General features: G+C 59.8%; 48 protein-coding genes, 4 tRNA genes and 2 pseudogenes. 28 read left to right on the top strand and 26 right to left on the bottom strand.

What is annotated here, in order from left to right:
* Nucleotides 1-138 precede the first annotated feature (138 nt).
* The 3 genes from H3T93_RS00005 to galE form a co-directional block, all read right to left on the bottom strand.
* Nucleotides 139-214 (bottom strand) — tRNA-Phe (locus tag H3T93_RS00005).
* Between the two features lie 47 nt (nucleotides 215-261).
* A tRNA-Asp gene (locus tag H3T93_RS00010) sits at nucleotides 262-335 on the bottom strand.
* A 72-nt stretch (nucleotides 336-407) separates the two neighbouring features.
* Nucleotides 408-1418 (bottom strand): UDP-glucose 4-epimerase GalE, encoded by a 1011-nt coding sequence (gene galE / locus H3T93_RS00015; protein ID WP_144177536.1) that lies wholly within the window; start codon nucleotides 1416-1418, stop codon nucleotides 408-410.
* Nucleotides 1419-1567: 149 nt separating this feature from the next.
* On the opposite strand from galE, the gene trmB reads away from it, so the two are divergent.
* The 4 genes and pseudogenes from trmB to H3T93_RS09080 all read left to right on the top strand — a co-directional run.
* On the top strand, nucleotides 1568-2380 hold the full coding sequence (gene trmB / locus H3T93_RS00020; protein ID WP_046323245.1) for a tRNA (guanosine(46)-N7)-methyltransferase TrmB: 813 nt from the start codon (nucleotides 1568-1570) through the stop codon (nucleotides 2378-2380).
* 42 nt (nucleotides 2381-2422) lie between these two features.
* Nucleotides 2423-4444: an elongation factor G gene (locus H3T93_RS00025; RefSeq protein WP_144177534.1), complete on the top strand. Its 2022-nt coding sequence runs from the start codon at nucleotides 2423-2425 to the stop codon at nucleotides 4442-4444.
* A 112-nt stretch (nucleotides 4445-4556) separates the two neighbouring features.
* A complete protein-coding gene (locus H3T93_RS00030; protein ID WP_144177533.1) occupies nucleotides 4557-4943 on the top strand; it encodes a VOC family protein in 387 nt (128 codons plus the stop codon).
* A 66-nt stretch (nucleotides 4944-5009) separates the two neighbouring features.
* Nucleotides 5010-5507, top strand: a pseudogene (locus H3T93_RS09080) (FGGY family carbohydrate kinase); the annotation flags it as partial.
* Nucleotides 5508-5575: 68 nt separating this feature from the next.
* Here H3T93_RS09080 and H3T93_RS00035 read toward each other — a convergent pair.
* The 14 genes and pseudogenes from H3T93_RS00035 to H3T93_RS00100 form a co-directional block, all read right to left on the bottom strand.
* Nucleotides 5576-8110 (bottom strand): annotated as a pseudogene (locus tag H3T93_RS00035) (LPXTG cell wall anchor domain-containing protein); the annotation flags it as partial.
* A 381-nt stretch (nucleotides 8111-8491) separates the two neighbouring features.
* Nucleotides 8492-8992, bottom strand: coding sequence for a hypothetical protein (locus H3T93_RS00040; RefSeq protein WP_015021892.1), 501 nt, complete (start codon nucleotides 8990-8992; stop codon nucleotides 8492-8494).
* 42 nt (nucleotides 8993-9034) lie between these two features.
* Nucleotides 9035-10192, bottom strand: a complete 1158-nt coding sequence (locus H3T93_RS00045) for an ABC transporter permease (RefSeq protein WP_046323242.1) — start codon at nucleotides 10190-10192, stop codon at nucleotides 9035-9037.
* A complete protein-coding gene (locus tag H3T93_RS00050; RefSeq protein ID WP_015021890.1) occupies nucleotides 10173-10901 on the bottom strand; it encodes an ABC transporter ATP-binding protein in 729 nt (242 codons plus the stop codon). Before H3T93_RS00050 ends, H3T93_RS00045 begins: the two co-directional genes overlap by 20 nt.
* A gap of 11 nt (nucleotides 10902-10912) precedes the next feature.
* On the bottom strand, nucleotides 10913-11767 hold the full coding sequence (locus H3T93_RS00055) for a hypothetical protein (protein ID WP_141650097.1): 855 nt from the start codon (nucleotides 11765-11767) through the stop codon (nucleotides 10913-10915).
* 11 nt (nucleotides 11768-11778) lie between these two features.
* Nucleotides 11779-12171: a hypothetical protein gene (locus tag H3T93_RS00060; protein WP_046323241.1), complete on the bottom strand. Its 393-nt coding sequence runs from the start codon at nucleotides 12169-12171 to the stop codon at nucleotides 11779-11781.
* A gap of 210 nt (nucleotides 12172-12381) precedes the next feature.
* Nucleotides 12382-12633 (bottom strand): hypothetical protein, encoded by a 252-nt coding sequence (locus H3T93_RS00065; protein WP_046323240.1) that lies wholly within the window; start codon nucleotides 12631-12633, stop codon nucleotides 12382-12384.
* Nucleotides 12630-13229: a ParA family protein gene (locus H3T93_RS00070; protein ID WP_015021886.1), complete on the bottom strand. Its 600-nt coding sequence runs from the start codon at nucleotides 13227-13229 to the stop codon at nucleotides 12630-12632. Before H3T93_RS00070 ends, H3T93_RS00065 begins: the two co-directional genes overlap by 4 nt.
* Nucleotides 13220-13807 (bottom strand): WhiB family transcriptional regulator, encoded by a 588-nt coding sequence (locus tag H3T93_RS00075; RefSeq protein ID WP_015021885.1) that lies wholly within the window; start codon nucleotides 13805-13807, stop codon nucleotides 13220-13222. The genes H3T93_RS00070 and H3T93_RS00075 overlap by 10 nt, the downstream gene beginning before the upstream one ends.
* Nucleotides 13804-15066, bottom strand: a complete 1263-nt coding sequence (locus H3T93_RS00080) for a helix-turn-helix domain-containing protein (RefSeq protein ID WP_144177531.1) — start codon at nucleotides 15064-15066, stop codon at nucleotides 13804-13806. Before H3T93_RS00080 ends, H3T93_RS00075 begins: the two co-directional genes overlap by 4 nt.
* Before the next feature lie 144 nt (nucleotides 15067-15210).
* A complete protein-coding gene (locus H3T93_RS00085) occupies nucleotides 15211-15360 on the bottom strand; it encodes a hypothetical protein (protein WP_014484172.1) in 150 nt (49 codons plus the stop codon).
* Between the two features lie 677 nt (nucleotides 15361-16037).
* Nucleotides 16038-16109 (bottom strand) — tRNA-Glu (locus tag H3T93_RS00090).
* A gap of 104 nt (nucleotides 16110-16213) precedes the next feature.
* Nucleotides 16214-17212, bottom strand: coding sequence for a lipid II:glycine glycyltransferase FemX (locus H3T93_RS00095; protein WP_144177530.1), 999 nt, complete (start codon nucleotides 17210-17212; stop codon nucleotides 16214-16216).
* Between the two features lie 114 nt (nucleotides 17213-17326).
* Entirely contained in the window at nucleotides 17327-18223 is an 897-nt protein-coding gene (locus H3T93_RS00100) for a glycosyltransferase (RefSeq protein WP_110425678.1), read from the bottom strand.
* Between the two features lie 90 nt (nucleotides 18224-18313).
* Between H3T93_RS00100 and H3T93_RS00105 the strand changes: the two genes are divergently transcribed.
* The 10 genes from H3T93_RS00105 to H3T93_RS00150 all read left to right on the top strand — a co-directional run bounded on the left by H3T93_RS00105 (nucleotide 18314) and on the right by H3T93_RS00150 (nucleotide 30596).
* Entirely contained in the window at nucleotides 18314-19753 is a 1440-nt protein-coding gene (locus H3T93_RS00105; RefSeq protein WP_144177529.1) for an AI-2E family transporter, read from the top strand.
* Nucleotides 19753-20979: a glycosyltransferase family 2 protein gene (locus H3T93_RS00110; RefSeq protein ID WP_110425676.1), complete on the top strand. Its 1227-nt coding sequence runs from the start codon at nucleotides 19753-19755 to the stop codon at nucleotides 20977-20979. The genes H3T93_RS00105 and H3T93_RS00110 overlap by 1 nt, the downstream gene beginning before the upstream one ends.
* 55 nt (nucleotides 20980-21034) lie before the next feature.
* The gene (locus tag H3T93_RS00115) at nucleotides 21035-21880 is read left to right on the top strand and encodes an ABC transporter ATP-binding protein (protein WP_144177528.1); all 846 of its coding nucleotides are present in this window, start codon (nucleotides 21035-21037) and stop codon (nucleotides 21878-21880) included.
* Nucleotides 21877-23508 (top strand): hypothetical protein, encoded by a 1632-nt coding sequence (locus tag H3T93_RS00120; RefSeq protein ID WP_144177527.1) that lies wholly within the window; start codon nucleotides 21877-21879, stop codon nucleotides 23506-23508. Before H3T93_RS00115 ends, H3T93_RS00120 begins: the two co-directional genes overlap by 4 nt.
* Before the next feature lie 115 nt (nucleotides 23509-23623).
* Entirely contained in the window at nucleotides 23624-25051 is a 1428-nt protein-coding gene (dacB, locus tag H3T93_RS00125; protein ID WP_186363911.1) for a D-alanyl-D-alanine carboxypeptidase/D-alanyl-D-alanine endopeptidase, read from the top strand.
* A gap of 19 nt (nucleotides 25052-25070) precedes the next feature.
* Entirely contained in the window at nucleotides 25071-26180 is a 1110-nt protein-coding gene (gene tilS, locus H3T93_RS00130) for a tRNA lysidine(34) synthetase TilS (RefSeq protein ID WP_144177524.1), read from the top strand.
* Complete coding sequence (hpt, locus tag H3T93_RS00135) at nucleotides 26167-26769, top strand: hypoxanthine phosphoribosyltransferase (protein ID WP_121913543.1); 603 nt, start codon at nucleotides 26167-26169, stop codon at nucleotides 26767-26769. The genes tilS and hpt overlap by 14 nt, the downstream gene beginning before the upstream one ends.
* Nucleotides 26766-28880 carry an ATP-dependent zinc metalloprotease FtsH gene (gene ftsH, locus H3T93_RS00140; RefSeq protein WP_144177523.1) on the top strand — a complete coding sequence of 705 codons (2115 nt, stop codon included), beginning with the start codon at nucleotides 26766-26768 and terminating at the stop codon, nucleotides 28878-28880. The genes hpt and ftsH overlap by 4 nt, the downstream gene beginning before the upstream one ends.
* Nucleotides 28881-28962: 82 nt before the next feature.
* On the top strand, nucleotides 28963-30045 hold the full coding sequence (locus H3T93_RS00145) for a dihydroneopterin aldolase (RefSeq protein ID WP_186363910.1): 1083 nt from the start codon (nucleotides 28963-28965) through the stop codon (nucleotides 30043-30045).
* Nucleotides 30042-30596 (top strand): DUF3180 domain-containing protein, encoded by a 555-nt coding sequence (locus H3T93_RS00150; protein WP_110425671.1) that lies wholly within the window; start codon nucleotides 30042-30044, stop codon nucleotides 30594-30596. Before H3T93_RS00145 ends, H3T93_RS00150 begins: the two co-directional genes overlap by 4 nt.
* A gap of 105 nt (nucleotides 30597-30701) precedes the next feature.
* On the opposite strand, the gene H3T93_RS00155 is transcribed toward H3T93_RS00150, so the two are convergent.
* Together H3T93_RS00155 and ettA are read right to left on the bottom strand one after the other, a co-directional pair.
* Nucleotides 30702-31616 (bottom strand): acyl-CoA thioesterase, encoded by a 915-nt coding sequence (locus H3T93_RS00155; RefSeq protein ID WP_144177521.1) that lies wholly within the window; start codon nucleotides 31614-31616, stop codon nucleotides 30702-30704.
* Between the two features lie 41 nt (nucleotides 31617-31657).
* Nucleotides 31658-33334: an energy-dependent translational throttle protein EttA gene (gene ettA, locus H3T93_RS00160; RefSeq protein ID WP_024626701.1), complete on the bottom strand. Its 1677-nt coding sequence runs from the start codon at nucleotides 33332-33334 to the stop codon at nucleotides 31658-31660.
* Between the two features lie 303 nt (nucleotides 33335-33637).
* Between ettA and H3T93_RS00165 the strand changes: the two genes are divergently transcribed.
* The 3 genes from H3T93_RS00165 to H3T93_RS00175 all read left to right on the top strand — a co-directional run bounded on the left by H3T93_RS00165 (nucleotide 33638) and on the right by H3T93_RS00175 (nucleotide 36125).
* Nucleotides 33638-34264 (top strand): ECF transporter S component, encoded by a 627-nt coding sequence (locus H3T93_RS00165; protein ID WP_110425669.1) that lies wholly within the window; start codon nucleotides 33638-33640, stop codon nucleotides 34262-34264.
* A gap of 88 nt (nucleotides 34265-34352) precedes the next feature.
* On the top strand, nucleotides 34353-35981 hold the full coding sequence (locus tag H3T93_RS00170; RefSeq protein WP_144177520.1) for a peptide ABC transporter substrate-binding protein: 1629 nt from the start codon (nucleotides 34353-34355) through the stop codon (nucleotides 35979-35981).
* Between the two features lie 70 nt (nucleotides 35982-36051).
* Nucleotides 36052-36125: transfer RNA gene (locus H3T93_RS00175), tRNA-Ile, on the top strand.
* A gap of 1027 nt (nucleotides 36126-37152) precedes the next feature.
* On the opposite strand, the gene H3T93_RS00180 is transcribed toward H3T93_RS00175, so the two are convergent.
* On the bottom strand, nucleotides 37153-37974 hold the full coding sequence (locus H3T93_RS00180; protein ID WP_144177519.1) for a helix-turn-helix transcriptional regulator: 822 nt from the start codon (nucleotides 37972-37974) through the stop codon (nucleotides 37153-37155).
* Between the two features lie 159 nt (nucleotides 37975-38133).
* Between H3T93_RS00180 and H3T93_RS00185 the strand changes: the two genes are divergently transcribed.
* On the top strand, nucleotides 38134-39639 hold the full coding sequence (locus H3T93_RS00185; RefSeq protein ID WP_144177518.1) for an amino acid permease: 1506 nt from the start codon (nucleotides 38134-38136) through the stop codon (nucleotides 39637-39639).
* A 71-nt stretch (nucleotides 39640-39710) separates the two neighbouring features.
* Nucleotides 39711-40922: a MalY/PatB family protein gene (locus H3T93_RS00190; RefSeq protein WP_110425665.1), complete on the top strand. Its 1212-nt coding sequence runs from the start codon at nucleotides 39711-39713 to the stop codon at nucleotides 40920-40922.
* Between the two features lie 77 nt (nucleotides 40923-40999).
* Here the strand turns inward: H3T93_RS00190 and H3T93_RS00195 are convergent, their stop codons facing one another.
* The gene (locus H3T93_RS00195) at nucleotides 41000-41773 is read right to left on the bottom strand and encodes a (S)-acetoin forming diacetyl reductase (RefSeq protein WP_144177517.1); all 774 of its coding nucleotides are present in this window, start codon (nucleotides 41771-41773) and stop codon (nucleotides 41000-41002) included.
* Between the two features lie 208 nt (nucleotides 41774-41981).
* Here H3T93_RS00195 and rpmE point away from each other — a divergent pair, with 208 nt between their 5' ends.
* The 8 genes from rpmE to H3T93_RS00235 all read left to right on the top strand — a co-directional run bounded on the left by rpmE (nucleotide 41982) and on the right by H3T93_RS00235 (nucleotide 50221).
* Nucleotides 41982-42194, top strand: a complete 213-nt coding sequence (gene rpmE / locus H3T93_RS00200) for a 50S ribosomal protein L31 (RefSeq protein ID WP_015022244.1) — start codon at nucleotides 41982-41984, stop codon at nucleotides 42192-42194.
* Nucleotides 42195-42296: 102 nt separating this feature from the next.
* Nucleotides 42297-43385, top strand: a complete 1089-nt coding sequence (gene prfA / locus H3T93_RS00205) for a peptide chain release factor 1 (protein WP_046323222.1) — start codon at nucleotides 42297-42299, stop codon at nucleotides 43383-43385.
* Nucleotides 43382-44341, top strand: coding sequence for a peptide chain release factor N(5)-glutamine methyltransferase (gene prmC / locus H3T93_RS00210; RefSeq protein WP_144177515.1), 960 nt, complete (start codon nucleotides 43382-43384; stop codon nucleotides 44339-44341). Before prfA ends, prmC begins: the two co-directional genes overlap by 4 nt.
* A 40-nt stretch (nucleotides 44342-44381) precedes the next feature.
* Entirely contained in the window at nucleotides 44382-45077 is a 696-nt protein-coding gene (locus H3T93_RS00215; protein WP_144177513.1) for an L-threonylcarbamoyladenylate synthase, read from the top strand.
* Nucleotides 45074-46264 carry an MraY family glycosyltransferase gene (locus H3T93_RS00220; protein ID WP_046323220.1) on the top strand — a complete coding sequence of 397 codons (1191 nt, stop codon included), beginning with the start codon at nucleotides 45074-45076 and terminating at the stop codon, nucleotides 46262-46264. Before H3T93_RS00215 ends, H3T93_RS00220 begins: the two co-directional genes overlap by 4 nt.
* Nucleotides 46265-46330: 66 nt before the next feature.
* The gene (guaB, locus tag H3T93_RS00225) at nucleotides 46331-47878 is read left to right on the top strand and encodes an IMP dehydrogenase (RefSeq protein WP_029678705.1); all 1548 of its coding nucleotides are present in this window, start codon (nucleotides 46331-46333) and stop codon (nucleotides 47876-47878) included.
* Between the two features lie 194 nt (nucleotides 47879-48072).
* Nucleotides 48073-48774: an oligoribonuclease gene (gene orn / locus H3T93_RS00230; protein WP_144177511.1), complete on the top strand. Its 702-nt coding sequence runs from the start codon at nucleotides 48073-48075 to the stop codon at nucleotides 48772-48774.
* A gap of 40 nt (nucleotides 48775-48814) precedes the next feature.
* A complete protein-coding gene (locus H3T93_RS00235) occupies nucleotides 48815-50221 on the top strand; it encodes a PIF1 family DEAD/DEAH box helicase (RefSeq protein ID WP_110425589.1) in 1407 nt (468 codons plus the stop codon).
* Nucleotides 50222-50267: 46 nt separating this feature from the next.
* On the opposite strand, the gene H3T93_RS00240 is transcribed toward H3T93_RS00235, so the two are convergent.
* The 4 genes from H3T93_RS00240 to H3T93_RS00255 form a co-directional block, all read right to left on the bottom strand.
* Entirely contained in the window at nucleotides 50268-50738 is a 471-nt protein-coding gene (locus H3T93_RS00240; RefSeq protein WP_052733363.1) for a GNAT family N-acetyltransferase, read from the bottom strand.
* A gap of 272 nt (nucleotides 50739-51010) precedes the next feature.
* A complete protein-coding gene (locus H3T93_RS00245) occupies nucleotides 51011-51697 on the bottom strand; it encodes a hypothetical protein (protein WP_232348580.1) in 687 nt (228 codons plus the stop codon).
* A gap of 92 nt (nucleotides 51698-51789) precedes the next feature.
* Nucleotides 51790-53235, bottom strand: a complete 1446-nt coding sequence (locus H3T93_RS00250) for a hypothetical protein (RefSeq protein WP_144177507.1) — start codon at nucleotides 53233-53235, stop codon at nucleotides 51790-51792.
* 56 nt (nucleotides 53236-53291) lie between these two features.
* The gene (locus H3T93_RS00255) at nucleotides 53292-54077 is read right to left on the bottom strand and encodes an ABC transporter ATP-binding protein (RefSeq protein WP_144177505.1); all 786 of its coding nucleotides are present in this window, start codon (nucleotides 54075-54077) and stop codon (nucleotides 53292-53294) included.
* 478 nt (nucleotides 54078-54555) lie between these two features.
* Between H3T93_RS00255 and H3T93_RS00260 the strand changes: the two genes are divergently transcribed.
* Nucleotides 54556-56370, top strand: a complete 1815-nt coding sequence (locus H3T93_RS00260) for a proline--tRNA ligase (protein WP_144177504.1) — start codon at nucleotides 54556-54558, stop codon at nucleotides 56368-56370.
* A 129-nt stretch (nucleotides 56371-56499) separates the two neighbouring features.
* Here the strand turns inward: H3T93_RS00260 and H3T93_RS00265 are convergent, their stop codons facing one another.
* A complete protein-coding gene (locus H3T93_RS00265) occupies nucleotides 56500-57354 on the bottom strand; it encodes an exodeoxyribonuclease III (protein ID WP_144177503.1) in 855 nt (284 codons plus the stop codon).
* Between the last annotated feature and the right edge of the window lie 317 nt (nucleotides 57355-57671).

The raw sequence follows: 57671 nt of genomic DNA on the forward strand, positions 1-57671 counted from the left end.
CCGACCTATTAACAACCACCCAACACGCTTACAGCCACAAGGCCAAACCCCCAACATAAACAACGCGTTTAGTTCCTATAGCCCATGAAATATCAATTAAGCCCCTAGATTCCTTAAGAATCTCAGGGGCTTAATGGCTGGTGGCTCCGAGCGGGATCGAACCGTTGACCTAGCGATTTTCAGTCGCTCGCTCTACCAACTGAGCTACAGAGCCATGAACAGTCGAAAAGACCCGGAAAAACCGGGTCAGACCGTTCCCAGCGACTCCGGCCGGACTTGAACCGGTGACCTCCGCCGTGACAGGGCGGCGCTCTAACCAACTGAGCTACGGAGCCGAGGCTGCTTGAACAGCCAAGAGGAAAGTTTACATGAGCGCCGGGGGAATGCAAGCCCCGGCGCGTCGCTGCCTAGTCCTGCTGCTGCCAGCCATCGGTGTCGATGTGGTGGGCAGGGTTGGCCTGCCAGGCCTTCCAGGCCGATTCGACGATCTCTTCGACGCCGTACTTGGCATGCCATCCCATCTCGGTGTTGATCCGGGTGGGGTCGCCGATCAGGTGCGGCGGGTCGCCGGCACGGCGGGGCTTGATGGCCTCGGTGAAGGGCAGACCCGTCACTTTCCTGACTTCGTCCACGATTTGGCGAACGGATGTGCCCTGGCCGGTGCCCACGTTGAAGGCGTCGTAGCGGCGCTGGTCGCGGTCCAGGTAGTCCAGGGCGGCGATGTGGGCATCGGCCAGATCGGAGACGTGGATGTAGTCGCGCACGCAGGTGCCGTCGGGGGTGGGGTAGTCGTCGCCGAAGATGGCGGGTGCCTTGCCCTGCCGCAGCCTGTCGAAGAGCATGGGAATCAGGTTGAGGACAGCCGGGTCCTCCAGGCTGACCGGTCCGCAGCCGGCCACGTTGAAGTAGCGCAGGGCGCAGAAGCGGATGCCGTAAGGCTGCTCGCAGGCCCGGGCCATCCACTCGCCGACCAACTTGGTCTGGCCGTAGGGGTTGATGGGGACCATGGGCTGCACATCCTCGGGGACCACGTCGACCGGAGGCTCGCCGTAAGTCGCGGCTGAGCTGGAGAAGACCAGCTTCTTGGCATCGGTCTTTGCCATTGCGGACAGGACGTTGATCATGCCGTTCAGGTTCTGCCGGTAGTACCAGATGGGCTTCTCCACGGACTCGCCCACCTGCTTGCGGGCGGCGAAGTGGATGACCGAGTCGACCTTGTTCTCCTCGATGATCTCAGCCAGACGTTCGTCGGCACCAGGAGCGGCCACATCAGCGCCGTAGAGACGGGCCTTGCCGATCCGGTCGGGTTTGCCATAGCTGAGGTCATCGACCACGACGACCTCCTTGCCGGCCTCTTGCAGGGCGTGGACCACATGGGCGCCGATGTATCCGCAGCCGCCTGTAACCAAAACTGACATTTACATGCCTTTCCTGTCGAAAACCTGACGTAAGAGCTTGTTCGGTTTTGCAATCTTTTGTTGTTTTTTGTTCTAGATTGAGTATATCACGGGCACATGTGACTGTTGTGCCCGCTTGTATCCGCTTTCTAGGATATATATGAGCTGTGATGAGTGCAGAAAGACAGAGCAAGGCCCCCATGAGGTCCATCGTCTCCTATGTGAGGCGGTCCGAGAAGCTGAACGACCGGCTGGCGAGGGCTTGGGCTCGGTATTCCACCAGATACCTGCTCGATTTGGGCCAGGCTGAGGGCTCGTTGACAGTTGCCGAGGACCTGCGTTGTGATGCAGCAATGATCGGGTCGGTCTGGGGACGGGAGGCGCCGCTGATCGTCGAGATCGGATCCGGCCAGGGGGAGAACGTCGTCGCCAGCGCCCGGGAGCACCCCGATAGGAACTACCTGGCCCTGGAGGTCTATCAGCCAGGGTTGGCCCATACCATGCTGATGGCCGGTAAATCCGACCTGGATAATTTGCGGCTTGCCCAGGTCAACGCCCCGGACCTTCTGGCCCGGATGGATCCTGGGCTGATCAAGGAAGTCTGGACCTTCTTCCCCGACCCCTGGCCCAAGATGAAGCACCACAAGCGTCGTCTGGTCCAGCCGGCTCTGGCTGAAGATCTGGCGAGGTGCTTGGTGCCTGGCGGCATCTGGCGAATTGCAACCGACATCGAGGATTACGCCCTGCATGTGCATGAGGTGATGGATAAGAATCCGAGATTCAAAAACCTGGGCAATCTACGAGTCAGTCTGCCCACCCAACATGTCGGCAAGGGGACGGCTGATCAGGCCAAATCCCTGCCTCATGCCGTGTTCATGGAGTCGGAGCGGTTCGACGGCAGAATCGTGACCAATTTCGAGCGTAAGGGGATCAAGGCCGGACGGGTCATCCACGACCTGACCTATCAGGTTTCGGCAGACTGACCATAGAGTGCGCATAAACATGAAGAGCGAGGGAGGCCCCCGATGGTCAAGAGAATAGTGGTGGGAATGCTGGCCCATGTCGATGCCGGCAAGACCACGCTCTCGGAAGCCATGCTCTATCGGGGCGGACGAATTCGCCGTCTGGGCAGGGTGGACCATGGCGATGCCTACCTGGATACCAACGATCTGGAGCGTCAACGTGGCATCACCATTTTCTCCAAGCCGGCCCGGTTGACCTATCGCGATGTCGATCTGACCCTCATCGACACACCTGGCCATGTGGATTTCTCGGCCGAGATGGAGCGGGTGCTCTCAGTCTTGGATTATGCTCTTCTGGTCGTCGATGCCACAGCCGGATTAGAGGGGTATGTCGATACGCTTTGGCGACTTCTGGCACGCTACGGGGTACCCACCTTCATCTTCATTAACAAGTTGGATGCCCCTGGTGCTGATGCCGCTCGCATTCTTGAAAGCTGCAAGCAACGCTGGTCTCCGGACTGCTTCGATTTGAGCCGTGGACTTGGGCATGGCGATATGGAGGATGTGGCCCTGCTCGACGGGAATGTGATGGAGGAGTATCTCAAGACCGAGGGCATATCGGATGAAAGTCTGGCGAGACTGGTTGCCGACCGCCGCCTCTTCCCCTGTTTCCTTGGGTCTGCCCTGCGCTTGGACGGAATCGACGCGCTTCTGGAGGGGCTGGAGCGGTACACCCTTTCGCCTGCCTACGGCAAACAGTTCGGTGCAAGGGTGTTTAAGGTATCGCATGATGACAAGGGTGCCAGATTGACCTGGCTCAAGGTGACCGGTGGCGGGCTGCCGGTCAAATCCTCTTTGGCCACCGAGCTCCGTCATGGAGATGAAGCCAGCAAAGAATCGGGTTCTGTTGCGGAGGCGTACAGGACAGCCGGAGATATAGGGAAGAACGGACGCGTTGTGACCAGGGAGACGGTTGATCAGCTTCGTGTCTATTCGGGAGACTCCTATAGGTTGACGGATTGCGCCCAGGCCGGAAGCATCGTGGCGGCAACCGGCCTTGACCTGACACGTCCGGGGCAGGGGCTTGGGTGCGAGCGGAAGGATCTGACTCCTGTGCTGGAGCCGGTGCTGTCCTATGCAGTGGAGGCCGAAGGGGTGGACCCGCACCACTTGTTGAGCGCCTTGCGCATCTTGGAGGATGAGGATCCCCTCCTGCATGTGGCCTGGCAGGAACAGCTCCAGGAGATTCACCTGCGTATCATGGGCCAGGTTCAGTTGGAGGTGATTCAGGAGGAGTTGGAGCGACGGTTCGGCATGCAGGTCTCCTTCAGCCAGGGCGGAATCCTCTATAGGGAGACTATCGCGGCCCCCGTCGAAGGCGTTGGACATTTCGAGCCCCTTCGTCATTACGCCGAAGTCCATCTGCTCCTGGAACCTACAGAGCCGGGCAGCGGTCTCAGTTTTGCGTCGACCTGCAGTCTCGATCGCCTGGACGGGAACTGGCAGCGGCTCATCATGACCCACCTTGCGGAGAAGGAGCATTTGGGAGTTCTGACGGGTTCGCCCATCACCGATATGCGCATCACCCTATTGGATGGCCGCGGCCATATCAAGCACACCGAGGGCGGGGACTTCCGCCAGGCCACCTACCGGGCCGTCCGGCAGGGGCTGATGAAAGCGCACAATATACTTCTGGAGCCCTGGTACCATTTCAGACTCACCGTTCCTCAGAAGAATTTGGGCAGGGCCATGTCGGACATCTACCGGATGAAGGGCGGCTTCTCGGAACCGCAGGCAGACGGGGATACTGTCGAATTGGAAGGGGATGCGCCAGTATCTCAGATGCGTGATTATGCCATCCAGGTCAGCACCTACACCCATGGCCGCGGACATCTGACCTGTTTCTTCAATGGGTATCGTCCCTGCCAGGACCAGGATGCTCTTGTGGATTCCATCGGGTACGATCCCGAGTCCGACCTGGAGAACACCCCTGACTCGGTCTTCTGTGCCCACGGAGCTGGATACGCGGTCAAATGGAACAAGGTGGAGGACTTCATGCACCTACCCGGCGGCCAGTACATCTGAACCATAGCCTTGAGGATTGTGTTCGGTGATCATCGGCATCGAGTGGCACGGGGAAAAGATCATTCTGGGCGGTCTGCCCTTATTGGTTGATGATTCACCTAGAATTACGAACATGATTGATCATCTGACGCTGAAGGTTCGGGATATCCGGGCTTCCATCGATTTCTATAGCAAAGCCCTGGCACCTTTGGGGTATGTGGCCAAGGCCCACCATGAGCCCACCATTGGGTTCGGTGCTGAGGATGATGGGGCCCACTCAGACTTCTATCTGACACCAGGCGAGGACGGGACCGGTTCACCGGTGACGCACATAGCCTTCAGCGCCGCTGATGCCGCAACGGTAGATGCCTTTTACAGGGAGGCGCTCGCTGCCGGGGGCCGTGACAATGGTGCTCCCGGGCTGCGTGATTATCATCCCAAATATTATTCGGCTTTCGTCTTGGATCCGGACGGGAACAATGTCGAAGCAGTGGTGGACTGGTCGGGATCCCAAAGGTAACTGCGCCGGTCCACATACGGGATCATGTCGGCATCCCAATGGTTGGAAGGGCTTAGGATTACCGGTATGACCTATACAGCCGCATTCGACGTGGGCACCACGCAGGTCAAGGCCGTTCTTGTGGATGACCAGGGCTCTGCCAGGGTGTGCGCGTCCAGCGGTCTTCTACCCATTGACACAACTGACGGACGTGTCGAGCAGAATCCCGAGGATTGGCTGCAGGCCTTCATCGAGGTGTCCCGTGACCTTTTGGCTAAAGCTGGGAAGATTCTTGAGCATTTCAAGAGCGACCAGGTCACCGGCATCATCATGAGCGGACAGATGCAGGACCTGATCGCCTTGGATGCGCTGGGGCAGCCTGTCGGGCCGGCGATCCTGTACGCGGACGGCAGGGCCGAAGAAGAGTCTGCTGAGCTGACGGAAATGTATGGGGCTGATTCCTTCCGCGCCCGAATGGGGAATCCGTGCGATGGGTCCCTGCCTATAGCCAAGCTGATGTGGATGTCCAGGTATCAGCCCGACCGGTATGCGCAGGTTCGCCACGTGCTCATCGATGCCAAGGATTATCTGATTTGGTGGCTGACCGGTGCCTACTGCGGCGATATGACGGCCTGCTCGACGGCAGGCGCCATCTTGCCCGGCTGGAAGTCGGGCGGATCGTTCCATACCTTGTTGCTTGGTGTGACCGAGTTGTTCAAGGTCAACGCCCACTGGTTGTCAACCACGGTGTCGGCCGGGGCATCCTCGGCCACGACGCCCTCGAATCTGATGATGATTCTGGGATTCGTGCCCGCCAGCCAGTTCGCCCGCACATAGTCGTCGGCGAACACGAGACGCACGGCATGGTTCGCGTCGTTCCACTCGCTGCGGTACTGGCTCTTGGGGATGAACTTGCCGGTGGTCAGGTCGGTGACCTCCAGGGTCTGCTTGTCCGGCTGGAAGTGCTCGTCATACGTGTCGGTGACCGCCACCTCGACGATAGTGTAGGCGAGACTGTCGGGCAGGTGCGGCTGGGTTTCCAGACGGTATTCGAGACGCTGGCCGGGGAAGACGATCTTGCCGTCCACGCTGTCCTGGGCGCCGCCTTGGGAGGATTCCCCGACCACATCCTTGACCACGGACGGCACGTAACCGCAGACCTTCGGCTCGTTGGTTTCGACCGTGTGGGTGTTGATGGTCTGCGAGCCGGCGTTGGTCAACTCCGCGCCGTTCTTGCCGGCGGTGCAGAACGTGATCTCGTCGTCCGCTTCGATGCCGAAGTCATCGCGCACCTGGCCCGCTCCGGCCCCGTTGGCGTAGTTCGCGCGGCCGGGCACGAGCATCGTGATCTGCCTGGCCTTCTCCAAGTCCTTCAGTCCGGTCAGGTAGGAGGCCTTGGCTGTGGCGGTGACCACGGTGCCATCGGTTGTGATGTCCCACTGGTCGGTGATGTCACGGCCACGGTTGGCGATGTCGCTTACGCTGCTTTCGCGATCGGTGCCCGCGTCCGCCTCGTACACTCGGACGTTCGCCGCTTCATCGGCGTCGAACAGGTAGTCGGCGGCTGTCCAATCATCGACCAAGGTGAGCGTCCGCGGGGCCTGGATCAGGTTCGCCGGCACGGTGCCGTTGACCACGGAGGCCACGCGGTCTCCGTCGAGGAACACCTTGCCGTCGCCGCCGGTCTGGTTGGTGCGGTCGGGGTCGATCACGGCCTGCCACTTGCCATTAGTGTCGAGCATGATCCAGCTTTTGTCGGGATTGGGACGCCAGGTGTCGAACTCGCGTTCTCCCGCGTCGGCCTCGGGCAGCTGGTTCCACTTGCCCCACGCATGGTCGCTGATGTTCTGGTAATCGGATGGCAGGCTGACGGTCACATCGAAGCCGAACACATACTCGTGGTCGAACGGCATCATGCCCTTGTTGGCCGAACGGACCGCGCTGACCGTGTTCGATGCGCGGTCCCAACCGATCTCGAACTCGTTGGAGACATCGCGATTGTTGTCGGTGGCGTCCACGAGCGTGAAGCCGTCCACCGTGTAATCGACGCCGTTGGGTTCGATCACGTCCCTGAAACTCAGCTCGTAACCGCCCCGGCCGGTCCCATACGTGATGGTGGTGCGGTTGGTCATCTGGTCGGCGCTGACGCCTTCCTCGATGCTTTTGACCGGATCGGCCGGCGGCACGGCGCTGACCTTCCAGGTCTCCGCCGGATCCCGGTCCGTGGTGTCCACGGCCGCCTGCATGCTTCCCTGCCTGGGCACTTGGATGTCGATCCAATATGTGCCCTCGGCCCAGGAATCCATGCCGAAATCACCCGGCGAGGCCAGGTTGTCGATCACGGTGTCGCCGCTGTTGGCGAAGCTGATCGGCTTGCTCACGCTGCCCGTCGGCGTGTAGGGGCCGCCATCGTAGTGCACGATCGCGGTGCCGTGCAGGGTCTCCTTGATCGACGAGCCGCCGTTGTTCGCGTGGATGGTGTCGCCGACCGGCGTGGTCGAGCCGACCTGCATGTCGGTCTGCTGGCGGTGCGAGGTGGTGACGGTCAACGGATAATCGACGGGCGGCTGGTTCTTGGCCAGCACGACCACACGGAACGAGGCATCGGGATTGGCGTTGATGGAATCCTGCACCAGGCTATCCACCGAACGCACGCCAAGTCGATCGGTCCACGTGGTGCCGGTCGTGTACGACTGGCCTTGGTACTGGTAGGTGCCGCGCCCTTCGGCGGCCCATTGGGACTCCCAACGCTGACGCGCGTTCGAACTGACATAGGAACCGCTGAACACGCCGTTGCCGAGGCGCGCGTAGCCGACAGCGACCATCCGGCATTCCGCGTCACCCTCCCCGGTGTATGAGGCCTTGCACTCCGAGATCGCGTCGGCAAGGATGGCATTCATATCCACGAACTGATTCGACCCATCCTCCAAATCGGAAGACAGGGTGGTGCCCGAATCACGTATCGCCTGCTTCATGCCCTCCAGAGTGGCGGGCCAGGAATCCTTGTAGATCCAATGCACGTCGGCGGTCTGCGATGGAACCTGCCCGCCGGAACCGCCACCGCCCTCGCCGGAACCGCCACCACCGCCCTCGGCGAACGCGGCTGGCGCCAGATATCCCAAGGCCAACGCCCCTGCGGTCAGGGCAGCCACCAGCATCGTGCGCCTGCTCTTCTTCCCACCTGACATACGTATCCGTCCTTTCAGTCGGAAGCGCCCCATGATGCGCTCCCTCCCGTTTCACACGGATACGGAAAATGCGGGCGACCATTCACGGACGCCCGCATCCTTCCTTGTCCCTGGAAGAAGAACGCACCGGCGGGCCTTCCGCCGGGACGCCTTCCCCCCAGCTTCCCCCCGTTAACTGCAATCAGCAGCGGACAACCATTCAAACAGTCTGCCATTACATGCACGAATATTTATTCAACCATCTATTAAATTAAAATGGCTTGATTCCATTTCTATTGAGATGGGAACCAAGCCATATCTCATGCAACAGTAAAATGCATCAGAATACATCGTTATCTAATGCGATACATTGAGAATATAATTCTTAGTTATCCTAAGGTCTTAGGATGCCGGACAGTTTGCGGTGACGTCTTGTTGGATGCCGGAGGGGTCGCCGAGTTTGGCTTTGTCGATGTTGTCTTTGAAGAATCGTCGGGTCGCGTCATCGGCTCGGTCAGGGCTCATGAATCCCATCTCGGGGACTTTCTCCAGTTCCTTGAGCGCTTCTTCGCTGCGCTCCGGTTGAGAGGAATAGGTGTTGAGCCATTCCTTCTCCCACGCGCACTGGAAGAGATTGGACGCCTGGGTGTCTCCCCATCCTTGTTGGAAGGACGTGCCGGAATCCGACGGCATGGATTCAGGCGGGGTGTAGTCCTGGGGCCAGGAGAGTTTGCCGATGGATTCCCGGTATTCCTTGTTGATCTCGTCGTAGCCGACGATTTTCCTGGAGTCGCCCGCGCTCGAGACGTCGCCGTTGGTGCAGCTGGCGAGGCTCAGGGCGAGGATGCCGGCGCATGCCGTCGCCAGCGCTTTCTTGCCTGCGTTTGTGAGGGTGGATTTCATCTTGGTTGCATCTCCTTGTTGGTGATGTGTGTGGTGTTTGGGCTACCGCAGTGCCAGTGCCGGTTGGAGCCTGGCCGCGCGTATGGCGGGGACGAGGCTCCCGATGATCGAGGTCGCCAGCGCCGCCGAGACGGCTGCGATGGCGGCGGCGAGGGGGAACGCAGGGGGTTGCAGAGGCGAGTATGACGGCAGGAACGCCGGGAGCGCGCCTACCGCGCATGCCGATATGGCGACGGCCAATAGCGACACCGAAAGACCGATGATGAGCTGGCTTCCGATCACCAGGCCTATGAGGGATGCCCGCGTGGCGCCGAGCGCGCGTCTGACGAGGAGCTCGTGTGTTCTGGATTCCAATGACGCCAGGCCGATGTTGACGATGCCGATGGCCGAGACGAAGAGCAGCAGGATGGCGCAGACGCCGAACGCGATTTGCATGACCGTGATCACCGATTCGTAGCTTTGCGCGTTGTCGATTGTCTGAACGCCGGACACGGAGCCTCCTATGGAGTCGAACAGGATGTCCTCGACAACGGTCCTGACCCGTTGCTTGCCGAGTTGCGGGAAATCCAGCCAGAGGATGGTAGCGCTTCGCGAAACGATCCTCATGTATTGGGTCAGCGCTTGGGCGTTGACATAGATGGTCGGGTCCGTGCGTCCGTCGTTGACGACGCCGGTCACGGTGAACGGGGTCGCGATCGTGGTTTGGTTTGTCTTCGCGTATGCGGTGGAGTCCTTGGGAAGGTTCTGTTCCGCGGCGAGATTGACGACGATCGATGCGGTCGATCGTTCGCCGCCGGCGTACCAGCGTCCGGATTTCATCGGAAGGTTGTAGATGCTCGAATATCCGGGAGTGGTCGCCACGACGTCTCCCTTGATTCCTCCGCTTGACTGCGTTCCGGGAGAGAACGTGATGTCGGTATCAAGGTTGAGGATGATTGCCGTCTCATGGTTCTTGGCCGCGATTGCGTCGGCGAGGCGCGAGAAATCATCCGCGTCGCTCAGCCTCGGGCTGTTCATGGAAACGGTGACCAGCGGGGTGCGCCCGTAGAGTTGTTCGTTGATCGCCACCAGGTAGTCCTTGCCGATGGTTCCCGCGAGGACGGCGAGTATGACCGCCACGATCCCTATGAGCATCGACAGACCGGTGAGTGCGGATCGCAATGGGGCGAGCCGTAGATCCTTAATCAATTGACGGAGCATGGAGCTCGCCTCCGGACATGGTGTACGTGATGTCGCAGGTGGCGGCGAGATCATCGTCATGGGTGACGAGCAGCAAGGTCGTGGCATGCTCGCGCACTGCGTCCCGCAGCACCGAAAGCACCTCGCCGCTGGTCTTGGTGTCGAGTGCTCCGGTCGGCTCGTCGCAGATGAGAAGCTCGGGCTGGTTGACCAGGGCGCGGGCGATCGCCACCCGTTGCTGTTCGCCGCCCGAGAGTCTTTTCGGCAGTTCCCCCGCCTTGTCCCTGAGACCGACCGAAGCGAGCGCGGCAAGGCACCTGCGCCTGCGGGCCGAGGCGGAAGCGCCCGTGGCGCGGGGACGGCGGGCATGCTGGCCGTACCACAATGCCAGCTCGACGTTTTCGAGCGCCGATAGATGACCGATCAACGAATAGTTCTGGAACACGAAGCCGATGTGCCCGGCCCTCATGAACGAAAGCCGCCTGTCGGACAACGCGCCGACGTCTTGGCCTTTGTACAGGTAACGGCCGCTGAACTGCGTGTTCAGCATCCCGATGATGCTTATCAGGCTGGTCTTGCCGGCTCCCGACTTGCCCACTATCGAGTATGTCATGCCGGCGAACAGCTCCAGGGAGACGTCGTTCACCGTCGTGAGCCTGTCCTTGTTGCCCAGGGTCACGACGGCCGACACTCCCTGCAGGGCCACGAGCGGCTTCGTTGATTCAGACATGCGGTGCCGCCCTACTTGGATTGCGAATCCAGATCGGGAGGAGTGGCCGACACGGCGTCTCCCGCCTTCAGTCCCGAGGTGATTTCGATGCGGGCGCCGTCCGTGGCGCCCAGGCCGACGTCGAGAACCGTGCCGTCGGGACGGCGGACCTGTCCCTTCTGCAGTCTGCCGGCCACGGCGGTGACCGGCAGCAACGCGACGTCGTTGCGTGCCTGTGCCGTCACGACCAGTATCGCCGACTGTCCCGCCCTCACCAAGGAATCGGTGGGAATGAGGCAGGCGTAGGAATCGGAGATCGAAATCGTGGAGGACTGTCCCTCCGCTCCGGAGGATGCGTCCGAGGCCAATGGCACGACGCCCGAGCAGTCCGTCGGGCCGACGCCATCCGTGACCTGGAATTTCCCGGCGAAAGGAGCGTTGCCGACGGTCGCCACGAGATTGGATAGATCCCCGGTCAGGCCGAAGCCGTCGAAACGCAGGGTCACGACCGGATAGTTGGCGGGGACGGTCGTTCGCGCAGCGATCACGCTCACGACGGTCGCGCCCACGGGAGAAACCAATTGCCGGTCTTCGACACTTCCCAACACAGTCCCTTGCTCGACCCGCTGGCCGGATTCCACCGACGGGACGAAGACGCCGACCTTGGTCGCCAGCACGGCGAAATCAACGCCAGCGCCGACCTGCGCTTTCAAAGAACGCGTGGGAACGATGTCACCGGTCTCGACCCGCACCGTTTGCGCGGTCCGATTACTTAACGCACTTGCAGGTTGCTCTCCATACTGCTTGTTTTCAGTCGAAGAGCAACCTACAAGTGCAAGAGGTATCAGCAAGATGACAATCGCCCGCTGCATACGTCGAATATTCATCTTGACCTCCATTAGTATGTGAGGTTACCACCCCAATTAGTGTCGCAGAACCAAGTGCAAGCTCCCATTCTGCCTTGGAAGGCGAAACGAGTGCCAACGAGAATATTATCCCAAGACTTAGCTCCAACGGTATTCCACTGAAGTGAGTCCGTGAATTGCGGTCCTCCTGATGCCTTCATGTTACGAAGCCCGAGGCGCAGATAGTTTGACGGCATGTTATTCACTGATAGGCTGATAGGGCCGGTGAATGTATGCGTGCGTGTGTAGTCGTACTGCACAAGGCTGCCGGACTTATTGAGTTCTCCCGACACATAGGCATTATCGGCCCATGCTGTCCCCTCGCAACCGATAGCGAGGGCAACGGCAGCCGCACTTGCCGTAAGAAGTTTGATATGACGTTTCATGATATGCTCTCTTTCTCTGGGAAGCATGTCAATATGGAGGCCAAGTCAACCGCGTCTTAGCTCTCCCGATATCAGCGGATACCCTGTTTTCTGCACAGATGTCAAGTCATAAGCCTTGACGTTTGTCAACCGTGTTTCCCTTCGTTGTTTTGGCTTCAGACAACAGCCTAGCGCTAAAAGTATCGGTCTTGCCAGTGCGAATTGTTTTCCTCATTCATGGTTGCTGTCTAAGTGGTCGAGTTCGTGTTCGATGGCGTGGCGCAGGATCTGTTGCATGGGCGTGCCGTGTTCGGTGGCGGCGATCTTGAGGCGGTTCTTCAGACGGACGGGCAGGCGCAGGGAGAACATGACCAGTGGCTCGCCGGCGTTGTTCTGCCCGGCGGATTGCTTGTCTTCGGCCTGTTGGTCGAGGACTTTGTCGAAGGGCACGGGTCTGGGCAGTGGTTGGTAGTTGCCTTTCATGCCAGTTCCTCCTTGGCGATGCGCGTTAGTTCGTCGGCTAGGTCCCGGTATTCGTACAGTTGCTTGGGGTTTATGCCGAGCGAGGTCTTGATCGGTTGTCGTTTGGCGATGAAAGTGTCGAAGCGTGCGGTGTCGGTTTGTTCCAACGCGGCCAGGGTCTGGGCCCAGGCGTTGGTGTTTGCTTCGACGCGCACCGGCAGTAGGGCCGCCCTGGTGGCGCGTCGGGCGCGGTCGAGCGTGTCCCATGCCTGCTGGAGGTCCATCGGCGAGTCCGAGGTGGGCACGATGACGAAATCGGCCACGGCCAACGTCTTGTCGAGCAGCGGGCCTTGCGGAGGGGCGTCGATGATCGACCATTCCCTTGCGGCCGGGTCGCCGCCCAGATGGGCGAGGGTGGCCATGTTGGCCGGCAGCACGTCGAAGGGCAGCGGGTCTCCCGCTTGTTCGGCGGCGGCCGCCCATAGGCTGGCGCTGGACTGCGGGTCCGCGTCGTAGACCGCCACCTCGATTCCGCGCCGGGCCAGCACGGCGGCCAGATAGATGCAGCTGGTGGTCTTGGCCACCCCGCCCTTCGCGTTCGCCAACGCTACTCGCATGATGCTTCCTCCTTGGATTCGGGACCATTCGCCGGATCGCCGGCATGGTCGGTTGTTTGATTGCTTGATTGTCGGATTGCTTGATTGTCTGTTTGCATGATGGTTTGACGGTCATGCGGCTCATTCTTGGGTTGGGCGCGGCCTGCGGCGCGCCATCGGCGTTGCCCGCGTTCCATGCTGGCCTTGCCCCGGGCCGTGTCGAAGACTTCGGGATGGGCTTGGAGCCAGTCGACGAACAGGCCCCAGCGCCGGGCCCAGGGCACCGTGCGGTCGCGGCAGGGCACGCCGTCGGCTTCCGCTAGACGGGCGATCTGGCGCCGGTCGGTGCACGAGCGGCCGCCGTACAAGCCCCATTCCAGGCCGGCGGCACCGGCGTAGGCCAGGCATTCGGCCCTCACCGGGCAGTCGTGCTCGCATACCGACGCGCCCGCCTGTCGGAACACGCGGGCCAGGGGATGCTTGTCCTCGAACTCCAGGCCCCACATCAGGTCGGCCCACGGCTGCGGGAAATCCGCGCAGCATCCCATGTTCTTCCACGCCTCCGGCGAACGGGGCGCGGCATCCGCTATGCCGGTCATGCCTTGGCCTCCTCGTGGGATTCCTTGTCTTCGGCGCGGTCGGTTTTCTCTAGGCCGATGGCGTGGCTGGCTTGGTTGCGCCGGTCGTAGGCGCACACCGGACACTCTGCCTGCTTGGTTTCGCCGTCGAGGTGCGCCTGGCACAATGCGATCGACAGGATGCCGCCGCCGTAGACCGGCACCCGCCAGGCCAAGCCCGAACTAACCGCCACCGGCCGGTCTGGATCATGGACCGGCGTGAGCTCGGCAGCAGCGGCATGGCTGCCGGAATGCTGCGGACCTCGTGCCCGCTTGGTGCGCATGTCGAGGCTGACCTGCGCGAAGTAGCGTTCGACCATCGTGCCGTCCACCAGCCATGAGATCCAGCGCGGATTGCCATACGCCCAATCAAGGATCGTCTCGACCTCCGTCAGAGAGCGTTCCATCAGCAGCTCGTGGACCTTGCGTCGGTCTCGCATCGACGCCGGCCTGGCTGCCTTCGGGTCGATGGCCGCCACACGGTCATGGATCAGCGTCAGCACGCGAACCTCCTGCAGGGCCCGGGAACGCACCCGCTCGTCCGCATCCTCCGTCCCTGGCGTCCACAGCGGATCGCGTACGCCCTTGGGAGGCAGCGCCAGACGCCAATCCGGTGCATCACGCTCGCTTCGCTCCTCCTCGGGTTGTTCCCCGGCGAGGGGAATGTCCCCGTAGGGGACAAGGGGAGCATTGGTTATCACTTGTCTATTGGGTGACATGACGTCACCTCTCTTCGGACAAGATGTCACCTCACCGGCGGGATCGCCCTGGGGTGACATTGTGTCAGGTGACACTGCGTCAGGTGACGCCATGTCACCCCGCGCGCACTCCTTGCTCCGCGATGGTTCGGCTGTACTGGGTTTCGCTGGAACGTCCTTGCCTGCGTCGGTCTCGCCGGGATCGGTGATATCCTCCGGCTCGGTCTGCGCGCCCTTCATCACCACGTCCCACACCTTGGAACGATGCCCCCTGGGGATGGGCTCGTGGCTGCGGGGATTGCGCGCGGCCAGCTCCTGGTCACCCTCGCGCAAGTAGCCCAGCTCCTGCAAACGTTTCAACGCGCGCAGCACGGAACGGCGCGTGCAATGGCAATGTGCCGCGATGGTGTTGACCGACGGCCACGCGCCGCACCCGTCGTCGTAATACGCCCTTCGCGCCAGATACACCAACACGAACTTCTCCGACAGGCTCAGCCGCTCGTCCTGCAACTGCCACGCCCACTGCTCCGCCGGCCCGCTCATCGCGCATCCTCCTCGCGACCCCTGGCATCATGGAGCCGTTCGCCGATGCGGTCGCCCAACGCGGCCGCGCGGCACAACGCCCACACCGCCAGCAGACACACGACGATTGCGACGACGGCCACCGCCGCCACAGCCCGGCCCATCTCAGGCGCTCCGGCGACGACGGCGCGACGAGCGCGCGGGATGAAGCAACACCGCCAGCAGGTGCGCGCGGGCGATCCGCACACGCAGCGACGGGATGGTTTTCATGGCTCCCGCCGCACGCGGGGCGGAAGCGATGGTAGGATTGGTCATTGCGATAACTCTCTTTCAATGGAGGGCGAATCCCGGGACTCATGTCACTTGAATCGCTCGGAATCCCGCCCAAGGTTGTCGATCAGCCCCGCACCAAGCGCCAACACGGTGCGGAGCGCTTTCGTTTTCCATGTTTTTCCCGGCCCGGTTCGACCAGACCGAACCGGGGAGGCGGTCGTATTGCGCAACCAAGCGCGCCGCCCATAGCATGGTGCGCACAAGCCCCCAAGGGCACGCGAGCGAAAGGAACGGACATGACCGGCAACACCACGGCAAGGACACAGGCCGTCGAACTGGGAGAGCACCTGCGGGAAGTCGCCGCATGGAACGTGCGACTGCACCTGGCCAAGGAAGAACTCGAACAGCAGGCCCTGTGCGAGGCGGCCGGCGTGACCAAGGCCACCATATCGGCCAGAATGAACCTCGACGCCGCATGGGACCTCAACGCCATCGCGGCCGCGGCCGTCACCCTCGGCATGCCTCCGGCCGAACTGCTCGACGACACGCTGTACGACATCGTCAACAACGACGACACGAACACAAACGAAGGCAAAGGTGCATCGTTGGTGGCAGCACTGACCTCGACGCTCCTGGCACGCCACATCGCCGGCAGGTGCGACCCGTTGAAAACAAAAGGCTCCTGCCGAATCACAATGATGGCGACAGGAGCAAACCGGTACCCCCGGAGAGAGTCGAACTCTCGCTGTCAGATTGAAAGTCTGGTGTCCTAACCGTTAGACGACGGGGGCGAACGAAGCCATGGTACTCGATACCCCTGGACCATGGCAAGTGCCGACCTGTCACAGGTCGGTTCGAGTGAGGTTCCGGGCAGTGTGTTGCTTGGCCGCCTGGCCTACTTCTTGATAAAGGCCTGGTACCGTTCCTGATCGAGAACCTTGTCGATTTCGCCTATATACTCGACCCACTCGTTGTTATGGGTGAACCCTCTCTTGAACTTGTAGAGGCCGTCACTGTCGTCAAAGCCGAATATGCCGCCGAAGTCATAGCGCTTCTTGCCGCTGGCGATCGCGTGTTCGATCTGCGCCCACTGAACCAGGTAGGGTGCCATGTAGTTGCGCATGATGTTAAGGCTGCCGCCATACATGTACCACGACTTGTCGCCGAACTCGAAGTTGAGGGCACCGGCGATCGCCTGGGAATCAACGCGGGCCAGGTAAATGCCCAGAATTCCCTTGCCGGCGCAGTTCTGGACCATTCTGTCGAAGTAGGCCTTGGGGCGGTAGGCGATGCCATGGCGTTGGCTCATCACCTCATAGGTGTGGTAGAACTCGTCCATGGCCTCCTGGGTCTCGTCTCGCTCCACCTTCACCCCCTTGCGCCCAGCCAAACGGATGTTGTAGCGGGTCTTGGAATGGAAGGTCATGATCAGGTCATCCGGATCTACGCCGTCAATGTCGAGGACCACATTGAAGCGGGGCTGGGTGGTGGCATGGGCCTCCTCCTTGGGGAGGTTTCTGTTGCGCATCACGTAACCGTCAGCCTTGAGTCTGGCGTTGAGATCGTCGTCGAAGGGGACTTCAGGATCCAGGCGGAGGAGGAAGCAGTTTCGGGCCTCCAGCTCCGGCATGGCCTCCTTAACGAGGGCATTGAGGGTATCTATGTCGAAGCGGTCGCCTACCGGACCCTTGGTGGCGTATGCGAAGCCGTCGATGGTCAGAACCGACATGGCTGCTTTCGGGTTCTCAAGGGGGCCCAGATAAACGTAAAAACTGCCCCAGTTGTTCTTGATTCTGCCCCATTCAACGGACTGTGTTATGGAGGTGAAAGGTGCCTTTCTTACATAATCTTCATATGCGTCTATCCGTGAATCATCAGCGGTCAGAATCGGCATTATCTCAACTCCTCAGTAATTCCTCTTTTATCTTTGCTACAGGGGGAAGTATCGGCCCAAAGAGGATTCAATCAGTGCAAATCTTAGTCTGCTCAAAGGATATAAGGGCTGGTCTCACCGGTCGTCGTCCGAACCCAGCTCCTGGTCGCGACGGTGAAAGAGTTCCATCTGTTCGCGGATCCAGACACGTTCCGCAGGATTGATGTCGGCGGATTCCAGGTACTTCTGGTAGACGGGGTAGAAGGCTCGCAGAATTGGGTAGATAGCGTATAGGGTGTGTTCGGGCTTCTGCTCCCTGGTGTGTTGTGGGTGGGCGTCGAAGGTGTTCTTGAAGCGTTGCATGTAGTGGCGGAAGGATGTGAAGGAGGTGTCCATGCGGCGAGCGCTGATGCCCACGTTCATGTCCTTGCAGTATACCGTCTTGAACCCCTGGTCGATTAGGTGCAGGGAGATATCGACATCCTCATGCATGATGTCCTCTTTATCCCTGCAGACCTGGTTGCGTATGGCCCGCCAGGCCGTGGCGCGCAGGGCCATATTGGATCCGTAGAGCAGGTATTGCCCGTCGTCGGCCCGGTAGATGGCCCGGCGGATAGTGTTGTCGCCCTTGAGCCCGATCTTCTTGCCCGGCATGTCATAATAGGCTACTGGTCCAGTGGCGCCCATGGCTTTTGGATCACGGGTGAAGACGCCGGAGACCACCTCGACCCAGTTCGGTCGCAGCATGCAGTCCGCATCGATTCGGCCCAGTACGTCGCCGGTTGCCCGGTCAAGTCCGTAATTGCGGGTGGGAATCAACCCTTGCTCGCTGTCCTGATGGAGAAGCTTGACATGCTGGTCAGGGTGCTGGTCGATGAATTGCTGGACGATGGAGGCCGTTGCGTCCGTAGAGTGGTTGTCGACTACCAGCACCTCCTTGGGTGCCTGGCTCTGCCTGGTGGCGTTCAGTAGGCAGTCTTCAATGCGTTCTTCCTCATTCCAGGCGGGTATGACTATGGAAACGGTCAACATACCCCTCAGGATACGTGTGCCCGGATACACCGTCGGCTCAACCTGCGCTCAATAGCCCGCCATGTCAGCCATCTTGGGATAATGGAACATATGGCCAACGAGCAAAAGCAGCGCTTCGATTTCGCGACGGTCTTCCCGCCCAAGGGGGATCCACGCCGACCTCCGGAATGGTTCGGCCGCGCCCTACTCTACGTGGTCATAGCCGTCTTCCTGGCCTGGTTCGCCTACTCCTCCTGGTGGAAGATCGAATTCCTGGTCTTGGACGTGGTGATCGCCATCTTCGTCTCCCTGGCCATGGAGCCCCTGGTGCTCAGGCTGGTCAAGCATGGCTGGCGGCGAGGAGCGGCCTCGGCGGTCACCCTGATAGGTCTGATTATTATTGTGATCGTCCTCTTGGGTATGTTCGGCAATCTGCTGGTCCAGCAGGTCATCGGCATGGCCAACGGGCTGCCGGCCCTCTATGAGCAGGTGGCGGAATTCATCGCCAGCCGCACCCCTTGGCACCTGCCGGCCATGCAGGATTTGGGCGGGGAGATCGTCAAGAATATCCAGACATCCTGGGTGACGGACTTCGCGGGGCAGGCTTTGACCACCACCGTGGGGCTGGCAGGGTCCTTCATCAATATCATGACCGTCCTGCTGGTCATCTACTACATCTCCGCAGCAGGCCCCAAGCTGCGCCGCAGCCTCTGTCAGTGGCTGGCACCCAGGAGCCAGCGTCGTTTCCTCTTCGTCTGGACCATCGCCCAGGACCAGATCTCCAGCTTCCTGTTCAGCAGGACCATTCTGGCGCTCATCTCCGCAGCCTGCATGTCGGTCTTCCTGGTCATTCTCAAAGTGCCCTACTGGTTGCCGCTGGCCCTCTTCTGCGGGCTGGTATCCCAGTTCGTGCCTACCATCGGCACCTACATAGGCGGGGCCGTCCCCATAGTGGTGGCCTGGGGGAGCCGTGGACTACTGGTGGCTGTGATTGTGCTGGTTTACATCATCATCTACCAGCAGATCGAAAACATGATTCTGGCCCCCAAGATCTCCCAGCGGACCATGGACCTCAACCCTGCCATCGCCTTCCTGTCCGTACTGGCACTGGGCGCGGTCTTCGGTGCCCTGGGCGCCTTCCTGGCCCTGCCTCTGGCGGCCAGCTTCCAGGCCATCTTCTCGGCTTCGGTCAAGCATTACGAGCTGATTGATTCTCCGCTTATGCAGGATCCCAAGCCGGTCGGCAAGTCCAAGGTGGTCGAAGGTGTCGAAGCATTCAACGAGCACGTGGTCCAGCCGGTGGCCAGCCACGTGAGCAGCCGGTCCGCCAAGGGGACCAGCGCCAGGGTTCGAGTGGACGACCCTGTCATGACCATTGCCAGCCAGCTTTATCCGACATCCTCGCCGACGGCCAAAGATCTGGATGAGTCGGCTACGGTGCCTATACCCAAGTCCGCCTCGGCCCCGGTAAAGCACAGGCCGCTTAAGGGCACCGAGACCGGGGACGAGGCCTCCGAGGGGGAGGACAACCCCCGCAAGGAGTGGCGCTGATGGCCCTGCTCAAGGTATTGGACGTACTGATGATGCTGCTGGGCGGGGTGGGCATCGTCTACCAGGCCATCTGCATCGTCATCTCCTTTGTCTCCAAGCCGGTGGTCTTTCCCGATGCTCCTTTTGACAAGCGGTTCGCCGTCCTTATTTCCGCTCGCAACGAGGAGCATGTCGTCGGTCATCTGATCAACTCCATCAAGGAGCAGACCTACCCAATCTCCATGGTCGACATATGGCTGGTGGCCGACAACTGCACCGACAACACCGCCGGACTGGCCAGATCCCTCGGCTGCCATGTGGTCGAGCGGCAGGACCCGGACCGGGTGGGCAAGGGCTACGCTCTGACCTTTCTGCTGGAGCAGATACTCGATCGGGGTCTTGACTCCTACTATGATGCCTACTTCGTCTTTGATGCGGACAACATTCTGGACCGCCACTACATCGAGGAAATGAACAAGGCTTTCCAATCCGGCTTCCGCATACTGACTAGCTACCGGAACTCGGTCAACTTTGCGGATAACTGGGTTTCCTCGGGTTCGGCCCTATGGTTCATCCGTGAATCCCGGTTCCTCAACACCTCAAGGATGGTCATCGGCTCCAGCTGCCACGTGGGCGGCACCGGGTTCATGTTCTCCAGAGAGGTTATGGAGCGCAACAACGGCTGGAAGTTCCACCTGCTGACCGAGGACCTGGAGTTCACCATGGACTCGGTTCTGCACGGCGAGCGCATCGGCTATTGCGGCACCGCCATCCTCTATGACGAGCAGCCGGTCACCTTCAAGCAGAGCTGGCGGCAACGGCTGCGCTGGAGCAAGGGCTTCCTTCAGGTCTTCCGCTACTACGGGCCTGCTCTGATTTCCCGGGCCTTCCGCGAACGTGATTTCTCGGCCGTTGACCTGACCATCCTGATCTGCCCCTTGACAGTTTTGGGGCTGGTCCGCTGCTTCTTCGGTCTGCTCTTCCCGGCTCTGGGTTTCGTGACTTGGGCCAGCCAGATGACCACCCTGGTGGATGGCATTGCAGCCGGGATTCTGGGCCTCCTGGCCATGATGGGCCTGGCTGCCCTTACCGTGCTGGCCGAGCGCGACAAGATCGGCGCATCCAACAAGGAGCTTTTCGCCTACTGCCTGAGTTTCCCCATCTTCATGCTCAGCTACGTGCCAATCTCCTTCCAGGCCATTTTCGCCAATCCGGGATGGAAACCCATCGAGCACTCAGGGCATTGAGGTCTGTTGCCCTCAATCGGCAGCGAGGTAGTGACTTGTTAGTAGACTTAAGGCCATGTCCGATGAAGTGCAAGCAACCAGCATGACCGCCCAGACGGCAGTGGTCCCTCCGCCGGATCCGCAGGCAGCGGTTTCTATTCGCGCCCTGGTCAAGTGCTACCAGGGTCGGCCTGCTGTCAACGCCCTCTCTCTGGACATTCCCAAGGGGTCCTTCTATGGGATAGTCGGCCCCAATGGTGCAGGGAAGACCACCACGCTGAATATGATGACCGGACTTCTGGTGCCGGACTCCGGCAATGTCATGATTCTGGGCAGGGACGTATGGTCGGACGTGGATACGGCCAAGCGGATCATCGGCGTCATGCCCCAGGGTGATCAGATCTTCGACAGGCTGACAGGTCTGCAATTGCTGGTCTATTCGGGCATGCTTAGACGGATGCCGCGTAGTGAGGCGCTGGGCCGGGCCAGGGACCTGCTGGAGGCCTTCGATCTGACTGATGCCGGCGGCAAGCGGGTCTGTGATTATTCATCGGGCATGGCCAAGAAGATCTGCCTGGCCACAGCCATGATTCATTCTCCTAGACTCCTGGTGCTGGATGAGCCGTTCGAATCGGTTGACCCAGTCTCAAGCGCCAATCTCAAGGACATCCTGGCCGAGTATGTCGATACCGGGGGAACAGTGGTCATTTCCTCGCACGTCATGGCTCTGGTGGAGCGGATGTGCACCCATGTGGCCATCATCGACCATGGTCTGGTTCGGGCTGATGGCACGGTGGCCCAGGTCGCTGCAGGCGAGGATCTGGAGGATCGCTTCCTGGAGCTAGTCGGCGGCCGTCACCAGGCTAAGCGAATCGCTTGGCTGAACGGCTCCGGATCCGAGGAAGACCGGGAGGCGGAATGAGCACGGCATCCACCATCATCGCCATGCGTTGGTCCATTACCTGGAGCACGATCAAGCATTCCTCCTGGCAGATGGTCGGAGCCATCATCAGTCTGCTCATGGTCATAGGCATCTGCCTGGCTTCATGGCAGGCTTCACTGACACTGGGAGGCTGGCTGCCCAGTGCCGGTTCGGGCAACCGGCAGCGTATGGGAACCTTATTGGTCCTGTTCCTGGTCGGGTTGACTCTGGGAGTGGTCCTGATTCAACTGGCCTTCCTGGGCCAGGGGTCGATCCTGGGCCCCTCGCGATTCGTCCTTTACGGGATTCCTGACAGCCAGCTGCAAGTGGGGCTCTACCTGGCCGGGCTGACTGGGCCTACGGGATTGACTGGCCTCGTCTGCTTCCTGGCCCTGACTGCCGTCTATGCCCGCATGGGTGTCGGAGCCGCGATCGTGGCTTTGGTCGCCGCCCTCCTGGCTGTCATGGTGATGCTGGCCCTATCCCGGGCTGTTTTGGACCTGGTCGGTACCTTGATGGTTTCTCAGCGCTCCCGATCCGGGCTCTATCTGCTGGTCACCGTGGTGATCATGCTTTTGTGTCTGCTGCCCTCTCTGCTGGACAGCGGGATCATGGATGGCATGGCAGTCGACACTGACTCCCTTAAGTCCGCGGCCGACATACTGGCCTGGACGCCACTGGGTGCCGCTGTCCGCCTGCCGGAGGATTTCCTTTCGGGATCATGGTGGGCTCTGCTCGGACGGCTGTGTATGGAGCTGGTCACCCTGGCTCTCTGTTTCATGATCGGCATGCTGTGTCTGCGTCATGACCGTTTGTACGCCGGGGCGAGGGCTGAACGGTCGGGTGCACCCAAGGGGCTGGGGATGCTGGGCCGGTCCCGGGACACTGTGGATGCCATGGCCGCGCGATTGCTGATTTATCTTCGTCAGGATCCCCGCAAGCTTGCCAGCTACCCGCTTCTGCTTGTCGTGGTGATTCTATACGCGGTGATCTTCCGCCAGATGCCCATGTTGCTATGGCTGGGACCGATCTTGGGTGCCCTGATGCTGGAGATTCCCGAGGGCAACGCCTTGGCCTACGATGGGCTCGCCCTGCGTATGGAGATAGCGTCGGGAGTGAAGGGTCGTGAGGACCGGCAGTCCCGTGTCCGAAGCCATCTGAGTGTGGCTCTGCCCTGCATACTCCTGCTTGGGTTGGTGACCTTGGCACTGTCCGGGGCAATGAAGGGCGGGCGAGATCTGATCATCTCCTTGGATATGCTAGCTGTGACCGTAGGATTGCTCCTGTCTGGGCTGGGAGTTGCCCAGATTTTCTCGGCCTTGCTGATCTATCCGGTACCTTCTATGGACCAGCCCTTCACCTCACCGCAGGGACGTGCTGTTGCCCAAGGCTTCCTGCCAATACTGCAGTTGCTGGCTAGCCTGGTGATCATGCTGCCCACATTCTTGGTGACATTGCTGGCCATGACCACGGGCGGGGTTCTTCCGCTCTGGCTGCCTGTGCCGGTCGCACTGGCGAACGGCCTGGTTGTGCTTGCCGCAGGTGTCGCTTTAGGGTCTCGGATCTTCGATCGTCGTCAGTCAGCCATTCTGCTGACTCTGGATCGCTATGCTTCTCTGCAGTCCTGAGACAGCGACAGGACCAGTACTAGGCTAGTTGGATGATGCCGACCGAACCGAGCCGAATTTGGTTGGCGAATGCAAGTCCGGGAGAGAGCAATTGGGTGACAGACATCAGCAGCGCATGACACGCCGTCGTCAGATCAAGCGACGCTGGCGGGTGGCCTTGGCCATGCTTGTGGCTGTCATACTGGTCGTCGGCTATGCTTGCATGGATCTGGCTGACCTGGTGCCCGGGCCGCTGACTTTGTCCAAGACCAGTCATTCTTCGGTCCCCCCTGCTGTCATGATGGGCGAACCGCCGACCTTCACCGCCAACAAGCCCGGGTCCGCGGTGGATGCCGGTCAGGTCCAGCAGCTGGTCAACGCTTTCGCTGACACACCGGGCATAGGCAATGCATACTCGCTGGTCGTGCGACAGGCTGACGGACGGGTGCTTGCTCAGAAGAACGCCGACCAGGCACGCCAGCCGGCCTCCACCATGAAGACCTTGACCGCAGCCGCAGCCGCTTCCGTTCTGGATATGTCCTCCCAGCTGGACACTGAGGCGGTTCTGAATTCCTCTTCCTCCTCGCAGGCGACGCTGACCCTACGCGGTCACGGCGATATGCTGCTAGGCGCCGGCAAGGACGATCCCCTGCACGTCAACGGCCGGGCAGGACTGGGGACTCTGGCCGTGAAGACGGCGCAGGCCCTGCACAAGCAGGGGATCGGCCGAGTGACCTTGGCTTACCAGGACACGCTTTTCGGCGACGATCGGGCGCCGAAGGGAATCGAAGAAAACAATGCTGATGGAATCTACTTCCAGGAGCCTGTCGCTATGGCCGTGGATGAGGCCAGGCAGGGACAGACCGAGCCTGTTGCCTATCCAGATGCAGGCGGTGTCTACCTGCCCAGGGTTCAAAATCCGGCAGGGGCTGCTGCGGCGGTCTTTGCCAGTCGCCTGATGGAGTCCGGGATTCAGGTGGACAATGCGCAGGAGCCAAACAGGATCGACCATGCCCAGGGCAAGGTTCTGGCCCGTATCAGCTCGGCACGGCTCAGCGAGATCATGTCGCTGATGCTACGCAATTCCGACAACAGCCTGGCTGAGCTTTTCGGCCGCCTGACCGCCTTGGCCCTGGACATGCCCAACAGCCCAGCCGGGGCTGTGAAAGCCGTGACCAGCACGCTGAACAAGCTTGGTGTGGACACTGCGGGCCTCAACATGGCCGACTGTTCGGGGCTGACCCCTGGCTCGAGCCTAAAAGTGGGAACCTTGGTGGACGTTCAGCAACTGGCCCTGTCCGAGAAGGGGCTGACCCCCCTGGTCAAGGGTCTGTCGGTGGTGGGGCTGACCGGCACGGCAGCCAGACGCGAAATCGACAATCAGGCCGACGGGCTGATCCGGGTCAAGACCGGCACCTTGGATCAAGTGACTTCACTGGCAGGCAATGTGATTCGACGCTCAGGCGGTGTTCTGGTCTTTGCTGTAGTCGTCAACGATCCCGAGGATGTGGCTGCTGCCCAGCAGGCTGTGGACACCTTGGTCGGATCCCTGGATCGGCTCTGAACGGGAGGACGCCTGGACCATGGTCTATTCAGCGGAGATGAAAAAGGCGGTGGGGCTCCTGCGTTCGACCCTGGACCGGGAGGGCCTGGGCCTGCAGGATCGGCGGTTCACCCATCACGGGGTGCACCGGCCCGATTCGGATGCTCCACTGGTCCTGGTGGCCTGTTCTGGAGGCCGGGATTCCCTGGCCCTGGCCTGCGTGGCCCATTTGGTGGCCGATATGACCGGTCTGCGGTGCGGGGCTTTGCTGATTGATCACGGTCTGGTTCCTGATTCGGATCGGGTTGCCGAGTGCGCGGCTGGAACCTGCCGGGAGTTGGGATTGGATCCGGTCCGCGTCACTAGAGTGGATGTGCCTGTCACTTCGGCTGGTCCTGAGGCCGATGCCCGTGCAGCCCGTTACCAGGCCCTCTCCGGGCAGGCCCTTGAGTTGGGCGCCAAGGCTGTCCTCCTGGCGCACACCCGTGATGATCAGGCTGAGACAGTGCTGATTGGCCTGATTCGCTCCCAGGGGCTGGAGGCCATCACCGGAATGGCTCGGCGTATAGAGCGCGGAGGAATGTGTTACCTGCGTCCGTTCCTGGACCTGGACCGGAAAGATACCACGGCCATTTGCCGCCAACAGGGGATCGACTGGTGGGACGACCCCACCAACGGTGACGATCAGCCAGCCGATTGTACGCTTCCCGAGACGCTGCCGTTGCGCTCGCGGATCCGTCATGACCTGCTGCCTGCCTTGAACCGGTTCGCTGGCCGGGACATGGTCCGTCGCCTGGCTCTGGGTGCGGATATGGCACGTCTCGATCAGGATTACCTGGATTCCCAGGTGAATGGACTCTGCCAGCGGCTGGTTGCGAGCCCTGACCCGGACCAAAAGGCCGAAGGGGTTCTGGCCTGCTTGGATGCCCGCGGATTGGCCGACTGTCATCCGGCTCTGCGTACCCGCCTGCTGGCTCAGGTGCTGACCGAGCTGGACATAAGGTTCACGGCCGTGCAGGTCCGGGCCCTGGATGATTTGGTCTGCCGTTGGCACGGCCAGCATGGCCCCCGCTTTCCCAGCTCCCATACAGCAATCCGTAAGGGTCAAGTCATTCTCATATGCAATGATGGGGACCATGCGCATCGCTGATATTCAATCCCATATCGACCATGAACTGGTGTCCAAAGAACGCATAGAGGATCTGATCAATCGGACGGCTGAGCAGATCAGCCGGGATTACCAGGGCAAAAACCCAATCATGCTGGCCGTGCTCAAAGGGGCTTTCAACACGCTCGCCGCCCTCTCACAGGCCGTCACCATACCGGTTCAGATCGAGTTCATGAGCATCTCCAGCTATCCGGCCGGCAAGACCAGCGTTTCCAAGGGGGACCTGGACATCAGGATGGATTTGGACTGCGATGTGCGCGGACGGCATATTCTGATCGTTGAGGATATTATCGATTCCGGCTACACCTTGCATTGGTTGGTTGAGCATCTCAAGGAGCGGGGAGCTGCATCGGTGGAGATCTTCACTCTGCTGGACAAGACCTCGCGACACGAGGTCGAGGTGGATGTCAAGTATCCGGGGTTCGCCATACCCGACGAATTCGTTGTGGGCTTTGGGCTGGATTACGACGAGCAGTACCGTAATCTTGACTCGATAGCCGTACTCAGGTCCGAGGAATACATGGACCCGACCCAGGAACAGGATCATCAGGATCAGGGGGAGCAGTCATGAGCTACTCGCAGGGACCGCAGCAGGGTCCGCCCAACGGAGGCAGGGACAACGGTGACAAGGGGAACAACCCCTTCAACTTCAACCTAGGCAACAACGGTTCTGGTCCCAACGGGGGCAACCACTCCTTCTGGCGTTCCCCTTGGCTCTGGGGGATTCTGGCTGTGGTCATCATCCTGGCCATCTTCGGCTTCTTCAGCAGCCAGAACGGCGCCCAGACCATCGACACCCAGGATGGCCTGGAGTTGCTGAACGACCGCAGCAGTATGGTCAAGAAAGCCGAGATCACCGAGAAGATGCAGGTGGTCGAGCTCAAGCTCAATAGCGACTTCGTCAAGGATGTACCTGGCTTCCGCGGCAACCGCACCTCCAAGAACTTCGGCAAGGACGTGCAGTTCTACTACGTGGAGGCCCAGGGGGAGCAGGTCGTCAAGGCCGTAGAGAAGGCCAAGCCCTCCGAGGGGTACAACTCGGTGGTGCCGCAGACCAGCATGATGAGCTACCTGATCTCGTCCATCCTGCCCATGCTGATCATTCTGGGAGTCTTCTGGTTCCTGCTCTCGCGCATGTCTTCGGCGGCCGGCGGCGGCATGTTCGGCATGGGCGGCAAGAAGAACTCCGCCCGGCTCAACGACGGGCAGACCCCCAAGACCAAGTTCTCGGATGTGGCCGGCGAGGAAGCCGCTGTCCAGGAGGTGGAGGAGATCAAGGAGTTCCTCAAGGATCCCTCCAAGTACAAGGCTCTGGGCGCCCGCATACCCCGTGGCGTCCTGCTCTATGGTCCTCCTGGAACCGGCAAGACCCTGCTGGCCAGGGCCATCGCCGGCGAGGCCAGCGTGCCCTTCTACTCCATGGCAGGCTCCGACTTTGTCGAGATGTTCGTCGGTCTGGGCGCCTCCCGAGTGCGTGACCTGTTCGACGAGGCCAAGAAGAATGCACCGGCCATAATCTTCATCGACGAGATCGATGCCGTGGGCGGCAAGCGCGGCTCCGGCATGAGCGGCGGCCACGACGAGCGCGAACAGACCTTGAATCAGCTGCTGGTCGAGATGGACGGCTTTGACAACGACACCAACCTGATCATCATTGCAGCCACCAACCGCCCCGACATTCTGGATCCGGCCCTGCTCCGGCCCGGCCGGTTCGACCGTCAGGTGGCCGTGGAGGCCCCAGACCTGGAGGGCCGTGAGGCCATCCTCAAGGTCCACGCCAAGGGCAAGCCCTTTGTGCCGGATGTGGACCTGCACACTGTGGCTGTGCGTACGCCCGGCTTTACCGGCGCCGACCTGGCCAACGTGCTCAATGAGGCTGCCCTGCTGACTGCGCGTTCCGATGCCCAGCTGATCGACAATCGGGCCATCGACGAAGCCATCGACCGTGTGCTCAGCGGACCTCGGCGGCGGACCAAGGGCATGGCTCTGGCCGAGATGCGCAACACCGCCTATCACGAGGGCGGTCATGCCATGGTGGCTGCTGCTCTGCACCATACCGACCCTGTCACCAAGGTGACCATTCTGCCGCGTGGACGCGCCCTGGGCTACACCGCGGTCATGCCTACCACAGATCGCTATTCACAGTCCCGCAACGAGCTGCTGGACCAGATGGCCTACGCTATGGGCGGCCGAGTGGCAGAAGAAGTGGTCTTCCATGACCCAACCACCGGCGCTTCCAACGACATCGAGAAGGCCACCAGCATCGCCCGGCAGATGGTCCTGCAATATGGGTTCTCGTCAAAGCTTGGCGCCATCAAGTGGGCTGACGAGAACGACCAGGATGCCGGGCTCGATGCCTTGAAGCCCCACAACTATTCGGAGAAGACAGCCGAGGCCATCGATGAGGAAGTCCACAATCTCATCGAGACGGCCCACCAAGAGGCCTGGCGTATCATCACCGAGAACCGTGACGTGCTGGATGAACTGGTTCGGCAGCTCCTGGTCAAAGAGACCCTGAACAAGGACGAGCTGGCTGCGGTCTTCACTGGCTTGCGCAAGGCTCCGGAGCGTCAGCTCTGGCTGTCTGCACCAGATCGGCCGGACTCCGAGCAGCCCCCCGTGGAGATTCCCGAGGCACTCAGGCGCAGCGTAAACGGGCCGTCCACAGAGGACCAGCACTGAATCCTGGATCGGCTCGGTGCCTTGCATATGGTCCCGGGCCGTGTGGCAGTGAATGTTCCAAGGCAAGGGAGGAGCGTACATCATGGATTCCATTCGTCTGAGCTCCATCAAGGTCGCACCCCTGCATGACCAGCAGAAGCCTGGGTTCAGCTATCAGGTCGATGCCGTCCTCTACCTGGATTTGAGTGAGGCAGGCAGGCTCAACGACGGCACTCAGACCGTGGACTATGTGCAGATTGTCCGTCGAATTGTCAACTTGATCCAAAATGAGCCGGCCAACGAGATTCTGGAATCTCTGACCGCCAAGGTTGCAGATTCCATCCTGCTCTCCCACCAGATCCGTCGCACCCGCGTCACAGTCACCCGTCTGGGCGCTGACCAGGGAACAGGGGTCGATTTTCAGGTGGGCATCACCTTGGAGCGAGCCGCCGACGACCAGGTGGAGGGCAACCCTGGCAGCTTGGAGTCTGGACGAGTCAACGGCGCCGGGAATGCTGCTCTAGGGCATCCCTCGCTCCTGTTGTCTGGTCAGGCCGATTCCGTTCATGCGGCGCAGGCGCGATTGCGTCATCCTGTGACCTCTTCTACACAGAACGACCTGTCCTCAGATCTGGAGAATGATAACGAGGTGTCCAGTCAGTCGACTGTTGAAGGCGCTCAACCGCAAGGCCTCCTGATGCGTGATGTGATTGCGCTGGAAGGGGCATCGGGCACCGACCGGCTGACCATGCTCCGTGCTCTTGCAGCCCTGGACGGGATCCCTGGCAGTCAGCTGGTTGGCATCTCGCCCCTATATGCCTACCGGGACGATCAGGGGGATCAGCGCCTATCGGCCGTGGTTATCCTGCAGACGCCGCTAAGTCTGGAGGAGTTGCGGTCGGCCTTGGACATGGTGGCCGCTCCTATCAGACAGATGGGTGGACTGGATGCCGATGTAGTGGAAGTGGAGACCTTGGACGGTTCGGTTCTGTCTTCGCAAAACCATCCGCCTCTGCTGGCTGCTGATGCGCCATCGCGCATTTTGATTCCCTGGGCTTATTTGGAGCCTGAACACTGCCTGCCTGGGGCTGGCGGATCCTGTCTGGCAAGCCTGTCCAACCGTGCTCCTGACCGTGATCGCATCAGCCTGGTCTCGGAGGACTGGATTCTGGACGGGTTGTCATGAGGGCCCGCCGCACCCCGCTCGTGCACTACCTGGTCGCCCTGATCCTGGGTTTGATGGGAGGTGCCGGTATATCAGAACTCGGTATGTCCACCAGGACGGATCTCATGGGGGTTCCTTGGCTGGTCAGCGTGCTGCTCTTCCTGCTGGGGGTGGCCATCCTGATCATGGCCTTCCAGGTGCATCGCTATGCCAAGGGAGACCGCAAGGAGATGGATTTGCGCTTCGCGGTCAACGTGCTGATCATGAGCAAGGCCTTGGGCGTTGCCTGTGCTGCCCTGTTGGGCTGGTATGGCAGTCAGGCACTGATCAGCATGGGGCATGCAGGCGCGCCCTATTACACACGGGTCATGCAGGAGTGTCTGGTGGCCTCCCTTGTCTGTCTGATCGATGTGGTGGCCGGAGCTGTGGGGGAGTGGCTGTGCCAACTGCCTCCGGACGACGGGCCCGAGAACCCTGATCGGCGCAAGTCCTCACGAAGACCCATGCCCGATGCGGCCGATACCGCTGATAGGGCGGAGATAAAAACTGATTCAGGCAAAAGACACCGCTGAACAGCGTCCAAGGCGGTGCTGAGGACATTCCTGAAGCTGGTCGGCTTGCTGCCGACCAGGCTGTTGATCCTTTGCTGTGAGAATACTCGATGACCTAGTGGAAGGTCAGTCTTTAGGCACCCTGATCATGGCTTCCTGAACCATGTAGGCTGCCAAATCGCCCCGACGGTTGTAGACTTTGGCTAGGCATAGGCTGCGGCCGTGGTCGGCTACGGGGGACTCCTGAATGAAACAGTGCCAGTCACAGGGGTCCAGATCTTGGTACCACCACATGGCATGGTCGATGGAGGCGAAGGAAATCCCCGGGGTGGTCATGCTTAGTCCGGCACGACGCAGGGCGGGTTCCATCATGATTTGATCGCATTCCATGGCCAGCAAGGCCCGGCGCATCAGCGGGTCCAGGTCGGCCCTTCCCTGGGTGCGGCTCCAAACGGCCTGGCGACTCCTGCTGTCATCCTTGGAATTACCATTTTGTGCATCATCCGCATCTTCCAGCAGGACCGTGCCGCCTACATGACGCATGTCGAAGGGGCTCTGATGGGCGTAGTAGTCAGCGAAAGGGGATTGGTCGGCATAGGGCTCCATCAGTTCCCGGGAGCCAGGCAAATCCTCCGGATCGGGCAGACCCGTGGGCATGGGGTCGTCATAGCGGACACCCTCCTGGCCGACTTGTTGATAGGAGAGCAGGGCGTTGAGGATGGTCCGTTCCCCCTGGTGCAGATCAACTCGTCTGGAGGAGAAGGAATGCCCGTCGCGGATGGTCTCGACTTCCGCTTGAACGTCCTGACTGAGCAGTCCGGTGCGCAAGTAATAGGCGTGCATCGAGTGGGGCAGTCGTCCTTCGGGCACGGTCCGCCCGCCGGCCATGATGGCTTGTCCCAGCAACTGGCCCCCATAAAGGCGACCTGTGGGGAAGTCCAGCGATTCGCCCCGAAAGCTGGAACGGCCATCAGTGTGCTGCTGTTGCTGCAGATTCAGCGCAGCGATGGCTCGAGCCAATGGCTCATCCTCGGTGCTCATGCTTCTCCTCGGCCCCTTACTCTCTTTGTGATCTGCTCTTTTCAGCGGGTCAGCTTGCGGTGGATGCGGTGGGGCCTGGAGGCCTCCTCGCCCAGACGCTTGACCTTGTTTTCCTGGTAGGCCTGGAAGTTGCCTTCGAACCAATACCAGGAGGCCGGATTCTCGTCCGTGCCCTCCCAGGCCAGGATATGGGTGGCGATTCGGTCCAGGAACCAGCGGTCGTGGGAGATGACCACAGCGCAGCCGGGGAAGGCCAGCAGGGCGTTCTCCAGACTTTCCAGGGTCTCCACGTCCAGATCGTTGGTGGGCTCGTCCAAGAGGAGCAGGTTGCCGCCCTGCTTCAGGGTGAGTGCCAGGTTCAGTCTGTTGCGCTCGCCGCCCGACAGGACGCCAGCAGGCTTCTGCTGATCCGAGCCTTTGAAGCCGAAGGAGGCCACATAGGCGCGGGTAGGCACTTCGACACCGCCGACCTCGATGAAGTCCAGCCCTCCGGAGACCACCTCCCAGAGGTTCTTGTTGGGGTCGATGCCCTCGCGGTTCTGATCTACGTAGGAAATCTTGACTGTGTCGCCGACCTCCAGGGTGCCCGATGTCAGTGGTTCCAGGCCCACGATGGTCTTGAAGAGTGTGGACTTGCCTACACCATTAGGGCCGATGACGCCCACGATGCCGTTTCGAGGCAGGGTGAAGCTCAGATCGTCGATCAGGACGCGGTCACCGAAGGCTTTATGGATGTGCTCGGCCTCCAGCACCTTGGAGCCCAGGCGGGGCCCCGGCGGAATCTGGATCTCGGAGAAGTCCAGCTTCTTGTTGTTCCGCGCCTCGTTCTCCATCTGCTCGTAACGCTCCAGGCGGGCCTTGTTCTTGGCCTGCCGGGCCTTGGGGGAGGACCGGACCCATTCCAGTTCGTTGTTAAGACGCTTGGCCAGTTTGGCATCCTTCTGCCCCTGGACCTCCAGACGCTTGGCCTTGGTCTCCAGATAGGTGGAGTAGTTGCCCTGGTAGGGGTAGAGGTGGCCGCGGTCCACCTCGCAGATCCACTCGGCCACGTTGTCAAGGAAGTACCGGTCGTGGGTCACTGCCAGGACGGCACCCTTGTAGGTGTGCAGGTACTGCTCCAGCCAGAGGATGGACTCGGCGTCCAAGTGGTTGGTGGGCTCGTCCAGCAGCAGCAGGTCGGGGGCTTCAAGCAAAAGCCGGCATAGAGCTACACGGCGGCGCTCGCCTCCAGAGATGACCGAGACAGGAGTGTCCGGGTCAGGGCACTGCAGGGCATCCATGGCCTGGTCCAGCTGGGAGTCAAGGTCCCAGCCGTTGGCTGCATCAATCTGCTCCTGAAGCTGACCCATCTCGGTCATGAGAGCATCGTAATCGGCATTGGGGTCGGCCATCTGTTCGCCGATCTGGTTAAAGCGGTCCACCTTGCTCATGATGTCGCCGAAGGCCATGCGAATGTTCTCGCCCACGGTCTTGTCTTCGTCCAGCGGTGGCTCCTGCTGGAGGATGCCTACCGTATAGCCGGGGGTGAGCTGTGCCTCCCCGTTGCTGACCGTGTCCAGGCCGGCCATGATCCGCAGCAGGGTGGATTTGCCCATGCCGTTGGGGCCCACCACGCCGATTTTGGCGCCGGGCAGGAAACTCAGGGTCACATCGTCCAGGATGACGCGGTCGCCGAAGGACTTGCGCGCCTTGATCATCTGATAAATGAATTCGGCCAAGAAGCTACCTCACAGAACCATAGAAAGACAGTGCAAACTGCATTCATGGTAGTGGGAACTTCTGACTTATGCGCCGGGCTGATAAGCAAGGTGAGGCAGATGGATGGCCGCCTATAAACAAGACCTATGACCAGACCCTGGTTCTGCCGCCGTGGTCGGGGTAGCCTTGAGTCGACGTTCCCGCCCGGCATGCGCAGGTCAAGGAGCGCCGGACGGGCCCTTGCCGGCTTGGCAGGTACCGGCCTATCGCTGTGCGCATGAGGAATGGGCCGTCTACTGCATGACGGTCGTAAGGAAGCATCAATGACGGTGAAACAGCAACAGGGTCAGATTTCCGTAGCTCATCGGCTGCGCTGGAGGCCGCTCGACATTGCGGTCGGCGCAGGCCTGGGCGCGGTGTCAGGGTTGATTTACTGGTTGGCCAGTCTGCTCGCCTCGTGGATATTCCCGTTGATGACGGCCCTGCTTCCTGGGGCGGCGGCGCTTTTGCATGGGGTCTTCTACTTTCCCTGCACCCTTTCCCTGTTGATATTGCGCAAGCCAGGCGCAGCCGTCTACGTTGGCGTCATCAGCGTTCTGGTCGAGATTCTGCCTGGCAATGCCTATAACGTGCCGATGATTTTGGTGGAGGCCATTGTCGAGGCCCTATGCGCGGAACTGGCCTTCGGAATATTTCGTTACCGCCGGTGGACCCTGGGAACGACCGTTTTGGGGGGTATTCTGATAGCTTTGGTGTACAACGCTTTTCTCCTGGCCTTTTACTATCAGGGGGTCTCCCTCCTCAGCCCGAGGGGGATTATCGGCACCATCTGTGAACTGATCAGCGGAGTGGTTCTGGCTGGACTGGTCAGCTGGTTCCTCTTCCGGGCCATCGGCCGCACCGGTGCTCTGGATCGGCTGGCATCCGGTCAGGATGTCAGGCAGGTCTGAATATCGGTATCCTCGTCAGACCGACTGTATCGACCATATGTTTGTTGTGCAGCTGTGACAGCCCATACCGGGCAGGAAGGGTCCTATTATGACCAAGCTTCGTTCCTACCTCGCAGCAGCGATGCTCCCGTTCATCCTGGCAGCGGGCGCCTGCGGTACCTCCCCAGCTCCCCAAGAAGACCGGGTCGACCCTAAGGCCGCCATCAGCGTCAACAATGCCGAACCTACGGCCCCCTTGATTCCCTCCAGCACCAACGACACCGCAGGCTGGAAGGTGGTGACTCAGCTCTTCGATGGGTTGGTCACCTTCGACGACAAAGGCGGGATGACCCTGGTCGAGGCCAAATCGATTACACCCAATGAGAATGCAAGCCAGTACACGATTGTCCTCAAACCAGGACTCACTTTCAGCGATGGGGAGAAGATCACAGCCAAGACCTATGCAGATTCCTGGTCTTTTGCGGCGAATGCAGCCAATGGGCAGTTGGGTGCCTCGGCTTTTTCGACCATCGCCGGGTACGAGCAAGTCCAGGATGAGCACGGCGACCCCAAAGCCCCTCTGTCTGGTCTTCGGGTGGTTGACGATCTGACCCTGGAGGTGACCATGAGCAAGCCGGATTCCTCCTTCCCCTACAAGGTGGGAGATGTGGCCTTCCTACCCCTGCCGGCATCCGCCTACAAGGGCATCAAGGCCTTCGGCAAGAAACCGATCGGGAACGGGCCCTACCGCTTCAAATCATGGGTACCCAATCAGGGAATCAAGCTGGAGAAGGATCCCGCATACAAGGGACCGCGTAAGGCTCGGAACGGAAGCCTGGAGTTCAGGGACTACCAGAGTCTTGATGCTGCCTATGCCGATGTTGAGGCCGGCCATCTGGATGTGCTCGATACGGTTCCGGTCTCCCGCTTGAAAACCTTCCATACCGATTCGGGCCTGCAGCCCTTGATTAAGCCCGGGCCGGCATTCCGGTCGCTGACCATCCCGCAAGGCTTGAAGCATTTCCAGGGGCAGGAGGGCGCCCTTCGTCGGGCAGCCCTGTCATATGCCTTGGATCGCACGAAAATAGCCGAAAAGGTCTTCGCTGGTTCAGTTACGCCGGCCTCTGATTTCCTGGCCCCAACCATCAAGGGGAATGCCTCTGACATCAAAGGCAAAAAAGTGCTGAGTCACGATCCGGATCAGGCCCGTAGGTTGTGGAAGCAGGCTGATGCCATATCCCCCTGGGAGGGCACGCTTCGCATCGCATACAGTGCTGACGGGACCGACAAGGACTGGGTTGATGCGGTTCTGCACGAGTATGCCCAGGTTCTAGGCATCAAGACGGAACCAAATATCTTTCCTACGGGCAAGGAATTCAATACGGCAGTTCATAACCGTCAGGTCAACAGTATTTTCAATTCGGGCATCACCTCGGACTATCCCCACCCCGAAGGCTACTTGGTTCAAGGGTATGCCTCCAGCCAGGCCGATGGCAAGGGTCTGAACAATGGGGACTACAAGAGCGCGGAATATGATGCCATTCTTTCCCGCGCCGCCTCCAAGACCGATCAGGACGAAGCCATGCAGGATTACCGCCAAGCCGAGACTGTTCTCTTCAAGGACCTTCCGGTGCTGCCGCTCTGGTACAGGAAGGTCTCGGCAGTGGCCGGCAGGCAGGTTCGCCAGGCTCCTTTCGGATACATGGGTCTGCCTGTCTACAATCAGGTCACCAAGTAGGTCCGACAATCCGGACCTGGCCGATGACGAGTCGTCTTGATACCATGACTCTGGCCGGTAAGATTGGCGCGGGGCCTTAGCTCAGTCGGTTAGAGCAAACGACTCATAATCGTTCGGTCCAGGGTTCAAGCCCCTGAGGCCCCACAGAAGAGCAAGCCCCGGAAATTTTTAACTTCCGGGGCTTTATTAATAGATTGAATAGAGGAGATTAAGGTCTCTCATCCCAAAGTCAATTGGGTAACTTGGCTCAACACTGGTCTGCGTCTTCAATGACTGCCAGTGGAAGGACTAGGTGTTGTGCACCGAACTTTCTTGATAGTCTTAGTAGAAGGACTAGCCCCGGCTATTGTCGGGGCCGTCCTCTCGCTGCCTAGCTCTAGCATCCATGATTCACCGATGCAAATATGTATGGCTTCACATGTAAGCCGGGGGAAAAGAGCTAGGCGCGTTTTTTATATCGGATCATAGAGCACTCTCGGTGTATATCCACTTCTGGGTGCCCCAAGCGTGCATGCGTAGACAGCCAAAAGATCTGCGCATGCCACAATAATCCGGAAGCGTTTCCGTAGAACCGCTAAGTATGAGAATTTATCAGGGAAAAGAATACGGGACGGGCTCGAGTCAGAGCCGTCGGCATATGCCGGGAAACTATACGCATGTACATCTCCTCTGGAACTGAAGATAATTCAGTCCCTGTAGGTCCATCGTGTATACGTCCCCCGTATATCTGTTCTTAATCATACACCCTGGAGGGGGTGTGTCAAAGCTGAGAAGGGTGCCGTCACCGTGCTTCCGGTCAGATGGATTTGATGAAAAGATTGCTGGCCTCGGGCAGAGCGGTTTGCGCATCTCCGCTCCTCCTGGCTGAAGGGGATAAGCGGCACGTGCCTACTAAACAAGCTACCTGCTTGCTTGAATCAATAGGGTAGCTCGCATTGTTTCGTCGGGTCTATTTTCTAGGGGCGCCCTTGAATATATTGGGCCCTCAGAAACCGAAGGTATGTTCATTCTTGGACTTCAAAATCCAGGCATAACCACTTATTGGCATGAATATGACTGACACCTAGACGATGATCCCGGGCTGGGTACATCTTCAGTTGCGAATATTTCAACAGAAGAGTGTTATTGGTCCATAAATGATCAACCGTTGGCCTCAGATCTCTTATTGATGTTACTGGACAGGCTGCTCCTTGTTTCCTCTCTTTTCCTTTCTGATCAAGTGCAAGTATCTATACACCGTTGGTGCTGAAATGCCCAGTGCACCAGCCACGGTATCTATTGCACCTTTGATCAGGAAGATACCCGAATCGTCAAGGTCGGTGATGAGCTTCAGTCGTTCTGATTTGTTCATCCGCTCGGGCTGAACCCTGTGTTCCGCTACAAATGATTGGATGTGCTGGTTTGTCAGATCCTCCGCGTTCACGGATAGGGTTTCATGCGTCCCATCAGTGACCGCCTGCTGAGCAGATGCATCATTCTGAATTATTGCATTGCTATGCTCATCGGGCATATCCACGGTTTGTGTGTCAGGATCCGATTGATCTCTCATGATGCGATGTGTAGGGAATGGGGATCCGCTGGAACTGATGGAATCCAGATAGTCGCTAGCTGTTCGCAGAGCTTTACTGGTCTCTTTAAAGATGGAATTGTCAAAGTTGATGCAGAGAAAACCGATGACCTGATCTTCTGTATTACGCAGGAAGAAGGTGGAGGAGACAATAGGGCGGCCTTCATGCGTGTAGCCGGCATAACGGACCAGGTAGTTTCGGTGTTCGTATTCGCGGTTCTGCCAGATTCTCAGAACAAGGTCGGTGGCGGGACTGCCTACTTTGCGTCCGCTGACATGTCCGTTGGCTATTGCGACGACTGAGTGCGAGAAGTCCTTGACGTCCTGCAGGACGACCTCGGTGTCATGTCCCAATAGCTCGCCTAGGAAGTCTACCAAGGGAATAAAGGGTCGTAGGGATGTTGAGATGTTCTCTGCTCCGTTCATATTGCATTCCTTTCCCCCTGACGATCTGTATTTGTAACAGGAAACAATGCCGACATGTAGAAGAAATTCTATCACAATACAAAAAAGCTATTTTATTAAAGACAAAATATTATTGCTGTGATAAAATAATATAAACAACTCAAGGAGGAGGTGCAGCACATGAGTAGATCTGATTCACAATCCAGTTCGGCCGAGCAATATGAAGATGAGGATTTGAAACGTAGCCTCAACACTCGGCAGATGGCCATGATGGCGATTGGCGGTGCAATCGGAGTCGGCCTGTTCTACGGGTCCTCCGGGGCGATATCTTATGCAGGTCCATCCGTTTTGTTGGCATACGCACTGGCAGGCGCTGCTATATTCATAGTCTGTCGGGCAGTAGGTGAAATGGCCACTGCTGAACCGGTATCAGGTGCAACCGTATCGTATGCCAGCAGATATATTCATCCTTTCGTGGGGTATGCAATTGGTTGGACCAGTCTGCTCGGTTGCGTGGCTGGTTCAGGAGCGGAATTCACGGCATTGGGAAAATATGTCCAGTACTGGTTTCCCTCCTTTCCCATATGGGCCAGCGGTTTGATTGGTATGGTGCTGATGGGCGTCATCAACCTGATATCCGTCAGCTTCTATGGTGAGTCGCAGTTTTGGCTTTCGGCCGTGAAGGTAGTCACCATTATTGTTATGGTCATCGGTGGCCTGATCATCATCTTCACCGGCATTGGCAACGGGGGACATCCAGTCATGCTCACGAACCTGACAGTCGATGGATTCATGCCGAATGGCCTGTCCGGGCTGCTGTTTTCTGTGGTCATGGTGGCTTTTGCCTTTGGAGGTTCGGAATCGGTCGCCTATACGGCAGGTGAAGCGAAGGATGTCAAGAAAACCATGCCTCGCGCCGTCAATGGGGTGTTTTGGAGCATTGTCCTGTTTTACTTGGGATCCACTTTTGTGATCCTGTGCATGTGGCCCTGGGATAAGATGAAGGGTGTGGGTTCTCCCTTTGTCCGTGTCTTCGCGTCATTGGGTATCCCGGCTGCGGCCTCCATCATCAACTTTGTCGTCATCACCGCGTCCCTGAGCGCCGTAAGCAGCGGCATCTTCATGTACAGCCGTCAGCTTTACAACCTTTCGCTCCAAGGCAGTGCTCCCTCGATACTCTCCAAGGTGTCAAAGAAGAAGATTCCCTACGTCAGTGTGTTGACTGTAGTGCTTATGCAACTGGTAGGCATAGCGCTGATGGCTGTTCTTCCCGAGCGCGCATTCGCGCTTTTCTCATCGATCACGGTCTTCATGCTGGTTTTCAGCTGGGTGGCCGAGCTTGTCAGCGAGTATCACTTCCGTTCCATAAAGCGCCGTGAGGGCAAAGAGGACGAGCTGACCTTCAAGCTGCCTCTGTACCCCTTCAGCAATTTCTATGCGCTCGCGTTCATGGGGCTGGTCATGATAATGATGGCAATAATGCCGGAATACAGAATCAGCTACCTGGTGACCATACCCTGGATGATCCTCCTTGCGGTTCTGTTCGTTCTCCAACGCAGAAGCGCTAACAAGCAGACTGGGACAACTTCGGATGAAGACTTGGACAATCCGGGGCCCAGTATCGGAGAAGCGGATTTGGACACTACACTTTCAGGCGAGGGTCATGAGATCATGGCGGATTCCTGATCGTATCGCCGAGGATCTGGCTAATTGAAAAAGACGGTCGGCTCGTCCGGCCAAAACATGGAAGGAATACAATGACCTACGATTTCACCAGCATCATGGATAGGCATGGCAAGGATGCCATTGCGGTTGACGGTCTGGGCGCCCAGCCTGGTTTCGCTCCTGATCCGCCCAAGGAGGGGTTCGATATCATTCCCATGTGGGTGGCCGACATGAATTTCCCCACGGTGCCGACCATCCCCGAGGCCATCATCGAGCGTGCCAAGCATCCGGCTTTCGGCTACTTCGATCCGAGTGATGATTACTACAATTCAATCATCAACTGGCAGCGGACCCGTAACGGTGTGGAGGGCCTGACGGCCGAAGCCATCGGCTATGAGAATGGGGTCTTGGGCGGAGTGGTTTCCACCTTGACCGCCTTTGCGGCTCCTGGCGATGCTGTGCTGCTTCACAGCCCGACATATGTCGGCTTCACGATGTGCATCGAGAACAACGGCTACCACATTGTGCACAGCCCCTTAAAGAAGGACGAGCAGGGTGTCTGGCGGATGGACTTCGAGGACATGGACCGCAAGCTCAAGGAGAACAACATTCATGTGGCGGTCTTCTGCAGCCCGCACAACCCCTGCGGCCGCGTCTGGGAGAAGTGGGAGATCGAGAAGGCCATGGAGGTATATAAGGAGAACGACTGCGTGGTCATCTCCGACGAGATATGGTCAGACCTGATTCTGTCGGGCCACAAGCACATCCCCACCCAGTCGGTCAGCGAGGATGCCCGCAACAGGACGGCTGCCTTCTATGCGCCCAGCAAGACCTTCAACCTGGCCGGACTGGTCGGCTCCTACCACATCATCTATAACAAGTACCTGCGCGACAGGATTGTGGCCAAGGGGTCCAAGGCCCACTACAACGACATGAACGTTCTGTCCATGCATGCCCTGATCGGAGCCTACAAGCCCCAGGGCCAGGAGTGGGTGGACGAACTCCGGCAGGTTCTGACCGGAAATGTGGACTACGCCTACGATTACATCCGGCAGCATTTCGAGGGAGTCGAGCTTTCCAAGCCCCAGGGCACCTACATGCTCTTCCTTGACTGCACGCAATGGTGCAAGGACCACGATCTGAGTCTGGACCAGCTGCTCAAGCGCGCCTGGGATGTGGGTGTAGCCGTTCAGGATGGGCGGCAGTTCAAGGCTCCCTGCGCCATCCGCATGAATCTGGCCCTGCCTTTGAGCCGCGTCCAGGAGGCTATGGACCGTCTGGACAAGTACGTCTTCAACGCCTGAATGATCATGGACCCTCGCTGTCGGGTGAAATCGATCAGCGGGGGTCCATCATATGTGAGCGAATCCTTGCTGCAGCCTCACTGGAACTGCATGCCGCCGTCCACAATCAGGGTCTGGCCGGTGATGTAGTCAGAGTCGTGCCCGGCCAGGAAGGCCACGGCATTGGCCACGTCCTCCGGTTCGGAAAGCCGTCCCAGGGCGATGCCGTCCGAGAAGGTGGACATGCCCCACTCGTCATCCTTCCCGGCGTTGACCCCCACCTGATGAGCGATGTCCATCATCATGGGCGTCTTGACAATGCCGGGGGCGTAGGCGTTGGCGGTGATGCCCTCCTTGGCCAGATCACGCGCAGCTACCTGAGTCAGGCCGCGGATGGCGAACTTGGTGGAGGAATAGAGCATCAGGTTGGGGTTGCCCACCACGCCTGCCTGGCTGGTGGCGTTGATGATCTTGCCGCCGTGGCCCCGATCACGGAAGGCCTGAACAGCGGCCTGCATCCCCCAGATGGTTCCTGCCACGTTGACGTGGTAGACCTTGTCGAACAGCTCTGGGGTGATGGACTCGATCGGGGTGGTCGGACCCAGACCGGCGTTGTTGACGATCACGTTGAAGTCGCCCAATGTGGTAGCGGTCTTCTCGACGGCGGAGCGCACCTGGACACGGTCGGTCACGTCCAGGGTGACGGCCATGGCCCGCCCGTGCGATTGATTGATGGAGTCGGCCACAGCCTGGGCCTTGTCTGTATTCATGTCTGCCACGGCCACGGCGAACCCGTCCTTGGCGAGCCGACGGGCAATAGCCTCGCCGATCCCCTGAGCCGCCCCGGTAACGAACGCTACTTCCTGCTGCATTGCTGCCCTCCTTTGTTGCCTTGTCGGGCCGGCCGGTCCGACTGTTCGATTCTAAAGGAAGCTCGACTGGCTGCTCCGGGTTGGTGGATTCGGCGTGTGGCGCAAGGGGGTCGTATTTTCCCCGGGTTGCGCTAGACTATTACGCGGTTGCCGGTTCACGTCCGCCACAGGGGCGGTCGACCCGGGGCCCTTGAATCTAGGAGTAACCATGAAGCAGGGAATTCATCCCGATTATCATCCCGTTGAGGTCACGTGCTCGTGCGGCAATACCTTCATCACCCGTTCGACCGCTCCCGGCGATCATATGACGGTTGATGTCTGCTCGCACTGCCACCCCTTCTACACCGGCAAGCAGAAGATTCTGGACACCGGTGGTCGCGTGGCTCGGTTCGAAGCCCGTTACGGCAAGAGGACCAAGTAGCACTTCCAACGCCAGTCCCTTCCGGGTCGCTCTGCTATGCCCGGTGGGGACTGGCGTTTTTATGACTTGAACCATGCGGATGAGCGGACGGGAAGGGTGTAGATGAGCGAGGAGCAGTTTCCGGCGGCGGTGGCTGCCGTCGAGGAGTACGGTCGCCTGGAAAAGCAGATGAGTCAGCCCGAAACGGCATCAGATCCGGCGCAGATCCGCAAATTGGGCCGCAGGCATGCTGAACTCGCTCCCATCGTTGAAGCTTATAAGGCCTATCAAAGCGCCTTGGAGGACAGTCAGGCGGCCGAACAGATGGCACGGGAGGATCCTGACTTCGCCGAAGAGGCCAAAGCCGTGGCTGACCGGATACCGGACCTGGAGCAGAATCTGCGTACTGCTCTTATTCCGCGCGATCCCGATGACGGCCGCGACACGATTATGGAGATCAAGGCTGGCAGCGGCGGCGAGGAGGCGGCCCTCTTCGCTGGCGATCTGATGCGCATGTATGTGCGGTATGCCGAAAAACGTGGCTGGACCACCGAGATCATGAGCGAGAACCGCACCCAGCTGGGAGGAGTCAAGGATGCTCAGCTGGCTATCCGCGCTCGTGGTCAGGTAGCTCCTGCTGACGGCGTCTGGGCCTCGCTCAAGTATGAGGGCGGCGTCCATCGGGTCCAGCGCATTCCCGTCACCGAGTCCCAAGGCCGCATTCAAACCTCAGCCGCTGGAGTCATCGTTTTTCCGGAGGCCGATGAGGACGACGACGAGATCGAGATTGACCCCAAGGATCTAAAGGTTGACATCTTCATGAGCTCCGGCCCAGGAGGACAGTCCGTCAACACCACCTACTCCGCTGTGCGCATGACCCATATTCCCACCGGCATCGTGGTCTCCATGCAGGACGAGAAATCTCAGATACAGAATCGTCAGGCTGCCCTGCGGGTACTCAAGTCCCGTCTTCTGGCCATGAAGCACGAGGAGGAGGCTGCCCAGGCTGCCGACATGCGTCATTCCCAGGTTCGTTCCCTTGATCGGTCCGAGCGTATCAGGACCTACAACTTCCCCGAGAGCCGGATCGTGGATCATCGCACCGGCTACAAGGCCTACAACCTGGAACAGGTGCTGGATGGCGACCTGCAGGCTGTCATCGACTCCGATATTCAGGCCGACGAGGCCCGCAGAATGGCATCACAGGAGTGAATCAGCAGGAGCACGGGGCCAGTCTGGCTGAGCTGGCTGATAGGGGCCATCGCCTGCTGGCCCAGGCGGGTGTGCCTACTCCGATCAATGATGCCAGGCTGTTGCTAGCCGATGCTTTGCGGTGTGATCTGCACCAGCTGGATCAGGCTCTGCTTATGGATTGGACTGCTGAGGAACTGCTGACGAAAGGTGTCGATCGCACATATACTGATTGTTCTCAGTCGGCGGCCCTTGAACGTTATCAGTCCTATCTGCAAAGGCGAGCCGGACGCGAACCCCTGCAGTACATTCTTGGCCATGCCTACTTCCGTTATTTGGATCTTCGCCTGGGACCGGGGGTCTTTATCCCTCGTCCTGAGACTGAAACGGTTGTCCAGGCGGGAGTGGCTGCCTTGGCTGGAATGGATCATCCATTGGCGGTGGACCTGTGCTCTGGCAGCGGGGCCATCGGGCTGTCTCTGGCCATAGAGGTTCCAGGGGTGCGGGTCCGGGCCGCGGAGGTAGACGAGCAGGCATATCGGTGGGGTGCATTGAACGCCGCCGATCAGGAGGCTGCTATCCGGGAGGCTGGATCCGATTATCAGCTGCTGCTGGCTGATGCCACGGATCCCGCCACTCTGTCTGATTTGGATGCCCAGGTGGATCTGGTTATCAGCAACCCACCCTACATCCCCCTGGATGCGATTCCTAGCCAGCCCGAGGTGCGTGACTGGGATCCAGATCTGGCCCTCTACGGTGGTTCGGCTGACGGGTGCGCCTTGCCCTGCCGCATTCTGGACAGGGCCAAAATCCTGTTGGCTCCCGGCGGTCTGCTGGTTATGGAACATGATGCCTCCCAGGGGCCGGCCATGGTTGCTGCCGCACAGGAGCGAGGGTACCTTGAGGCATGCACCCATCAGGATCTGGCCGGCCGAGACCGCTACCTTACCGCCCGGCGGCCAGTCTTTGCTTCCTAGCGGCCTGCCGTGGTCCTGGGATAGATTAGTAGCTGGTCACATGAACATGTCGAGCCGAAAGGTCGTGATGCAGGGTATGAGCCGGGTGATGACCTATGACAGTCGGTCGCCGCAGTTGCTGGCCCGGGTGGTGGCTGCCGGGGGGCTGGCGGTCATTCCTACCGACACGGTTTATGGCATCGTCTGCGATCCATGCAACGATGCGGCCATCGACAGGCTCTTCCAGGCCAAGCACCGTCCCAGAACCAAGTCCATTCAGGTGTTGCTGGATGGGGTCGAGACCATGGACCGGTTGGATCTAAGCCTGCCTGCTCCTCTTGACCGCCTGGCCGACGCCCTGTTGCCGGGTCCCTTTTCGCCCATCGCTCTTGTGGGGAAGTCCTGCCCACTGCGCACCCCTCGAACGGAGCCCGATGGTTTTACCCAGGCCGTCAGAGTGCCTGACTCGCCCATCTGTCGGGCGCTCCTGCAGGTGACCGGACCTTTGGCTGCTTCCAGTGCCAACCGATCGGGCAATCCCAGTGTGGAGACCGTCCAGCAGGCCAGAGCCGAGCTGGGTGACAGTGTCGACCTTTACCTGGACGGGGGGCCGACTCCCGGTTCGGTGGCCAGCACGGTGGTGGAAGCTGATAAGACTGATCCTGATGGGATACATGTACTGCGGCAGGGCGTGATCGGCGAGGCCCGGGTCCGTGCACTTCTGTCGGGCCGGTCCAGCTTAGGGGAGGGCCAGTGAGGGTATACCTGTTCATTGCTGCTATCGCTGGCGGGGCCACTTGGCTGGTCATGCCCATGGTCCGTCATCTCGCCATCCGTGTTGGTGCCGTAGGCGTGGTCCGCGCTCGTGATGTTCATAAGGTGCCCACCCCTCGCATGGGTGGCCTGGGCATGTTGATCGGCTTTGCTGTGGCCATGTGTTTTGCCTCCCGTATTCCCTTCATCACGGGCCTCTTCCAGTCAGGCCATCAGGCCTGGGTCATCCTGGCCGGGGCTGTAGCCATCTGCCTGCTGGGCATAGCCGACGACCTCTGGGACCTGGACTGGATGCTCAAGCTGGCCGGCCAGCTACTGATCTCGGTCTTCGTATCCTGGGGCGGAATCCAGATCATCTCCCTGCCTTTGGGATCCCTGGTGGCGGCCTCGCCCAGCTTGTCCATGGCCATAACGGCATTCCTGATCGTGGCCTCCATCAATGCGGTCAACTTTGTGGATGGACTGGATGGTCTGGCTGCAGGCATTGTGGCCATCGGGGGCATTGCCTTCGCCATCTACTCCTATATCATCGCCCGCATCTCGCCCGACTACGCCTCTCTGGCCACCCTGATCGACGTGGCCATGGTGGGCATTTGCGTGGGTTTCCTCCTGCATAACTGGCATCCGGCCAAACTCTTCATGGGCGACTCAGGATCCATGCTGCTGGGATACCTGATTACCTGCGCCTCTATTGTGGTCACCGGCCGATTGGATCCGGCCACTATTCATGCCAGCATCTATCTGCCGGCTTTCATGCCGATTCTTCTGCCTATCCTGGTGCTTTTCCTGCCTGTTCTGGACATGTGCCTGGCCATCATCCGAAGGCTCAGCCACGGGCAATCACCCATGCACCCCGACCGCATGCACCTGCACCACCGTATGTTGCGTATCGGTCACACGGTTCGTTCTGCAGTTCTTATTCTCTGGGGCTGGGCCGCCCTGATCGCCTTCGGTTCGCTCTTTATTCTTTTCTTCCGTCTGAGATATGTCCTGATCGGTCTGGCACTGGCCGCCATACTGCTGACCTTCGCCACCCTCTACCCCTATTACCGCCGTCGACTTCCCGAAATCAGGCGTGAGAACGCCCTCCTCGCCGCGCAAGGCCCACAGCATGCGGCCAGACCGCCCTGGCATCGCAAGAGCCATCATGATAAGGATGACGACAACTGATTCACTGGATGAAATAGTACGGACACGGTACCGTTAACGGTCAAGAAGCACTTGTAGCATGGTGCTATGGCTATGGAAAACCCACAAAGCGAACCCTCCTCCTACACTCAACTCCCCGACGCCTTCCAGAAAATCGGTCTGGCCTATGACGACGTCCTCCTGCTACCCAACGAATCCGATGTCATCCCCTCCGAAGTAGACACCACCACCCGGCTGACTCGGAACATCACCATGAAGTCCCCGGTCCTTTCGGCTGCCATGGACACCGTCACTGAGGCCACCATGGCTGTGGCCATGGCCCGTAACGGCGGCATCGGCGTCCTCCACCGCAACCTCAGCATCGAAGATCAGGCCAATCAGGTCGACATTGTCAAGCGGTCCGAATCCGGCATGATCTCCGACCCCCTGACGGTAACTCCAGATGCCACACTGACCGACCTGGACAAGCTCTGCTCCACCTACAAGGTCTCCGGTCTGCCCGTGGTGGATCGTCGGCAGCGGCTGGTGGGCATCATCACCAACCGCGACATGCGCTTCGTCAATCCCGCTGACTTCGACCGGCTCAAGGTCAGCGACATCATGACCAAGGACCACCTGATCACCGGTCCGTCCAACATCACCAAGGAAGACGCCCACCAGCTTCTGGCCAAGTACAAGGTGGAGAAGCTTCCCCTGGTTGATGATGAGGGCAAACTGACCGGGCTGATCACCGTCAAGGACTTCGTCAAGACCGAGCAGTACCCCGAGGCCACCAAGGATGAGCGCGGCCGTCTGCGTGTGGCTGCCGCCGTGGGCTTCTTCGGCGATGCCTGGCAACGCATCACCGCCCTGGCCGATGCCGGGGTCGACATTCTGGTCGTGGACACCGCCCATGGCCATGCCAAGCTCATGCTGGACATGATTCGCAGGATCAAGGCTGATCATGCCTTCGACCATGTGGATGTGATCGGCGGCAACGTGGCCACCCGCGAGGGTGCCCAGGCACTGATTGATGCCGGCGTTGACGCGGTCAAGGTCGGTGTGGGCCCCGGCTCCATCTGCACTACCCGCGTGGTGGCTGGCGTGGGTGTGCCCCAGCTGACTGCCGTTTACGATGCCGCCCTGGCCTGTCGGCCTGCCGGGATTCCTCTGGTGGCCGACGGTGGAATCCATTACTCGGGAGACATTGCCAAGGCCATCGTGGCCGGGGCCGATTCGGTCATGCTGGGCGGTCTGCTGGCAGGCACTGAGGAGGCCCCTGGCGAGAAGGTCCTCCTGCATGGCAAGCAGTACAAGGTCTATCGGGGCATGGGCTCGCTGGGCGCCATGGCCCCGCGCGGCAAGAAGAGCTACTCTAAGGACCGCTACTTCCAGGCTGACGTCACCAGCTCCGACAAGGTGGTGCCCGAAGGTGTCGAGGGCGAGGTGCCCTACCGTGGTCCGCTCAACTATGTGCTCTACGAGCTTGTCGGCGGCCTGCATCAGACCATGTTCTACACCGGTGCCCGCACCATTCCCGAGCTGCAGCGCAAGGGCCGGTTCATTCGGATCACCGATGCCGGTCTGCGTGAATCGCATCCCCATGACATCGTCATGACCAAGGAGGCCCCCAACTACTCAGGCTTCCACAACTGAGCCTACGTAGGCAGGTGATTGGCGCAGGATCTCATCAGGACCTGCGCCGATTGCATATTTCAAGTCAGCCATGGTCCGGTCGGACGGCCTGGCGAACCCTCCGCCAGTCACGTGCTGGCGGTATCTTGTAATGTTCCGCCCGAGGCGGCGGAAGGAGCGATCCGGTGCGCGACCCGGATCTGAAAGGCGTACAGATGAGCGACAAGAATGATCTGACCTTCACTGCGGAAGAATCCCGCATGATTTGGATAGACTGCGAGATGACCGGTCTGGATATCTTCCATGACGAGCTGTGCGAGGTCTCCGTGGTCCCCACCGACTTCAACATGAAGGTCCTGGACAAGGGTATAGACCTGGTCATCAAGCCCTCCCAGGCGGCACTGGACCATATGGGGGACTTCGTCAGGAAGATGCACACCTCCTCCGGTCTGATTGAGGAGATGAAGACAGGTCTGGACCTGGAGGAGGCCCAGCGTCAGGTGATCGAGTACGTCAAGCCCTTCCTGCCCAAGAATGGCAAAGCCCACCTGGCAGGCAACTCAGTGGGCTCCGACAAGAAGTTCCTTGACCGGTACATGCCCGGCCTTATGGCTCTTCTGCATTACCGGGTCATCGACGTGAGCACCCTCAAGGAGCTGTCCCGCCGCTGGTACCCGGACGTCTACAAGAACAAGCCAGCCAAGCATGGCGGCCACAGGGCTCTGGCCGACATCATCGAGTCCATGGACGAACTGCGCTACTACCGCTCCATGTTCTTCCTTCCGGCTCCCGGACCTGACGGGGCGCAGTCCAAGGCCGGAGCGGAACAGATCGAGCAGACCAGCCTTCTGCGCCACTACGAAGAGTCCGGCGATCCGGTAGAGGATGCCAACAAGCCTGAGAAGACCGACTACTGACAGGCGTGGCCATGTACCTCTGACGTGGCACCATGGAGGCATGCAGCAATCCGAAGCCTTGACCATATTGAGTGCGGGGGCCAATGCCTTCATCACAGGCGCCCCCGGGTCAGGCAAGACCTTTGTGCTCAATGAGTTCGTCGCCCAGGCTCGTCAGGCCGGAGCGGTTGTGGCGGTGACCGCTTCGACCGGCATCGCCGCCACACACATCAACGGCCAGACTATCCATTCCTGGAGCGGTGTGGGCATCGCCACCTGCATGACCGAATCGCTCCTGAAGCGGATCAAGACCCGCCGTCGTAGACAGATCGAGGGCACCGACATCCTGGTCATCGATGAGGTCTCCATGATGCATGCCTGGCTCTTCGACATGGTGGACCAGGCCTGCCGGGCGGTTCGTCACAGCCCCGAACCATTCGGAGGGATCCAAGTGGTTCTTTCCGGGGACTTTTTCCAGCTGCCGCCGGTGACTCGATCCAACCGAGCTGCAGGAATACTGCCCAGCCCTGAATTCCAGGCTGCCCGGGAACGCTATGCCCAGGCCGGCAAGGACCCGGACGGGTTCGTCACCGAATCACTGGTCTGGCAGGACCTGGACCCGATTATCTGTTACTTGACCGAGCAGCATCGCCAGGACGATGGCCAGCTGTTGACCGTCTTGACTGACATCAGGGAGGGCGGCGTCACCCAGGAGGACCATGAGGTCCTGGCCTCCCGAGTCGGCGCAGTGCCCGCACCCGGTCAGGTGGCAGTCCACCTCTTCCCGGTCAACAAGCAGGCCGACACGCTCAACGACCAGCGCCTGGCCGCCATCGACGAAGAGGCCCACCATTACCAGGCCACATCCCGAGGCGAGGCCAGACTGGTGGAGCGGCTGAAGAAGAACATGCTGGCCCCCGAGGATCTGGCCCTGAAGACCGGAGCCGCAGTAATGGCCCTGCGCAACGACCAGGACCATCAATATGTCAACGGCTCTATTGGTACAGTCAGCGGATTCACCAGCTCGGCCAAGGGGGGATGGCCGATCGTCTCCTTCCAGAACGGCAACATAGTCACCATGAAGCCGGCCGCCTGGGAGACCATGGATGGGGACACTGTCCTGGCCGCCGTCAACCAGGTGCCTCTTCGCTGCGCCTGGGGGATCACTATCCACAAGTCCCAGGGGATGACCCTGGACAGGGCAGTCATGGACCTGAGACGGACCTTCGCGCCGGGGATGGGCTACGTGGCCCTCTCCCGTGTGGAAAGCCTGGATGGGCTCTACCTGACGGGCATCAATGAGCATGCCTTCCTGGTCTCTCCCGATGCCGTCGTTCTGGATGCGGGATTGAGGGCCGAGTCCAAGGCGGCCTGCGCCCGTCTGAAGGATGAGGGTCCTGAGTCCTTCACCAAGCGCGCCGTCGGTCAGGAACCAGAAGACGAATTCAGCCAGGACGAACTTTTCTGATTGGTTGCCCTTACCGGTCTTGATCCGGTGTAGTCATCCGGGGTCGCTAGAGACACCATGACAGGCGGACCATGTCTCTCAGGATGATTCCGTTCTCGACAATGGGCTGCTGGTAGCGGTCTACAAAATAATCCCGTTCAATGCGGTCCATGCGAAACCCGCATGTTTGGTAGAAGCAAAGGGCCTCAAAACTGGTGGATCCGGTGCCTACTTCCAATCTTCTCAGACCCAGCCTGACGGTCTCCATCTTGGCTCGGTCTATTAATCTGCTTCCAAGTCCCTGCCGGCGATAAGCACGGCCCACACTGATATTGGCGATTTCCAAGGTATCCGTGTTTGGTCTGACAAGCAGCATGACACCAGTCAGAGCGTGTTCCACTCGGATTTCATAAGCACAGGAATGGGTGAAAACGTCACGGATTATCAGTTCTGAAGGATCGGCCTCCAGGAGGAGTGTCATGTGCTCTGCGTCAAGGTTGGTAAAGGTCTGGATGGTCACACCTGGCTCTGATGACATAGGTGCCCGCCTTGTCCTTGTAAATCAGAAAACCTATTCGATATACAACCATCATATCTTGGTCCTCTTTATGGGGGAGGGTAATGCTGGAGAGATGCCGGATGTCAGGTTGAGGATTTACCGACTTTTTCCGGTATGTGCCGTTTGGTTCGGGTTCGGTCATACGGGGCATATACGTAGATCCGGTTGACGGCCAGGTGGACTCGGACGAACTCCTGCGCCGTTAAAGTTGGCAGGGTCTCACACATCTCACAAGCAGCTGTGCTGGCCCTTTATTTCTTGTCCAAGATCATTCCCCGGCCTCCGGTGACCGTCCAGAGTAAGACGGCGAAGACTGTCAAGACCGCTGCAATCGCCGGCCAAGTCCCCTGCCCAGGAATGGGCGGTTTGATGTCTTCGGGGTATAGACGGAGCGTCATTCCCATGCCTATCTGAATACCTTGGCTGGCGATATTGAACACTGCCAGCCCTACGCCCAGGCCAAGCCCGTAGAAACGACCAAGCAATGCGATGCCGAGCATGACCAAGGATGCGTCGACCAAGCCATTGCAGGCAGCTAGTCTGAGCAGCGACTGTACGCTGGTTGGGCCGCCGTGGAAATTCGGTATGGTAAGGAGGAGGCTGAAAAGAAATGGTAGCATCAGCACGCCTGTCCCTGCGGCCAGGGCTCGCCAACGGACGCGTGCCAGGTTCAGGCGCTCCCAGGTGGGCATAAGCGGGGCAAGCATGACCAAGGCGCATGCGCTGAACGCCGCGTAGGCCAGCTCGGCCATGGGCACCATACTGGGCACGGCGCTTTTGCCTTGTGGGCATTGGGTATGTACGGCGCCGTTGAATACCGCTGCATGTGGATCAGGAACGCAGACGTACCCATAATAGGCTGGCCGGGCATAGATCTCCCCGCCGGTAGCGGAAGCGGAGGCGGTGGCAAGCAGGAAGGGCACGGTCACAGCCAGCATGACAAATGCCAAAGCCGCCCATGGGCGTCGCCCAGCCAACCATCCGACCGGGATTCCGCCTTTCAAGGTACCACGTCGATGCCGGCCGCCCATCAGTGGTTCATTCCCAGATCATTGATGACATCGGACGGCGTGATGGCGCAGCGTTCGAGCCCAGAGAGGTTGCGACGCACATAGGCATGGAACTCTTCATTAGTGGCATCGTTGAGCAGATCGGCGGCAGGGCCTCGGGCGCTTCCCATCCCGGATGCCCCGCTTCCTCTGCTGCCCATCGACTCGTAGACGGTCTCTCTCATGCGCTGGGGCAACTGCTCCAGCACGAAGGCGGACACGCTGGCACCATCATCCAATGTCCGTTGTTTATACACGTTTTTAAGTGCCGTAGCCGCGCAGTCAGCATGGACGAATTCCTTCACGATGTCCTGTGTGACATCAGCTAGGTCACTGTATCGTCCAGTGCGTTCGGTGACTGTGTCGGTCATTATCTGTATCTTCTTGCCGCCCAAGTGTTCCAGTTCGGCCAGGCCTCGGCCGGTGAGATTCCACGCCTGGCCGTGGGACGTAGGCGTAAAGGCGTTGCCCAGCAAAAGCACAAGTCCCGAGCTGCCTTCCACACTGTCCTTGGGGAACCATGAGGCGACCGACCGCATATATCGCATGTAGCGTCTCAGGTGGGCGCCATCATCCGGGTGGGAGCACACTGACAGCGGCACGCCGTCTATGCTTTTGCACACCGGGGTGAACGGAGCGGATCGTCGCCATTCCGCCGGGCCGGACATGGCTACCAGGCCCCCGGCAGCAGTCGGAACTAAAAGAAGCACAGCCAATGGGGCGACTATCCATGACAGGCCGGGCTGCCACTGGTGTGCGGTCAGCATGCATGCCGCTGTGGATGCGGCCAGCACTACTGCGACCAAGATCCAGCGCACTGTCACCGCTGAAAGGTTAATACTGAGTCCCGGCTCGGCACCGATGCCCGTGTCCATCATCGGCATCACCACGGCCAGCGGCGACCCCCAGGCTCGGGGAAACACGTCACCCTTGGGTATGCGCGGCATCAGCAGCACTAAGCTGCCCCAACACAGGGCAGCAGGCAAAAGCGTGGCCGGCACCAGGGACCAGCGGCTGCCCATGATGGCCCCGAGCGCATAGCCGAGGGCGAACATGGCCGCCGGCACTGCCATACCCATGAGCAAGGCTCCCACGGGAACCGACCCGCCTGTGAACCGCAGTGTCTGGACGATGGCGGGAAGACAACCTGCCGCATAGGCCAGGGAACTCAATGAGGCACCCTTGAGGACAGGCACGCCATATCTGCGGACAGACGGGCCCCCGATCCAGGGCGGCGCGACCATGGATCGCGGGGAACACGCTTTCCAGGCGCTCCATGCGCCGAACATGCAGGCGATTACATCCGTCACCAGATGCATCCAGGTCAGGTCGAACTGCAAGGCCGCATCTGTCAGTGCCCACGGGGACGCATCTGATTGGCCGACTCCGTAGTTGCGCACCGATAATGCGGCCGGATATGCCATCATTGACAGAAAGAACACCAGCGAGCTCACAGGTGACAAGGGATTGAGCAGACGGGCCATCATGAGACCTCACCCTGGTCGGATGGCAGGTGTTCGGATCCCGTCAGCAGCCGTCGATAACCGGATTCCCAAGGCGATGCCATTGAGTCCTCAGAATCGGCCAAGGCGGCGAGATCATCCATGCGCCCGTCCAGGAGCAGACGCCCGTGGTCGAGCACCAGCACGCGGTCGGCGATTGCGGCCAGATCCTCAACCAAATGCGTGCTCACCAGCACTGTGTGGCTGTCCGCATATGCGTCGAGGAATTTACGCACCTCAATGCGCTGCACCGGATCAAGGCCAACGGTCGGTTCGTCCAAGACAAGCACGTCGGGACGGGCGACAATTGCACACGCGATGCCCGCCCGTTGACGCATGCCACCGGACAGGCTGCGCACCGGGCGGCGAGCTTCCCCGGACAATTCCACCTGCTCCAGGGCCCACACCGCTGCATCACAGGAAGCTTTCCAGGACAGACCGCGCGCCCATGCGGCGTACCGTACATTGCGCATCAGGCTGGAAGCATTCATCAACTCGAACGATTGCGGCAAATATCCGATTCGGCTCCTGGCCCGACGTCGTCCAGCGCTTGTCAGCACATTCGCCCTGGCTATCCTTACACTGCCCGAGGAAGGACGTGACAAGGTGGTCACAATATTCATCAGTGTCGTCTTGCCGGCACCATTGGGACCCAAGAGTCCGAATACGCCATTGCCGAAGCTCAAGGACACATCCGACAGCGCCTGTTTACGGCCGTAGGAGAAAGACACGTGCGAGAGGGAAACGTCTACTTTATAATTCACCATTGAACCAAACTAATAAAAGTTGAACCTTTACTTCAAAGTTAAATCAAACGTACATTACATAACTGCTTGAGTCAAATCGATGTGCTTGGCAAGGCGCATGAACGGTGTTCGGAAATGTTCAAAGAAGATGCAATCGCGGTGTTCTGCAGCGTCATGATTGATCTCAAGTGATGATCCGGGGCGTGGCTGCCAGAACTACGTATGATTGGCGCGATGAATAATGTTGGTTTTCAAGAGCTTCCACCTGCTAGCGGTGAGCGCGAGTCAACCCACCACCTCAACTTCGAAATGGTGTCCAGGCGAGCATTGTTTTTTGAGGGTGATTCGTCCTCGACGTTGTTGAGCGGCCGTATGCGACCATAGCGACTTTCTGGTGAAAGCGGCCATAATCATAGGGGTTTCTGGCTTGCTTTCAACAAATTGTCATAAGGCGTCCTTTATGGTTGCTTGTCCCTTTGCGCGCATATCTTTGGGAGGTATGAGAACCAAAGCCATGCGCATGTCAACCCTCTTTTTGCGGACCCTCAGGGAGGATCCGGCCGACGCCGATGTGGACTCGGCCAAACTCCTTCAGCGTGCCGGATACGTCCGCAAGGTGGCCCCGGGCATCTTTACCTGGCTGCCACTGGGTCTGAAAGTCCTCGACAAGGTCCAGGCCGTGGTCCGGGAGGAGATTAACGGCATTGGCGCCCAGGAGGTCCACTTCCCGGCCCTGCTGCCTCGCGAGCCCTACGAGGCCACCCACCGATGGGAGGAGTACGGCGAGAATCTCTTCCGCCTCCAGGACAGGCACGGCGCTGATTACCTGCTGGCTCCCACCCATGAGGAGATGTTCACCCTTTTGGTCAAGGACATGTACTCCTCATACAAGGACCTGCCGGTGGTTCTCTATCAGATCCAGACCAAGTACCGTGACGAGTTCCGTCCCCGCGCCGGGCTGATCAGGGGTCGCGAGTTCATTATGAAGGACGCTTACTCCTTCACCGTGGATGAGGAGGGGCTGAAGAAGGCCTACCAGGATGAGCGCGGCGCCTATGAGCGGATCTTCAAGCGCCTGGGTGTCAATTACGTAATCGTCCATGCGGTCTCCGGACCCATGGGGGGATCCGAGTCCGAGGAATTCCTGGCTCCGTTGCCTATAGGCGAGGACACTTTTGCTCTGGCGCCCTCGGGGAAGGCGTGGAATGTGGAGGCGCTGACCACCCCGCGTCCTGATCCCGTCGACTACACTAAGATTCCCGCCATGCAGGAGCTGGATACCCCTGACTCAACCACCATCGATACCCTGGTGGAGCGGTTCAACCAGCTGCATCCTCGCGAGGATGGCCGGGACTGGACCGCTGCCGATACTTTGAAGAACCTGATTGTGGCCGTCAAGCATCCTGCAGATGATGACCATCCCGAGGGCTGGCGGGAACTGGTGGCCGTCGGCCTGCCGGGTGATCGTCAGGTGGACATGAAGCGGTTGGAGGCCCAGTTCGCCCCGGCCGAAATCGAGGAGGCCAATGAGACCGACCTGGCTGCACACCCTGAGCTGGTCAAGGGATACATTGGCCCCCGTGTTCTGGGCCCTCAGCGTTCGGACAGCGAGTCTGCCGCCCATATCCGCTACTTCCTCGATGCCCATGTGGCGTCTGGCTCAGCCTGGGTGACCGGTGCCGATGCCGAAGGCGTGCACCTGGCCAATGCGGTCTACGGTCGTGACTTCCAAGCCGACGGAGTGGTGGAGGCCGCCGAGGTCCGTCACGGTGACATGAGCCCTGACGGATCAGGGCCGCTCAGCTTCGAGCGTGGCGTGGAGATCGGCCAGGTCTTCCAGCTCGGACTGAAATACTCTGACGCATTGGGTCTGAAGGTTCTGGACCGCAATGGCAAGGCGGTGCCGGTCTGGATGGGTTGCTATGGCATCGGCATTTCCCGTGTGCTGGCCTGCATCGCTGAGATGCATCACGATGACAAGGGTCTGGCCTGGCCCAAGGCTGTCGCTCCCGCTGCGGTTCATGTGGTGGCCACCGGCAAGAAGCAGGAGGCCTTCGATGCCGCTGAGAAGCTGGTTGCCGACCTGGAGGACCGTGGCGTGGAGGTCCTCTACGATGACCGGCCCAAGGTGTCTCCCGGGGTAAAGTTCAAGGATGCCGAGCTGATCGGGGTGCCTCTGGTCGCTATTGCCGGTCGCGACACCATCGCCAACGGTACCATCGAGATCCGCAACCGTGACGGCTCGGAAGTGCAAGCTGTTCCTGCCAATCAGGCTACTCAAGCGATTATGGATCGGATTGCAGCTCTCCAGTAGGCTATGCCACGCTCATAGTTGCTTATTCGCAACCAATGTAGAGAGGTGGGGCCTAGGCCGTGTCAAGATGCACGCGACCGAGGCCCCACTCTTTTGGTTGTATCGGTTTGGGTTCGGGTATCTATCCAGTCAGATGCGCAGCAGAATGGGCAGGTGGTCCTGTCGCTCGCCGGTGTCCACGGGTTCGCTGGTGCTGACCTGGTCAGCGATTCTGTTGGAGGTCAGCCAGTAGTCGATGCGCCAGCCGGAGTTGTTGATCTTGCTCTTTGGGGCACGCTGTGCGAACCAGGTGTAGACGCTGCGGTGATCGTCGTAGAAGCCAGCGGCATCGCCATGAATTTTTCGGAAGGTGTCGGTGAAGCCTGCATCCAGCAGAAGGCCGAACTTCTCACGTTCCTGATCAGTGAAGCCGGCGGAATGGTGGTTGGAGGCCGGGTTGGCAATGTCGATCTCCTCGTGGGCTACGTTGAAGTCGCCACAGGCCAGGACCGGCTTGCGGATATCCAGTTCCTGCAGGTAGCGACGGTAGCAATCATCCCAGACGCCGCGCGGCTTGAGTCTTACCAGTCCCGATCCGGAATTGGGAGTGTAGACCGTGGTGACGAAGCAGTCCGGGAACTCCAGAGTGAGCATGCGGCCCTCGTCATCCATGGTGTCGGGAGCACCGATGCGGGGGCGGGTCACGGTAGGTTCTGGTAGGCTCTTGCGGTAGAGCATGAGCGTGCCTGCGTAGCCTGTACGGGCCGGGGCCTCGGAACGGCGGTCCACCTCCTGATAATCGGGAAAGTAGCGCATGAGCGCCTTAAGGATACCCGCCGATTTCTTCTGATCGCCGTTGAGTTTGGTCTCTTGGATGGCTACGACATCGGGGTCAAGATCCCGGATGGTCTCCACCACCTTCAGGGAGAGGGCGCTGCGGCTGCTCTTGCCCAGCAGGGCGGCGTTGAGCGAATCGATATTCCAACTGACCAGCGTGTGAACCATGACTGCGGGTCCTTCCAAACCGTGCCGATGTATCTGCTCTCACAGTTTAGCCTAGGACCAATGTTCGATGGTCCTGGGCTGTGAAGGGGACAATCCGAATTCAGTCGTGGTTCCGTTGATGTATTCTTCGGCATCGGCACAGAAGGCATCGGTAGAGCAGGCATCCAGCGAGATACGCCGAGTGAATGCCTTCTTCGAACGTTGCTCACCTGGTTTTTCTCGTCAATCTTGCGGCCTTGTCTTCACGTCTGCGCGGCAGCCTCTACCAGAATGATTTACACCTAGTGACTCTTCGAGGAGGCGACCTTCGTGGGTTC

Origin of the sequence: Bifidobacterium sp. M0404 (genome assembly GCF_016101415.1) — a bacterium.
GTDB classification, from domain to species: Bacteria; Actinomycetota; Actinomycetes; order Actinomycetales; family Bifidobacteriaceae; genus Bombiscardovia; species Bombiscardovia polysaccharolytica.

What these genes read in the sequence shown, in the direction of transcription:
- galE (WP_144177536.1), bottom strand. Translation starts at nt 1,418, where the DNA reads ATGTCAGTTTTGGTTACAGGCGGCTGCGGATACATCGGCGCCCATGTG.
- trmB (WP_046323245.1), top strand. Translation starts at nt 1,568, where the DNA reads ATGAGTGCAGAAAGACAGAGCAAGGCCCCCATGAGGTCCATCGTCTCC.
- H3T93_RS00025 (WP_144177534.1), top strand. Translation starts at nt 2,423, where the DNA reads ATGGTCAAGAGAATAGTGGTGGGAATGCTGGCCCATGTCGATGCCGGC.
- H3T93_RS00030 (WP_144177533.1), top strand. Translation starts at nt 4,557, where the DNA reads ATGATTGATCATCTGACGCTGAAGGTTCGGGATATCCGGGCTTCCATC.
- H3T93_RS00040 (WP_015021892.1), bottom strand. Translation starts at nt 8,992, where the DNA reads ATGAAATCCACCCTCACAAACGCAGGCAAGAAAGCGCTGGCGACGGCA.
- H3T93_RS00045 (WP_046323242.1), bottom strand. Translation starts at nt 10,192, where the DNA reads ATGCTCCGTCAATTGATTAAGGATCTACGGCTCGCCCCATTGCGATCC.
- H3T93_RS00050 (WP_015021890.1), bottom strand. Translation starts at nt 10,901, where the DNA reads ATGTCTGAATCAACGAAGCCGCTCGTGGCCCTGCAGGGAGTGTCGGCC.
- H3T93_RS00055 (WP_141650097.1), bottom strand. Translation starts at nt 11,767, where the DNA reads ATGAATATTCGACGTATGCAGCGGGCGATTGTCATCTTGCTGATACCT.
- H3T93_RS00060 (WP_046323241.1), bottom strand. Translation starts at nt 12,171, where the DNA reads ATGAAACGTCATATCAAACTTCTTACGGCAAGTGCGGCTGCCGTTGCC.
- H3T93_RS00065 (WP_046323240.1), bottom strand. Translation starts at nt 12,633, where the DNA reads ATGAAAGGCAACTACCAACCACTGCCCAGACCCGTGCCCTTCGACAAA.
- H3T93_RS00070 (WP_015021886.1), bottom strand. Translation starts at nt 13,229, where the DNA reads ATGCGAGTAGCGTTGGCGAACGCGAAGGGCGGGGTGGCCAAGACCACC.
- H3T93_RS00075 (WP_015021885.1), bottom strand. Translation starts at nt 13,807, where the DNA reads ATGACCGGCATAGCGGATGCCGCGCCCCGTTCGCCGGAGGCGTGGAAG.
- H3T93_RS00080 (WP_144177531.1), bottom strand. Translation starts at nt 15,066, where the DNA reads ATGAGCGGGCCGGCGGAGCAGTGGGCGTGGCAGTTGCAGGACGAGCGG.
- H3T93_RS00085 (WP_014484172.1), bottom strand. Translation starts at nt 15,360, where the DNA reads ATGACCAATCCTACCATCGCTTCCGCCCCGCGTGCGGCGGGAGCCATG.
- H3T93_RS00095 (WP_144177530.1), bottom strand. Translation starts at nt 17,212, where the DNA reads ATGCCGATTCTGACCGCTGATGATTCACGGATAGACGCATATGAAGAT.
- H3T93_RS00100 (WP_110425678.1), bottom strand. Translation starts at nt 18,223, where the DNA reads ATGTTGACCGTTTCCATAGTCATACCCGCCTGGAATGAGGAAGAACGC.
- H3T93_RS00105 (WP_144177529.1), top strand. Translation starts at nt 18,314, where the DNA reads ATGGCCAACGAGCAAAAGCAGCGCTTCGATTTCGCGACGGTCTTCCCG.
- H3T93_RS00110 (WP_110425676.1), top strand. Translation starts at nt 19,753, where the DNA reads ATGGCCCTGCTCAAGGTATTGGACGTACTGATGATGCTGCTGGGCGGG.
- H3T93_RS00115 (WP_144177528.1), top strand. Translation starts at nt 21,035, where the DNA reads ATGTCCGATGAAGTGCAAGCAACCAGCATGACCGCCCAGACGGCAGTG.
- H3T93_RS00120 (WP_144177527.1), top strand. Translation starts at nt 21,877, where the DNA reads ATGAGCACGGCATCCACCATCATCGCCATGCGTTGGTCCATTACCTGG.
- dacB (WP_186363911.1), top strand. Translation starts at nt 23,624, where the DNA reads ATGACACGCCGTCGTCAGATCAAGCGACGCTGGCGGGTGGCCTTGGCC.
- tilS (WP_144177524.1), top strand. Translation starts at nt 25,071, where the DNA reads ATGGTCTATTCAGCGGAGATGAAAAAGGCGGTGGGGCTCCTGCGTTCG.
- hpt (WP_121913543.1), top strand. Translation starts at nt 26,167, where the DNA reads ATGCGCATCGCTGATATTCAATCCCATATCGACCATGAACTGGTGTCC.
- ftsH (WP_144177523.1), top strand. Translation starts at nt 26,766, where the DNA reads ATGAGCTACTCGCAGGGACCGCAGCAGGGTCCGCCCAACGGAGGCAGG.
- H3T93_RS00145 (WP_186363910.1), top strand. Translation starts at nt 28,963, where the DNA reads ATGGATTCCATTCGTCTGAGCTCCATCAAGGTCGCACCCCTGCATGAC.
- H3T93_RS00150 (WP_110425671.1), top strand. Translation starts at nt 30,042, where the DNA reads ATGAGGGCCCGCCGCACCCCGCTCGTGCACTACCTGGTCGCCCTGATC.
- H3T93_RS00155 (WP_144177521.1), bottom strand. Translation starts at nt 31,616, where the DNA reads ATGAGCACCGAGGATGAGCCATTGGCTCGAGCCATCGCTGCGCTGAAT.
- H3T93_RS00165 (WP_110425669.1), top strand. Translation starts at nt 33,638, where the DNA reads ATGACGGTGAAACAGCAACAGGGTCAGATTTCCGTAGCTCATCGGCTG.
- H3T93_RS00170 (WP_144177520.1), top strand. Translation starts at nt 34,353, where the DNA reads ATGACCAAGCTTCGTTCCTACCTCGCAGCAGCGATGCTCCCGTTCATC.
- H3T93_RS00180 (WP_144177519.1), bottom strand. Translation starts at nt 37,974, where the DNA reads ATGAACGGAGCAGAGAACATCTCAACATCCCTACGACCCTTTATTCCC.
- H3T93_RS00185 (WP_144177518.1), top strand. Translation starts at nt 38,134, where the DNA reads ATGAGTAGATCTGATTCACAATCCAGTTCGGCCGAGCAATATGAAGAT.
- H3T93_RS00190 (WP_110425665.1), top strand. Translation starts at nt 39,711, where the DNA reads ATGACCTACGATTTCACCAGCATCATGGATAGGCATGGCAAGGATGCC.
- H3T93_RS00195 (WP_144177517.1), bottom strand. Translation starts at nt 41,773, where the DNA reads ATGCAGCAGGAAGTAGCGTTCGTTACCGGGGCGGCTCAGGGGATCGGC.
- rpmE (WP_015022244.1), top strand. Translation starts at nt 41,982, where the DNA reads ATGAAGCAGGGAATTCATCCCGATTATCATCCCGTTGAGGTCACGTGC.
- prfA (WP_046323222.1), top strand. Translation starts at nt 42,297, where the DNA reads ATGAGCGAGGAGCAGTTTCCGGCGGCGGTGGCTGCCGTCGAGGAGTAC.
- H3T93_RS00215 (WP_144177513.1), top strand. Translation starts at nt 44,382, where the DNA reads ATGAACATGTCGAGCCGAAAGGTCGTGATGCAGGGTATGAGCCGGGTG.
- guaB (WP_029678705.1), top strand. Translation starts at nt 46,331, where the DNA reads ATGGCTATGGAAAACCCACAAAGCGAACCCTCCTCCTACACTCAACTC.
- orn (WP_144177511.1), top strand. Translation starts at nt 48,073, where the DNA reads ATGAGCGACAAGAATGATCTGACCTTCACTGCGGAAGAATCCCGCATG.
- H3T93_RS00235 (WP_110425589.1), top strand. Translation starts at nt 48,815, where the DNA reads ATGCAGCAATCCGAAGCCTTGACCATATTGAGTGCGGGGGCCAATGCC.
- H3T93_RS00240 (WP_052733363.1), bottom strand. Translation starts at nt 50,738, where the DNA reads ATGTCATCAGAGCCAGGTGTGACCATCCAGACCTTTACCAACCTTGAC.
- H3T93_RS00245 (WP_232348580.1), bottom strand. Translation starts at nt 51,697, where the DNA reads ATGCTGGCTGTGACCGTGCCCTTCCTGCTTGCCACCGCCTCCGCTTCC.
- H3T93_RS00250 (WP_144177507.1), bottom strand. Translation starts at nt 53,235, where the DNA reads ATGATGGCATATCCGGCCGCATTATCGGTGCGCAACTACGGAGTCGGC.
- H3T93_RS00255 (WP_144177505.1), bottom strand. Translation starts at nt 54,077, where the DNA reads ATGGTGAATTATAAAGTAGACGTTTCCCTCTCGCACGTGTCTTTCTCC.
- H3T93_RS00260 (WP_144177504.1), top strand. Translation starts at nt 54,556, where the DNA reads ATGAGAACCAAAGCCATGCGCATGTCAACCCTCTTTTTGCGGACCCTC.
- H3T93_RS00265 (WP_144177503.1), bottom strand. Translation starts at nt 57,354, where the DNA reads ATGGTTCACACGCTGGTCAGTTGGAATATCGATTCGCTCAACGCCGCC.